This window comes from Methylobacterium iners (genome assembly GCF_022179305.1).
Classification (GTDB): Bacteria; Pseudomonadota; Alphaproteobacteria; order Rhizobiales; family Beijerinckiaceae; genus Methylobacterium; species Methylobacterium iners.
The window spans coordinates 1-48,677 of the sequence record NZ_BPQP01000047.1 but is presented as its reverse complement, the minus strand read 5'-3'; the positions used below and the strand labels follow the sequence as shown (position 1 = coordinate 48,677).

Here is a 48,677-nt window from a genome sequence, read left to right as displayed (position 1 = left end):
CGCAGCCCCGGGATGACAAGCGTGGGCGTCATCATCCCACGCGAAGCGCGTCGAGCGACGTGCACGTGCGATCGCGCTGAAACGAGCTCCCCTCGCGCATTTTGCTGCACTGCGGTAGGAGGACGCTCCCGTGGGTCGCCGGCCCGCCCGCGACCCGAATGCGCCATGCTCCAGATCGAAGATCTCACCTTCAACGCCTGGGGCCGCCGCTTCTTCGACCGGGCGAGCGTCGCGGTGCCGCCGGGCGCCAAGGTCGGCCTCGTCGGCCGCAACGGGGTCGGCAAGTCGACCCTGTTCAAGATCATCCTCGGCGAGTTCCAGCCTGACAGCGGCAGCGTGTCCCTGCCTCGAACCGCCAGGATCGCCTCCGTCGACCAGGAGCACCCGGCGACGCCGGTGAGCCTGCTCGACACGATCCTCGCCGCCGACATCGAGCGCGAGGCGCTCAACCAGGAGCTGGAGACCGCCGCACCCGAGCGCATGGGCGAGATCTACGCCCGGCTCATCGAGATCGATGCCGACCGCGCCCCGGCCCGGGCCGGTGAAATTCTGGCGGGCCTGGGCTTCTCAGTGGCCGACCTGACCCGGCCGATGGCGGAGTTCTCGGGCGGCTGGCGCATGCGCGTGGCGCTCGCCGCCGCCCTCTTCGCCGAGCCGGACATGCTGCTCCTCGACGAGCCCACCAACTACCTCGACCTGGAGGGCGCCCTCTGGCTGGAGGCGCGGCTGAAGCGCTACCCGCATTCCGCGCTGATCATCAGCCACGATCGCGAGCTCCTGAACAACTCGGTCGACGCCATCCTCCACGTCGCCAACGGCAAGCTCGAACTCTACACGGGCGGCTACGACGACTTCGAGAAGCGCCGCGCCGAGAAGGCCCGGCTGCAGCTCTCGGCCAAGGCCAAGCAGGATGCCGAGCGCGCCCACCTTCAGAGCTTCATCGACCGCTTCAAGGCCAAGGCCTCCAAAGCGGCCCAAGCCCAGTCCCGGGTCAAGCGCCTCGCCAAGCTGGAGCCGATCGCGACGACGATCGAGGAGCACGTGGCGCCCTTCCACCTGCCCTCGCCCAAGCGTCCGCTCGCGCCGCCGCTGATGCACCTCACCGACGCCTCGATCGCCTACGGCGAGGATGCGCCGGTGCTGCGCGACCTCAACCTGACGCTGGACGTCGACGACCGGATCGGCCTGCTCGGCGTCAACGGCGCCGGCAAGTCGACCTTCGCCAAGATGGCGGCGGGCGCGCTCAAGGTGCGCGAGGGCCGGATGGTGCGAGAGGGCAGGGTGCAGGTGGGCTGGTTCCACCAGCATCAGGTCGAGGCGCTCGACCCCGCCGACACGCCGCTGGCCATCATTCGCCGCGAGCGGCCCGACGACAGCGAATCTTCGCGGCGCGCCAAGCTCGCGAGCTTCGGCCTCGGCTTCGACAAGCAGGAGACGACGGTAGAATCGCTCTCGGGGGGAGAGCGGGCGCGGCTGCTCCTCAACCTCGTATCGATGCAGGCGCCCCACCTGCTCATCCTCGACGAGCCGACGAACCACCTCGACATCGACAGCCGAAGGGCGCTGCTCGACGCGCTGAACGACTACGGGGGCGCCGTCATCCTCATCACCCACGACCGCTCGCTGATGGAGCTCGTGGCCGACCGGCTCTGGCTCGCGGCCGACAACACGGTGAAGCCGTTCAGCGGCGACATGGACGATTACGCCAAGCTCGTCCTCGACCGGGCGCGCGCCGCAAAGAGCGCGCCCGGCCAGGGCCGCGAGAAGCGGGCCAAGCGCCGGGCGGCGTGAGGCCTCAGCGGCGCAGGATCTTGGTGACGAGACGGCCGATCGGATTGCTCGAATCGGCGTTGCGGTCGTCGCGGACGACGGGACGGTCCTCGTTGCCGAGGAGCTTGGTGACGATGCGTCCGATGAGGCTCATGGCTCTACCCTGATGACGTGACGCGCCAGGAAACGGCGCAGCTTGCGCTATCAACGGCGGAGCCGGGCGGCCGTTCCCCCGATGGCGGGAGCGGGCCCAAGGCATCGGGCCACGAAACGCCAACACCCTGCTGGTCCGATCCCTCCACGCGCCGACGCTGCGACGGCCTCAGGCGCTCCACGGAATGACGAGGTTGACCAGCACGTAGCCGGTTCCGGCCGTCGCGATCGTGGTGAGGTCGAAGGCGCGCGACAGCTTCTTGTCCGACTTCATGTTCCAGATGAAGATCGAGACGATCGTGGCGATCAGCGAGAAGAAAATCGTGAACAGACCGGTGAAGGTGACATACTCGACGAGGCCGAACTGGCCGGCGGACGGGATGAGCGAGCCGGCAAGATAGGAGTTCGCGACGGCACCGAAATAGGCACCTGCCAGCATCGAGAATCTCGGTCCTGCATCCGAGGCGCGCAGGCCGAAGCTGGCGAAGGCGAGCGCCATGCCGGCGAAGAGGCCGATGAAGATCTTGAAGTAGACCCCCATCCCGTCGCGCGCGATGCTGAGGCCATAGGTGTACATGCTGAAAGTGCGGTTGCCGGTGCCGACCTCGCGCGGATCGCCGTACGACGTGCGGTAGGTGTGCGTCTTCACCACCTGCTCGCTCTTGGCGACCTTGTATCCCGAGACGCGGACACGTGAGGAGACGTTCGTCCCCGGGTCGGCAACGTAGCGGAGGCGGGACGCGTCGAGGCGCGTGTCCTCGATATAGATGTTGAGCATGTGGGTATCGACGGGGACGCGGGTGGTGTTGAAGAACTTCGTCATGCGCGCGATCACCCGGTAGCGCTGATAGTTCGTCCCGTCCGGGCCGTAATACTCGTCCTGGAGATCCTTGCGCTCGATGCGGCCGTCGACGATCCGGAAGCTCGCGCCGGGCGAGAGCGCGCGATCGCCCTTCCACCGGAACCAGACGTAGAAGGTGGGCGTCCACACGGAATCCCGGATCGACATGCCGTCGATCCCGTCGAGGTAGAGGCCGATCGTCACCGGCACGAAGGTTCCGGTCTCCGGGATCGGCTCGAGCGGTGTCTGGCCCTTCTCGACGGCACCGGGCGTGAGCCGGATGCGCTGGTTCGCCTCGGCCGACAGCTTCTCTCCGTGGATGACGACGTAGGCCAGCGTCCCGATCGCGAGATAGATGAGCGCGATGAAGACGGCCCAGCCGACGAGGAACAGGCGCTGACGATCCGGCAGGCCCGGCTCGGACGGCACCTCGGGCTCTCTGTCGAACCGGATCGGCTCGCCCCGTCGCGCCGACCCTGCATAGACGAAGCGAAGATAGTCCCAGCCGAAACGGGAACGCGAAAGGCCGGCCGTCGTCGCCACGCTGTGTACTCCAGTGAGCCGGGTCGCCGGCCACCATGGTCAATGGTCAAGCTTGGCTGCTAGCATGCCGGGTCCGGAAGTTCGTAGCCGGAGGGAAACAATTGCTGTGCAGCAGTCGCCGCGCCCGGGACATGCCCATCCGGCGCCGGTACCGGCGGGACCTGCAGGGACGGGGCGCTAGCCCGCAGCGACCGCGCCGGCTCGACGAGGAGGCGGATGAAGGCCTCCGCCGGCATCGGCCTTGCTCCTCCGGGCGACGATGAGCGGGGCCGCATGACCGAACGCATCCTCCATTTCGGCGCGAGCCTCCTGCTTCTGCTCGCGATCGGCATCCTGTTCTCGACGAACCGCCGTGCGATCAGCCCACGGGTGGTGCTCTCGGCGCTGGCCCTCCAGGTCGCGATCGGGGCGCTCATCCTGTTCGTGCCGCTGGGTCGGACGGCGCTCGCGGCCGCCGCGGAGCTCGTCCAGACGGTGCTGGGCTACGGCGACCGCGGCGTCGCCTTCCTGTTCGGCGGCCTCGTCGAGCCGCGGATGTTCGAGCTGTTCGGCGGCGGCGGCTTCATCCTGGCCCTGCGGGTGCTGCCGCAGATCCTCTACGTCTCGGCGTTGATCGCCGTGCTCTACCATTTCGGGATCATGCAGGCGGTGGCCCGAGCGCTCGGCGCGGCGCTGCAGCGGCTGATCGGCACCTCGCGGATCGAGACCTTCTCGGCCGTGGTCACCATCGCCATCGGTCAGAGCGAGATCGCGGTGGCGCTCCGCCCCTTCCTCGCAGCCCTCACCAGCGCCGAACTCTTCGCCGTGATGTCGAGCGGGGCGGCCTCGACGGCCGGCACCATCCTGGCCGGCTACGCGGCGCTCGGCGTGCCGATGGAGTACCTGCTCGCGGCGAGCGCCATGGCGGTCCCCGGCGGGCTCCTCTACGCCAAGATCCTGGTGCCCTCGACCGAGCCGACGCGGATCGAGACCATGCGGGTGGAGTTCGGCGAGACGCGCGCGGCCAACGTCATCGAGGCGGCCGCCGACGGCACCATGAAGGGGCTCGCGGTCGCCGCCTCGGTGGGTGCGATGCTGATCGCCTTCGTCGGGCTGATCGCGCTCCTCAACGGGATGATCGGCTGGGGCGGCGGCCTCGTCGGGCTGCCCGGCCTGAGCCTGGAGGGCATGCTCGGCACCGCGCTCGCGCCGCTCGCTTGGCTGCTCGGCACGCCCTGGGAGCAGGCGGGGCTCGTGGGCGGGGCGATCGGCCAGAAGATCGCCTTCAACGAGTTCCTGGCCTACGCCCAGCTCTCGCCGACGCTGAAGGCGGGAACCCTCGACCCGCGCACTAGCGCGATCGTCTGCTTCGCGCTGTGCGGCTTCGCGAATCTCGCCTCGATCGCCGTGCAGCTCGCGAGCTTCGGAGCCCTGGTGCCGGAGCGCCGGGCGGAGGTCGCCCGCTTCGGCCTGCGCGCGATCCTGGCCGGCACGCTCTCCAACCTGACGAGCGCGGCCATCGCCGGATTGTTCATCGGGTTGTAGGCGCGCTCAGCCCGCGTGGCGCGCCCACAGGGCGACGCCCCATGCGAAGGCGGCGGCAACGATCGGAACGATGACGAAGGCGAGAACCTGGACGTCGGTCATGAACGAAGACCTTCGGCCTTCGTTCAGCCCTGCATATCGGCCTGCCGGCGCCGCTCGATCTCGCGGGTGTTGCGATCGAAGATCCGCGCAGCGATCCAGACCGAGGTCAAAGCTACGGCAGAGAAGACCGCAGCCACTCCAGCAATCTGCAATGCGTAGGCTTCGGTCATCGCGTTCAATCCTCTGCCCGAGTGAACTGAATGATCGCTTGTCCCACCAGATGTAAGGCTACGGCCACCAAAAGCAAACTTCCGCCGCCGTCGCGGAGGACATCGAATTGGCGCTGCGCGATCGGCACGATGAAGACCGCGCCGACCGTGGCGATCGAAAGCGAGTTGAAGAGGGTGGCCGTCAGCTTCACGCCCTCGTTGAAGCGCTTGGCGCGATGCTTCGGGTCTCCGGCCGGCATGGGTCACCCCCCCGGCGGAGCGGATGAATCTGCCGCTCACGCCGCCGCGAGCCCCCCGCCCACCGTCACGGGCAGCTCGATGTCGACGCCGAGCGTCGAGACGCCGAAGCCGCGCTCCAGGCGGATCTGGACCTTGTCGCGCTCCACCGCCACGTGGCGCTCGATGACGGCGAGGATTTCCTCGCGCAGCACCAGCACGAGGTCCGAGCCGCCGCGGCCCGAGCGCTCGTGGGCCAGGATCAGCTTGAGGCGGTCGCTGGCGACCCGCGCCGAGGGACGGCGCCCGAACAGGTTGAAGATGTTCATGCCGCCCTCCGGGTGAAGAGCTTGTTGATCAGGGACTTCTTGTCGGACGGCACCGACATCGCCACCGTCTCGCCCTTGAGGCGGCGGGCCGCGTCGATATAGGCGCGGGCCGGGGCGCTGAGCGGGTTGTTCATGGTCACCGGGCAGCCGACGTTGGAGGCGCGCAGCACCTCGAGGCTTTCCGGCACGATCGCGAGCAGCGGGATCGAGAGGATCTCGAGCACGTCGTCGATCTTGAGCATGTCGCCGCGGTCGGCCCGGGCGGGGTCGTAGCGGCTGAGGATGAGGTGCTTCTCCATCTTCTCGCCGCGCTCGGCCTTGAGCGTCTTGGAGTCGAGGAGCCCGATGATCCGGTCGGAATCGCGCACCGAGGAGACTTCCGGGTTCGTCACGACGACGGCGAGGTCGGCGTGGCGCATGGCCAGCGTCGCGCCGCGCTCGATGCCGGCGGGCGAGTCGCAGATCACCCAGTCGAACTTCTCGCGAAGCTCGTCCATCACCTTCGCCACGCCCTCGTCGGTGAGCGCGTCCTTGTCGCGGGTCTGCGAGGCGGGCAGCAGGTGCAGGGTGTCGAGGCGCTTGTCGCGGATCAGCGCCTGGTTGAGCTTGGCGTCGCCGTTCACGACGTTGATGAGGTCGTAGACCACGCGGCGCTCGGCCCCCATGACGAGGTCGAGGTTGCGCAGGCCGACGTCGAAATCGACGACCGCGACGCTCGCGCCGCCCTGCGCCAGCGCGGCCCCCAGAGCCGCCGTCGTCGTCGTCTTGCCGACGCCGCCCTTGCCCGATGTGACGACCAGAACCTTGGCCATGTGTCTGCGTTCCCCTAATCCAAGCTTGCGATTCTGATGGCGCCGGCATCGAGCCAGATCTGCGCGGATTGCCCGCGGAAGCTCGGGCCGATGTCCTCGGCGGTGCGCACGAGGCGGTCGATCCCGAGGAGCTCGGGCTCGAACTTGCGGCAATAGATGCGGGCGCGCGGGTTGCGCGCGGCGCCGGCGATGGCCCGGCCGCGCAGCGCCCCGTAGACGTGGATCGAGCCGCCCGCGAGGATTTCGGCGCCGGAGGAGACCGAGCCCATCACGGTGACGTCGCCGGTCGGATGCACCACGGACTGGCCCGAACGGACCGAGCCCTCGATCATGAGGGAGACCGGCCCCGGCGGGGCGATCTCGGGGACCTCGATGTTCGTGGTCGGGCGGCCGCCGACGAGGAAGGGAGGCAGGTCCACATCCGCGTGCAGCGGATTGGCGCCCTCGATTCCGAGGATGCGGATGCCGCGGGCATAGATCTCGGCCATGAGCCGGTAGAGGTCGGGCTTCGGCAAGGCGAGCGCCGCGACGTCGAGGATGACGGGCCGACCGTCGAACAGGGTGCGCGACCGGCCGAGCGCCGCGTCGAGTCCCGCCAGCCACTCGGAGAGGGGTGATTCCGGCGCGAGAACCAGCGCCCTGAAGGCGCGTCCGCGGAGCTGAATGGAGCGGTGGGAAGGGCTGGTCACGGGTCGATTCCTTACCGAACCATTGACCGTCGGTATGGTTACCGAATGGTTAACGAAGTCTCGTTCGGCGGGCTTGCGTAGAGCCGCGCCGGCGCCTCCGCCGCGGGCTCGGACGCCGTCTCCGCCTTCAACCGATCGGCAGCGAGATCCGCCGTGAGGGCCGCATGGAGCCGGTCGAGGGCGCCCTCCGCGTCGATCCACCAATCCGTGCTCCAGACCCGGCGGATGCGCCAGCCGAGATCGGTCAGGACCAATTCGCGCAGGCGGTCGCGGTCGCGGGCGGTGGCGGCCCGATGGTAGGTCGCGCCGTCGCATTCGATCCCCGCGAGGTAGCGGCCGGGCGCGTCGGGATGGACGATGCCGAGATCGATCCGGAACGCCGAGACGCCGACCTGCGGCACCACCCGCCAGCCCTTCGCTTCGAGCGCCGCCATCACGGCGGCCTCGAAGGGCGAGTCGACGTCGCGATCGGTGGGCGCCGCGGCCGCCTCGAGCGCCGTCGCGCCCCGCTCGGCAAATTCCAGGAAGTGCTTGAAGTCGCGCACGCCCCGGGCGCTGGAACGCCCGAGATCGACCTGGTCCGGCCGCAGCGAGGCGAAGACCGTCAGCTCGCGCCGGGCCCGGGTGATCGCGACGTTGAGCCGGCGGTGGCCGCCTTCACGATTGAGCTAGCTGACCTGGCCGGTGATCCGCCCGGCCGCATCCGGTCCGACGGCGACCGAGAAAAGGATCGTGTCGCGCTCGTCGCCCTGGACGGTCTCGAGGTTCTTCACGAAGACGGGCTCGTGCCAGGTCCGGGCGTCGAAGAAGCGCTCCAGGGCCGGGTTCGCGCGGCGCTCCGCGTCGAGAAGGTTCTCGATCAGGCGCTGCTGTTCGCCGTTGAAGGTCACGACGCCGAGCGATGTCTTGTCATTCAGGAAATCAGGGTCGCTCAGGCGGGCCACGATTTCGGCCACCACGGCGCGGGCCTCGGGCCGGTTCACCCGCGCGCCGCCGCGCTCGTAGAGCCCGTCGGGCACCGGCACGAGCCGAACCGCCCGGTCCTCGGTCACGGGGGAGGGGAAGGTGATGAGGCCGCCGCGGTAGTAGTGCCGGTTCGAGAAGGCGATCAGGCTCTCGTGGCGGCTGCGATAGTGCCAGGACAGGCGGTGCCGGGGGAGGTTGGCCGCCAGGCACTCGTCGAGGATGCTCTCCTGATCGGCGACGTCGAGGCCGTCCGGGATCTCGTCGACGCCGCGGTCGCCGACATTCGTCGGCGGCAATTGCTCGGGATCGCCGACGATCACCACCTGCCGGCCCCGCGCGATCGCCCCGATCGCGTCCCAGGGCGCGATCTGCGAGGCCTCGTCGAAGATCACGACGTCGAAGGGCCTGGCCTCGGCCGGCCAGTATTGCGCGATCGAGAGCGGGCTCATCATCACGCAGGGCGTCAGCCGGGTCAGCGCGTTCGGCATCCGCGCGAACAGTTTTCGGAGTGGCAGGTGCCGGGCGCGCTTGGTGATCTCGCGGGCGAGCGTGCCCCATTCGGGATCGCTCCCGAAGGCGTCGGGCCGGGGGATTGCCCCGCCGATCCGGTCCAGCACCGCCGCGCCGGCGAGATCCGACATCCGCGCGTCGGCGGCGCGGAAGGCCGCGATGTCCTCGGCATGCCGCTGGCCGAGGAAGCTGCGCAGCCGCGGATCGTGGGTGACGACATGGTCGCTCCACCAGCGCGCATAGGCGCTCTCGAAGGCCGGCTCGATCGCGTCCACGCCGAGCCCGCCGGCCTCGATCGCCGCGACGAGCGGGCCGAGCCCGGCCTGCCGAGCGGCCGCGGCCGCCGCCTGCCAGCTCGCCCAGGCTTGCGCCTTCGGCAGGGCCGATTGCCAGCGCCGGGCCGTGGCGAGAGTCCCGGCGACCCAACCCGGTCCGGTGGCGAGCGGTCGCTCGGGCCTGGCACGGCCCGCGAGCCGGCCCAGGGCCTCGATCGCCCGCAGGGCAGGCGTCCGAGCGCGGGCGAAATCGCCCTGCGCGGCATGGATCGCACCGCCGGGTTCCAGACGGCCGTCCTGCGCGTCGAGGAGTTGGGCAAGGCGGGCACGCAGGGCCTCCGGCCCGAGATCCGCCGCCAACGCCGCGACGGCGGGACCCACCTTCGCCGCCCATGTCACGGCCGGGGCGAAGGTCGCGGCCGGCGCCGAAGCGTCACGCCAGGGCGAGGGCAGATCCGCGAAGGCCCGCTCCAGGGTTCCGGCGAAGGCCGGGCCGGCTTCGCGCAGCCGCTTCGATTCGATCAGGGTCGCGAGGTCGGGGCCGAGATCCTCGGGGAGCGGCCCCTCCGCATCCGGCTCCAGCATCCGGCGCACCCGCCTGAGCCACGAACCTCTCAGCAGAAAGTTCGCGGCCTTCGCCTCGCGCCACTCCCCCTGCAGCCGGCGCAGGTCGCCTTCGAACACCGTCGGCGCGTACGGCACGGACAGACGTGCGGCGAGCCGCCGGGCCTCGTCCTCGAAGGCCTGGCGCGCCGCGACCGCCTCGCGCAGGGCAGCCCCTCTGGGACCGCAGAAGCGCAAGCCCACCCGCGCCTCGGGCTTCAGGAGCGCGGCGGCGAGCACGGACAGGGCTCGCACCCCCTCATCGGTCTCCGTCGCGCGATCGAGGCCGAGCAGGGCCGCCAGCGCCCGGGCCGAGGCTTCGAGGGCCGGCAGCGTGTCGACGACCTCGCCGATCGCCCGCTCCATCTCGGACTGCCAGAGCGGCGACCATTCCACGGCGCCGATGCCGCGGAGCGGGTGGTCGGCCACGTCGCCGACGATGGGCAGGAGGGTGCGCAAGGCGCGGACCCGGGCACGCAGGGCGGCCAGCGTCTCGGGGGCGTGGGCCGTGTGATCGGGCCAGGACAGGGTGACGGCCGGGCGGTCCGCGCCGTCCCGCCACTGGTCGGCGACCACCCGACCGAGGGCGGCGTAGGCGCTCATCCCGTTCTCGCGCGGGTGATGCAGGCTCGCGACGAGGCCGTTCAGTTCCGCCCGCCGCCGGGCGAGGTCGTCACCCGCCTCGGCCCAGGGCAGGTCCGCCCCGCCGCTCCGCGCCGCCCAGGCCTCGCGCAGCTGCGCCAGCACGTCGGATTTCTGCGCCCGCGTCGAATGGACCTCCAGGCAGCAGGCGCCGAGCCCCACGGTCTCGAGCCGGCGGCGAACCACGTCGAGGGCCGCCGTCTTCTGCGAGACGAAGAGCACGGTGCGCCCCAGCGCCAGGCACTGCGCCACCATGTTCGCGATGGTCTGGCTCTTGCCGGTGCCCGGCGGGCCGAACAGGACGAAATCCTTGCCCGCGGCGGCCGCGAGGATGGCGGAGAGCTGCGAGGAATCGGCCGAGAGCGGCGTGTAGATCCCGGCCGGCGGATGTTCGGCATCGAGGCGCTCGGGCGCGGGAAAGCCGGTGCCGTCGCCGTAGGTCTCCTTCGGCGTTTCGAGGAGATGGCGCACGACGGCGTTGCGCTTGAGGATTTCGGTGCGCTCGGAGAGATCCTTCCACATCAGGAACTTGGTGAAGGAGAAGGCGGAGAGCACGATCTCCGTCGTCACCTCGAAACCCTTGAGGTCGCGGACGTGCCCGCGCACGATCCGCCAGATCGCGGCCACGTCGAGACCGTCACCCGGCAGGCCGCCCTCGAATTCGGGCATGACGAGCGAGAAGTCCTGGCGCAGCATCTCGATCAGCGTCGGGTTGAGGCGCGCCTCCTCGTCGTGGCGCACGAGCCGGAAGCCGGAGCGCACGCTGGTCCGGGTCAGGGCCACGGGCACCAGGAGGAGCGGCGCCCGGGCCGGGGGCGAGGACCCGCCGCGGGTCCAGGTGAGGAAACCGAGCGCCAGGAACAGGACGTTGGCGCCGCCCTCCTCGAAGGCGTTGCGCGAGAGCCGGAACAGGTCCGTGAGGCGCGCCTCCAGCTCCTCGGGCGGGCTCGTCGTGGCGATCTCGTCGCGGCCGAGCGCCTCGTCGCGCAGCCGCGCCTGGACTTCGCGGTCGCCGATCTCCGGGGCATCGGCGCGGGCGAGGAACCGCAGGAAGCGGCCGTCCGCGAGGCGTTCCGCCCGGGCGCCGGCATCGCCGAGATCCAGGGTCAGAGCGGCCTTGCCCGGCTTGAAGTTGAGAAGCTTGTTGCGCAGCGTCAGGTCGAGGAGGCGCCGCTTCCAGGTCTCCAGCCGGTCGCGGGGCGGCTCCTCGACGGGCGGCTCGGGCACTGCCGCAGGCCTGTCCTCCGCGAAGGCCGGAGGGCCTTCGAGGGCCAGCGGCACCGCCTGAACGGGGGCCGGCGGGGCGGCCGGGCCGGGCTCGCCCGCGTCGAGGGGACGGATGCCGCGGGCGCGCAGGCGCCGGAGGTCGAGGGCGACGTCGAGGGGCTCCTCGGCGCCCTCGTCGAGGTGCCGCGCCCCGGCGGCGAGGGCCTGCGCGAAGCGGCCCGGCGGGTCGCTCGTGAGGAGCGTCGTCTCGATCGCGACGAGCTCGTCGAGGTCGCGGCGCTTGCGCAGGGCCTGGACGTCGTCGCCGACGGCATCGGCCAGGCCCTCGTCGACGAGCCAGAGCCCGAGACAAGCATGGCCGCGGGTCAAGATCAGGATCGGGTTCAGCCCGGCCTGCTCGAAGCAGGCGGCGGCAAACAGGGTGAGGTCGAGGCAGGTGGCGACCCGGCGCTCCACGATCTCGCTCGGGGAGCGGACCTTCTGGCCCAGCCGCTCGAAGCTCGCCGGCGGCAGCACGTAGGCGAGGCCGAGCCCGGCGAGCGCGGCATGGATCGCCTCCGCCATGGCCCAGACCCGAGCCCTGCGCCCGGAGCGATAGCCGTCGAAGGCCCCGCCCGCCGCCGCGAGCAGCCGCCCCGCCTGACCGAGGACGGCGTCCACCGCCGGGTCGTTCGGGCGCACGAAGGCGGCCAGCAGCTCGGGCGCGGATTCGGACCCGCCCCAATGGGCGGGGGGCAGCAGGCGCAGCTCGAGGGTCTCCCGGCCGACCTCGCGGGTCGCATCGCCTCCGCCGGCCGCCTCGGCCACGAGCGTCAGGCTGCAGCGGCTGCTCTCGCGCAGGCGGCCGAGCACCGCCCCGTCGATGCGCAGGTCCAGCGCCTCGATCCGGTGCAGCCCGCCGGCAGCGATCCGATCGATCCGGAGCGTGGCGAGCCGCAGGAACGCGGGTTCGGCGCGAAGCGTCAGCGTGACCGCCGCCAGGTCCTCCCCGGTATCGTTGGTCAGTGTGATCTCGCGGATCACCGGCACCGCGTTCTGCCAGACGACGGTCCCGACATGGTCGATCGCCGCGCAGGCGATGCGCAGGCCGGTCGCGGGCGGCGCCTCCCCATCAGCCTCAGCCACGTCGGCCATCGATGCCGGGTCCCTCCGAGCGGGTCGCTCCTCGGGGCCTTTAGCAGAACCGCCCGGCGCGATGGAGAGCGATACCGCGCCTCGGTTGTGCCGACGCTCCGATGGAGTCGATTGCGCCCGCCGCGCGTTGCCTCGCCGACCCCGTCGCCCACCCGGAGAAGCACTCATGGCCGCGAACACTGACAGCCTGTCCGACAAGGCCCTCTCGATCTTCACCTTCGCCGCCTATCACGGCCTGCTCAGCGGCGAGCGGGTGTCCTCCGTCATCCGCAGGGATGGCAAGGGCCACGAGGCCGATCCGGAGGGCGTCGCGGAGCTGGAGGAGCGCGGCCTCGCCCGGAGCGAGGGCGACTCGATCAACTTCACCGACGGGGGCGTGGCCTTTCTGGGGACGGTGATGACGGGCATCCGGGGCGCGACGGGGCGGTAGGTGGAAGCGCCCCGGGATCAGTAGACCAGGGCAGTCCGTCCCGATGCCATGCCGCTCGGATGCGTGCTATTCGGGAACGCGTTGATGCTGAAGAACGGCGAACCCTTCAGCTCCATCTGACCAACGACGACGCGGCCGACCTTGGACGGACTCGAGACCGAGCCGCTTCCAGACACGGAGAGCTTCGCGGTCGGCATGTAGATCCCGCCGTCGATCGTGAAGTCCGACGTTCCCTTCAGCGTGCTCGTCACGCTCGGCGCCGCGCTGCGCGACTGGAAGACCGCGATGCCGGCATAGGTCCCGGTCGCCGGCGCGGAGAGCGACAGGCTTCCGTTGCCGCCGAGGTCGAGGGTCGAGGTCGCGTCGAGGAACAGGGTCACCCCCTGTCCGGTCAGGCCCGCATTGCCCGAGATCGAGAGCTTGGCGCCCTTGAGGTAGTACAAGCCGGGCTGCAGGCTGGCATTGCCCTTGATGACGAGGTTGCCGGTGTAGGTGCAGTTCGACGGCAGCATCCCGCCGTTCAGCGTGACGTTGGACTGGTTGCAGACCGGCTCGGACGGCTCGGGCAGGCCGGCCAGGGGATCGGCCAGCGGGGCGCATCCGATCTTCGGCACGGGCGAGTAGCCCGATCCGGTGAACCCGCCGGCGACGCAGATCGAAGCGGCCTTCGTTGAGGTGGAGCCCTGCGTCGCCAGGCCGGAGCCCGAGGACGAGTTGACGTGGAGGCCGCAGCCCTGAAGGGCGACGCCCGCGCTGCCCTGCTGATAGAAGGCGCTGCCCGCGCTGGCGTCGAGCACGATGAGGCAGGCCGGCGTCACCCTGACGGCGATGGCGGTCGCGGTCAGGTCTAGGGTCGGCTTGCCGAGAAACCGTCCGAAGAACGTCTCAAGCGCGTTTCCGTTTTCCTGCGTGACCTTGGCCACCACCCGGACGGCGTTCTGATCCGACGCGCTGGGCGTGAAGGTCCTCGTCTTCGGCTCGTAGGTTCCGATCGTCACGTCGGCGGTCCTGGTGACCACGCCCAGATAGGCGGGGACGTTCTTGGCGGCGAGGTCGACGCCCTTCTGCTGCGCGGCGGCGTTGTTCGGTATGGCGAGCACGGTGCCCAGGGCGGCGGCCTCGGCGGCGATCTTCAAGCGATTCTCAAGGTAATAGGCATTGCCGAGGTCGACGGCAAAGGCGCTGACGCCCAGCAGGATCGGCATCGAGAGCGCGCCGATGATGAGGAAGCTGCCGCCCTCGTCGCGCGAGAGGCTCCTGAGGGATAGGAACCCGGTCATGGCTGGGGCTCCTGCTGCATCGTGACCTTCGTGTTGATGACCAGCGCGCCGTAGGCCCAGATCAGGACGTTGCTGATCGCCGCGTCGCCGGCGGGCACCTTGATGTCGACCGTGAACTCGTTGCTGTTCGGGTCCGAGGCGTTGCTCTGGCTGACAGCGACGGTCGCGCTGCTCTTCACCCAGTTCGGCAGGTTCTCCTTCGCCTTCTCGCTAGCGTCGGACACCTTGATCCGGTTCGTCGCGAGCTGGCGCGCGACGTTGCGCGCGGCGCTGGTCGAGGCGTTGTAGGTGTAGGCGATCATCCCGAACTCGATGGTGCCCATCACCAGAATGAGGAAGACCGGGATGAGGAGCGCGAATTCCACCGCGCTCGTTCCCCGATCGTCGTTCGATAGTCTTCGCAGCATCGTAGCCCCCCTCCGCTAGCTGGTGCTGCGAAGTCCTAAGATTTGCTTGCCGAAATCCTCGCCGGAACGGCCCGACCAGCGTCTTGCGCGTGCTCTGAACACAAATCGCCGATCGGTTTCGAAGACGGAGGCGAACCACATCTCGGTTCAACGCTGAGGTGGCACGGTGGCCCTGCGCCCGAGCCGCGCTTCTTCAACACGATTACGGTGTCTCGCCGGAATGCGCGGCCGAGGGCCGACCCCGCCTGCGGGAGGGACGCCGAGCCCGCCGCCCACCTTCTCCAGGACCGGAAATCCTGCCCGGCGGCGACTCCGCCCGCCTCGTTCGCGCAGGCGCCATGCAAGCCCACCTATTGCCGGACACGCGCCAACCTTCTATTGCACCGCGATAGCTCGATTCTGGACCCGGCGCTGCCGGCCGCATTTCCGCGGCCCGTTGCGTGACGGGCTCTTCTCGCTTCGGGATACCCTATGAAGCTGCGCAACATCGCCATCATCGCCCACGTCGACCACGGCAAGACGACGCTCGTCGACAAGCTGCTGTCGCAGTCCGGCTCCTTCCGCGAGAACCAGCGGGTCGAGGAGCGGGCGATGGACTCGAACGACCTCGAGAAGGAGCGCGGCATCACCATCCTGGCCAAGGCGACCTCGGTCGTCTGGAAGGACACCCGCGTCAACATCGTCGACACGCCGGGCCACGCCGATTTCGGCGGCGAGGTCGAGCGCATCCTCTCGATGGTCGACGGCGTGATCGTGCTGGTCGACGCGGCCGAGGGCCCGATGCCGCAGACCAAGTTCGTGGTCGGCAAGGCCCTCAAGATTGGGCTCAAGCCGATCGTCGCGATTAACAAGGTCGACCGTCCGGACGCGCGCATTACGGAAGTCGTCAACGAGGTCTTCGACCTGTTCGCGGCGCTCGACGCTACCGACGAGCAGCTCGACTTCCCGATCCTCTACGGCTCCGGCCGCGCCGGCTGGATGGCGACCTCGCCCGACGGCTCGCAGGAGGACGGCCTCGCGCCGCTCTTCGACCTCGTCCTCGAGCACGTGCCGCCGGCGAAGGTCGAGGAGGGTCCGTTCCGGATGCTCGGCACGCTCCTCGAAGCCAACCCCTTCCTCGGCCGCATCATCACGGGCCGCATCGCCTCGGGCACCGTGAAGCCGAACCAGTCGATCAAGGTGATGGACCGCACCGGCAAGCTGGTCGAGACCGGCCGCGTCTCGAAGATCCTGGCCTTCCGCGGCCTGGAGCGCGCGCCGATCGATGTCGGCGAGGCGGGCGACATCGTCTCCATCGCCGGCCTCGTGAAGGGCACGGTGGCCGATACCTTCTGCGACCCGCAGGTCGACACCCCGATCCAGGCCCAGCCGATCGATCCGCCGACCGTGACGATGTCCTTCATCGTCAACGACTCGCCGCTCGCCGGCACCGAGGGCGACAAGGTGACGAGCCGCATGATCCGCGACCGCCTGTTCAAGGAGGCCGAGGGCAACGTCACGCTTAAGATCGAGGAGGCGGCCGACAAGGATTCGTTCTTCGTCTCAGGGAGAGGCGAGCTGCAGCTCGCCATCCTGATCGAGACCATGCGCCGCGAGGGCTTCGAGATCGCCGTCTCGCGTCCCCGCGTCGTCCTGACCAAGGACGAGGACGGCAACGTGCTGGAGCCCGTCGAGGAGGTCGTGATCGACGTGGACGAGGAGTACTCGGGCGTCGTCGTGCAGAAGATGTCCGAGCGCAAGGCCGAGATGATCGAGATGAAGCCGTCGGGCGGCTCGCGCCTGCGCCTCGTCTTCCATGCGCCGACCCGCGGCCTCATCGGCTACCAGGGCGAGCTGATGACCGACACGCGCGGCACCGCGATCATGAACCGCCTGTTCAAGGCCTACGAGCCCTACAAGGGCGAGATGCCGGGCCGCCGCAACGGCGTGTTGATCTCGAATGACAAGGGCGAGGCCGTGGCCTACGCCATGTGGAACCTGGAGGATCGCGGTCCGATGATGATCGAGCCCGGCGCCAAGGTCTATCAGGGCATGATCATCGGCGAGCACAACCGCGAGAACGACCTCGAGGTGAACGTGCTCAAGGGCAAGAAGCTGACGAACATCCGCACCACCTCGAAGGACGAGGCTGTGCGCCTGACGCCGCCGATCCGCATGACTCTGGAGCGCTCGCTCGCCTGGATTCAGGACGACGAGCTGATGGAGGTCACGCCGAAGTCGATCCGCCTGCGCAAGACCCACCTCGACCCGAACGACCGCAAGCGGTTCGAGCGGTCGAAGGAGGCGGTGGCGTAAGGTTTTTCCCAGGATTTGGAGGAAGGAAGGCCGGGTAACTCGCCCGGCCTTTTTCTTTGCGAGGTCGAGGACCGCGTCGTTCTTTCCCGGACGCCTGGAGCGTCAGCGGAAGGTGATCCGGGACCCAGCCCATGAACCGGCCGCGTCAGCGGCTCGTAATGGGCGGCGCAAAGTTACCGACGCTTCGCGGCTTCTTGCGCTGGACCCGGAACAGGTTCCGCTGACGCTCCACCAGTCCGGGGAAGGGCGGCGGTGAGAGGCAGCGCCGTCCCTCACATCGCCTTCGCCCGCTCGCGCAGCAGAAACTTCTGCACCTTGCCCGTCGAGGTCTTGGGCAGCTCCTCGAACACGATGTGGCGGGGGAGCTTGTAGGCGGCGAGATGATCGCGGCACCAGGCGATGAGCGCGTCGGCCTCGACCACGGCACCGGGCTTCAGTTCCACGAAGGCCACCGGCGTCTCGCCCCATTTCGCGTCGGGCTTGGCGACGACCGCGGCGGCCGCGACGTCGGGGTGGCGGAAGAGCGCGTCCTCAACCTCGATGGAGGAGATGTTCTCGCCCCCTGAGATGATGATGTCCTTGGAGCGGTCCTTGAGCTGGATGTAGCCGTCCGGGTGCTTCACGCCGAGGTCGCCGGAGCGGAACCAGCCGCCCTTGAACGCGGCCCGCGTCGCCGACGGGTTCTTGAGGTAGCCGCGCATGACCACGTTGCCGCGGAACATCGCCTCGCCCATGGTCTCGCCGTCGGCGGGAACGGAGTCCATGGTCTCGGGATCGCGCACGTCGAAGCCCTCGAGCACCGGGTAGCGCACGCCCTGGCGCGCCATCTTTGCCGCCCGCTCGTCCTCCGGCAGCGCGTCCCACGCGCCATGCCAGGCATTGACGACCGCCGGGCCGTAGGTCTCGGTCAGGCCGTAGAGGTGGGTGACGTCGAAGCCCGCCTCGCCCATCGCCGCGAGCACCGCCTGGGGCGGGGGCGCCGCCGCCGTCATGAAGGCGACCCGGCGGGGCAGGGGACGACGCTCCGCATCGGACGCGTTGAGCAGGAGCTGCATCACGATCGGCGCGCCGCACAGATGCGTGACGCCGTGCTCGGCCAAAGCCGCGTAGAGCGGGCCGGCCCGGACCTGGCGCAGGCAGACATGGGTGCCGGCCACCACCGACAGGGTCCAGGCGAAGCACCAGCCGTTGCAGTGGAACATCGGCAGCGTCCAGAGATAGACCGGATGCTGCCCGAGCCCGCCGGTGATGACGTTGCCGAGGCACAGGAGCGCCGCCCCGCGATGGTGGTAGACCACCCCCTTCGGGTCGCCGGTGGTGCCGGAGGTGTAGTTGAGCGAGATCGCGTCCCACTCGTCGCCCGGCATCGCCCATTCGTGAGCAGGGTCGCCCGCGGCCAGGAAATCCTCGTAGCCGGTCTCGCCCAAAGCCTCGCCGGCGCCGGCATATTCGGGATCGTCGACGTCGATCACGAGGGGCTTCACCCCGGCCCGGGCGAGCGCCGGACCGACGACCTTCGAGAACTCGCGATCGGTGATGAGCACCTTGGCCTCGCCGTGGTCGAGGCAGAAGGCGAGGCCGGCCGCGTCGAGGCGGGTGTTCAGGGTGTTGAGCACGGCGCCGGTCATCGGCACCCCGTAATGACACTCGATCATCTCCGGGGTGTTGGCGAGCATCACCGCGACGGTATCGCCCCGCCCGAGGCCGCGGGCGGCGAGCGCCGAGGCGAGCCGCCGGCAGCGCGCGTAGAGCTCGGCGTAGGAGCGTCGCAGCGGCCCATGGATGACGGCGACGCGATCGGGAAAGACGCGCGCCGCCCGGTCGAGATAGCTCAGCGGCGTCAGCGGCTGGTAGTTGGCCGGGTTCTTGTCGAGATCGCGGTCGTAGATCGTCGCGGCCCTGTCGGCCGGTGTGGCTGAGGCGGTCATGGCGTGTCTCCCTGGGGATCACAGTATCCCTCCGCCCGGAAGGCTCAATGGCCGCCTCGCGATCATCGACCCAGGCCCGGTCGCCCGCGCCTCATGCGATCCTCATGCGGACGGGTACCGGTGCGTCTCGAATCCTTATGCGGTTCCGCCTAGCTCCTCCGTGCGGTCGACAACGGCCGCGCGATCCCCGCAGAGATCATGCACACCCCACAGCCCTCGACGTCACCCAGCGGTCGCGACACGATCGATCGCTTCCCCGCCTTCGTCGTCGGGCAGGATCGGCACAGCCATTGGATCGCGCTCAGCGCCGACGGCATGAGCGGCGGCATCTTCCGCACCTGCGCCGATGCGGTGCGCTTCGCCTGCTCGGAGACGCGCTGCCGCCCGGCGGACGTGCCGCTCGCGACGGAGCCCCTGTCCTTTCGGCTCTGAACCCTGGCCGGCGACGCTTCCCGTCGCCGTACCCCGCCTCAGCTGCCGCCCGGATCGACCTCGCCGTTCTGTGCGCCGCCCGTGCCGCCGAGGCCGGGCATGCCCTCCGTCTTCTCGCTCGGATCCTTCACCGCATCGGGCGCCGCGTTGGCGGGCTTCCGCGGCGACGGCTCCGCCGCATCGGGGGGCTTTGCTCCGGCCTCGTCCTTCCGGTCGGCTCCGGTCATGCGCCCGCCTGCTGCTTCTCGACCTTGTACTCGCCGGCCGCGACCGGCTCGTCCTCGCGCGGGCCGCCGCCCGCCTTCTGGTCCGACATGCCGTTCGACGATCCGCCGATCGGGGCCGGGTTGCGGCCGGGCGCGCCGCCCTGCTTCCAGCTTTCCTGGCGCTCGGCATCAGTGCGGCCGCCCGAGCTCTGGTCGGTGATCGCGGCCTGCTGGGGCGTCTGGTGCCCGCCGCCGGCCGCGGGACCGCCGGGCGTGCCGACATCGGCATCGGGCTTGCGGGTGACGGTCTCGGTGGGGATGCTGTCGCCGGACATGGTCATTCGTCTTCGTCCTTGCCGACCGCCGCGGTCGCGCGATCGATTGCCTCCGCGGCATCAGTGGATTTCGGGGTCGGGTCGCTGATCCGGCGCAGGTTCTCCGGCGGGGTCTCCGCCTCGGTCGCGTCGGTGGCGTCCTGCCGTGGTGTTCCGGAGGCCCAGCGGGCCGCCTCGGCCTGGGCCATGGGATCGCGGCGCAGATCCGCCTGCGTGCGGGCGGCGATGCCGACGTCGCGGGCATCCTCCTGGCCGACATCGCCGTTGCGGTCGGTGTAGGCGTCGAAATCCTTCAGCGAAGGCCGGCGGGTCTCGTCCGTCATGGGCGCTCTCCTGTTCTGACGGGGACAACCCGGCCCGAGCCGCGGGGGTTGCGTGCCGGCCCTCGCGCCGCTCGGGCCCGCGCCCTAGATCGGCAGCGATGGATCACGACTTCACCCTCGACCCGACCCTCTCCGCCGACACCGTGCTCCTGGGCGACCTCGCCTTGAGCAGCGCGCTGCTGATGGACGATGCCCGCTTCCCCTGGCTGATCCTGGTGCCCCGGCGGCCGGGCCTGAGCGAGCTGACCGATCTCGGACCGGACGAGGCCGGAACGCTGATGGCCGAGATCCGGATCGCGGTCGGCGTGATGCAGGCGCTGGCCCAGCCCGACAAGGTCAATGTCGGGGCGCTCGGCAACGTGGTGGCGCAGCTCCACGTCCACGTGGTCGGGCGGTTCCGGTCCGATCCGGCCTGGCCCGGCCCCGTCTGGGGGCAGGGCGCGCGCACGCCCTATCCGCCGCACGCCCGCGCCCAGATGGTCGAGCGCCTGCGCGCGCTGTTCGCGGCGGCCTGAGCGATGACCGTCCTCGGCTACGCTCAAAGCCGCTTGGTGCGGCATTCGGCCGAGCGCGGAGGCATTTTACCCTCGGAGAGTGCATCCGGCGCGGCCCTGATCTTGATCACGGGCGAGCGCATCCTGCTCGCCGAGGCGAACCCGTGGCAAAGGGACCTATGGACGGCGCTGCTCGATCCCGCGCGGAGCCTGTCCGCCGAGGAGCGGACCTGCACGATTTTCCTCGGGCACCTCGACGGACGGCCGGTCTTCGCGGCCTCGGCGCCCCCGGAAGCTGGGGCGCGCTACGAGGCCGATCCAGCCCACCGGCTCGTCGACTTGCGCAGCCTCGCGGCCGAGGGTGCCGTCGCGGCCGACGAGCTCGGGCTTCTCGCCACCGCAAAGTCGCTGCTCGCCTGGCACGCGAGCCACGGCTTCTGCAGCCGCTGCGGGGCGCCGACCGCGATGGCGTCCGGCGGATACAAGCGGATCTGCGCGGCCTGCGAAGCCGAGCACTTTCCGCGCACCGATCCCGTGGTGATCATGCTGATCACGCAGGGTGAATCCTGCCTGCTCGGCCGCGCCCAGCGTTTCCCCGAGGGGATGTATTCCTGCCTCGCCGGCTTCCTCGAACCCGGCGAGACCATTGAGGCGGCGGTGGCCCGCGAGACCTTCGAGGAGGTCGGCATCCGCGTGGGCGCCGTGCGCTACCTCGCCTCGCAGCCCTGGCCGTTCCCCTCCTCGCTGATGATCGGCTGCGTGGCGGACGCCCTCGATGCGGCGATCACGATCGATCCAGTGGAGCTCGCCGACGCGCGCTGGTTCACCCGCGAGGCGGTTGCGGCCATGATCGCGCGCGACCACCCCGAGGGGTTGAGCGTGCCGCCGCCCATGGCCATCGCGCACCTGCTGATGCGGGCCTTCGTCGACCGCACCGCCTGATCAGATCTCCACGGGCCGCTGACCCGTGCCGACGCCCTGGGGATCGAAGTCGATGCTCTTGATGATCGCGAGGACCGGCCGCCCCGGCTCAAGCCCGAGGTCGCGGACGGAGGCCCGGGTCAGGCGGGCGGCGAGCCGCGCGCCGTTGCAATCGATGGTGACGAGCACCGCGGCCTCGCCCAGCGGATCGAGGGCAAGCACGCGCCCGGCGAGGCGGTTGCGGGCGCTCAAGCCCACGGGCTCGGCCAGCGCCACCAGCACGTCGCGGGCGGGGACCCGCACCCGGACGGGGCTGCCCGGCGCCCGGTCGAGGCGCGGCACGAAGAGCCGTCCGGCCGGGCCGGCGAGCGTGGTCAGGCCGGAGACCGCGTCGTGCGTCGCGACGACCATGTCGAGGAGCGCGCCCGCCTCGCCCTCGCGAAGGGGCGTCAGGTCGGCCCGGCGCAGGACCGCTTCGGCGGGACCGGATGCGGCGACCCGCCCGGCCTCCAGCACCACGACGGTGCTCGCCAGGCGCGCCACCTCCGCGACCGCGTGGCTGACATAGACGATCGGGATGCCGGCCTCGTCCCGCAGCCGCTCGATGCAGGGCAGGATCTCGGCCTTGCGGGCCTCGTCGAGGGCGGCGAGCGGCTCGTCCATCAGGAGGAGGCGCGGCCGGCTGAGGAGCGCCCGTCCGATCGCCACCCGCTGGGCTTCGCCCCCCGATAGGCCTGCCGGGCGCCGGCCGAGCAGGTGCCCGATCCCGAGGATCTCCACGATCGCCCCCGCGTCGAGGCCGGTGGTCTCGTCCCGCCCGCGGGCGAAGAAGCGCCCATAATCGAGATTCTGCCGGACGGAGAGGTGCGGCATCAGCCGCGCCTCCTGGAACACGGTACCGACGCGGCGGCGATGGGCGGGCACGTCGAGGCCGCGCGCCGTGTCGAGGAGTGTCTGCCCGCCCGCCGCGATGCGGCCGCGGTCGGGCCGCACGAGGCCGGCGATCAGGTCGATCACCGTGGTCTTGCCCGAGCCCGAGCGCCCGAACAGCGCGGTGAGCCCGGCGCCCGCCGCGAAGGCGACGTCGAGGGCGAAGGCTCCGCGGCGCAGCGCGACGTCGACGTCGATGCTCATGGCGGGGCCGGGAGCAAAACCCTCATCCCGCCCCCAGCCGACGCCCGAGCCGCCGCGCCAGCAGCTCCGACAGGAGCAGCGCCGCCATCGACAATGCGACCGAGATCAGAGTCAGGCGCAGTGCGCCGGCCTCTCCGCCCGGCACCTGCGTGAGGGTGTAGATGGCGGAGGGCAGCGTCTGGGTCTCGCCGGGGATGTTGGAGACGAAGGTGATGGTGGCGCCGAACTCGCCCATCGCCTTGGCGAAGGCGAGGACTGCGCCGGCCAGGATGCCGGGCAGGCTCAGCGGAAGGGTGACGGTGAGGAACACGGCAAGCGGCCGCGCGCCCAAAGTCGCCGCCGCCTGTTCGAGCCGCCGGTCCACGGCCTCGATCGAGAGGCGCATGGCGCGCACCATCAGCGGGAAGCCCATGATGGCGCAGGCCAGCGCCGCCCCGGTCCAGCGGAAGGCGAAGACGATGCCGATCTCGGCCAAGGCCGACCCCGCCAAGCCGCGGCGGCCGAAGGCGAGGAGCAGCAGGTAGCCGGTGACCACAGGCGGCAGGATCAGCGGCAGGTGGACGAGGCCATCGAGGAGAGCGCGCCCGGGAAAGCGCCCCCGCGCCAGCAGCATCGCGACGAGGAGGCCGGGGCCGAGGCTCGCGAGCGTCGCGACGGCTGCGACCTTCAGGCTGAGGACGACGGCGTTCCACTCCTCGGGGGTCAGAACGAGCACGAGGGGGCTGGCCGTCAGGTCCGGTTCTCGGCCCCAATCATGAGGAAGCCCTGGCGCTCGAAGAACACCCGCGCGGCCGGGCTGCGCAGATAGGCGAGGAGGGCGGCCGCATTCGGGTTCTTCGAGCCTTGCGTGCGCGCGATGGGATAGATTACCGGTGGGTGGCTCTCGGCCGGGAAGGTGGCAACGATCGTCACATTCGGGTCCGAGGCGGCGTCGGTGGCGTAGACGATGCCCAGCGGCGCCTCGCCGCGCGAGACGAGGAGCAGGGCGGCGCGCACGTTCTCGGCCTGGGCCAGCCTGTCCTTGACGCCGTTCCAGGCGCCCAGCGTCTCCAGGGCGGCCCGGCCGTACTTGCCCGCGGGCACGGCGTCGACATTGGCGACGGCGAGCCGGCCGGTGCCGAGCGCCTTCGTCAGGTCGAGCCCGGGCCTCAGCTCGAGGCTGACCCGCTCGGCCTTCGGCGCGATGAGGACGAGGGCGTTGCGCAGGAGGTTGGTGCGTGTCCCAGGGTCGATCGCATTCGCCTTGGTGGCGTAGTCCATCCAGTCGAGGTCGGCCGAGAAGAACAGGTCCGCGGGCGCGCCGGCTTCGATCTGCTTGGCGAGCGCGCTTGAGGCCGCGTAGGAGATCCTGGCCGTCTTGCCGGTCTGCCTGGTCCAGGCGGCGCTGGCTTCGTCCAGCGCGTTCTTGAGGCTCGCTGCGGCGAAGACGAGGACCGGCTCCTCGGCGCGGACCGGGGGTGCTGCGAGGGCAAGGGCAAGCAAGCCGCCGAGCCACATCCGCCTGGTCTGCCGCATGGAACCGCTCCGCCTGCCAAGGTCGGAACCGTCGATACGATGCTTTGCGCTCTCAAGGCTAGGGTATCGGCGGGCGCATAGGGTCACGCATCACTTTCGGTCAGGACGCCGAGCGGAAGGAAACGGGCGGGCCACGGCTCGCGTCGGCCCAGGCTCAGCCCCGCTCGTCCTCGTCGCTCTGGAGCTGCTCGGACCGGTGCAGACGACTCAGGAGGACCAGCATCGGTCCCGGCAGCGGCTCGGACAGCACTTCGGCGTCGGCAAGCGCGGCCCTGGTCTGCGCGGCCTTTCGGCTGGAGCCGGGCCCCCGCGCGAGGACCACCGGCGCACGGCGGCCGGCCCGCTTGATCTTCATACGCACAACGCAACCTCGATGGTCGAGCCAACCTCGTAACCGGCCCGCAAGAGAAGCCACCGTGAACGCGGGAGGCGATCCGCCGTTCCGGCCCCGTGACTAAGAATTCGGCACTCGTGGCGTCTTGCGGTGCAGCCGCGGCCCGTAGCGGCGCAGGGTCGCGGGTGTTAGAGGCTCGCCATGCTCGAAGGCCTGCCGCCCCACCGCCCGACGCACGTGCTGCGGCTCCTCACCGACGAGGGCTCGGCGCGGGTCATGACCGATCTGCTCGGCGAGATGTTCGATCCGACGCAGACGGCGGTCGCTGCCTTCGAGGCGGAGGACGGCCGCACCTGGAGGCTGGAGGCCTACTTCGCGGATGCGCCCGACGAGGCCATGATCCGCGACCTGATCCGTCCCGTTGTGGGTCCGCAGGCCGACGTCGCGACGTTCGAGACGATCGACCAGCAGGATTGGGTCCGCACCTCCCTCGAGGGGCTGAAGCCCGTGCGCGCCGGCCGCTTCCTGGTCCACGGCTTCCACGACCGCGACAGGGTCCGGCCGAACGACCTCGCCATCGAGATCGAGGCGGCGCTCGCCTTCGGCACCGGCCATCACGGTACCACGCTGGGCTGCCTGCGGGCACTCGCGGGGTCGCTCAAGCGCGGCCGGCCGGCCCATGTCCTCGACGTCGGCACCGGCACGGGCATCCTCGCCTTCGCCGCGGCCAGGGCTCTGCACCGGCCGGTGATCGCGGGCGACCTCGATCCGGAGGCGGTGACGACGGCGAAGGGCAACGCCCGCCTCAACGGCCTCGGCCCCCTGGTCCGGCTCTACCAAGGCCCGGGCGTGCGTCATGCCCTGGCGGATCGTCCGCGGCGCTTCGACATCGTCTTCGCCAACATCCTGGCCCGACCCCTCAAGCGCCTCGCGCCCTCGCTGACGGCGACCGTCGCCGATCGCGGCGTGCTCATCCTGTCGGGGCTGATCGAGCGGGACGTCCCGGGCGTCCTCTCCACCTACCGCCATCGCGGCTTCCACCTGGCCGAGAAGGGCGTGATCGAGGGCTGGGCGACGCTCGTCCTGCGGCGCGGCGGGGCGGCCCCGCGCCTGCGCCGCTAGGGACGTTGCCGCTGGCTCAGGCCCGGCGTAACGCTCTCGCCATGGCAGACTCCGCGACCCGACGCCGTTTCCAGACCTTCGATGATCCGGGCCATCGCGAGGGCGCGGCCCGGATCTCGGCCCTGCGCGAGGCGATGCGCGCGGCCGGCCTCGACGGCTTCGTGGTGCCGCGGGCCGACGAGCACCAATCGGAATACGTCCCGCCCGACGCCGAGCGCTTGGCCTGGCTCACCGGCTTCACGGGGTCGGCGGGCACGGCCGTCGTCCTCGCCGCGGAGGCCGCCCTGTTCGTCGACGGCCGCTACACCCTTCAGGCGCCCGAGCAGGTCGATACGGCGGCGATCACGCCGGTGGCGATTGCCGAGACCGCCCCGGAGGCCTGGATCGAGGCGCATTTCGGGGCCGGGTCGATCCTCGGCTACGATCCCTGGCTGCACACGCCGGACGGGGTCGCGCGTCTGGAGCGGGCGGTCGCGAAGGCCGGCGCGAGCCTGCAGCCCGTCGCCCGCAACCCCGTCGATGCCGTCTGGGCCGACAGGCCGGGGCGGCCCGCCGGCGCGATCGTCGCCCATCCCCCGGAACTCGCGGGCGAGAGCACGGCCGACAAGCTCGCCCGCATCCGCGCCGCGCTGGAAAAGGCACCTTGCGACGCGCTGGTGATCTCCGACCCGCACAACCTCGCCTGGACCTTCAATCTGCGCGGCGCGGACGTCGCCCACACGCCCCTGGCGCTGGGCTACGCGGTGGTGCCGCGCGAGGGCCGGGCCGGCCTGTATCTCGGCTCGGAGAGGGTGGCAGCGGACCTGCGCGCGGCACTGGCGGAGCTTGCCGACTTAAGGCCCTCGGACGCCTTCCCTGAGGCCCTCGACGCCGCCTCGGCCAGGGCCAAGCGCGTCAGGCTCGATTCCGCGACCGGGGCCTACGCCCTCAAGACCCGGATCGAGGCCGCCGGCGGCGTGGCGGATCTCGGCCCCGACCCAATCACGGCGTTGAAGGCGGTCAAGAACGAGGCCGAGATCGCGGGCGCCCGCGCCGCCCACCTGCGCGACGGGGCCGCGGTGACGCGCTTCCTCGCCTGGCTCGCCGGCCGGGCAGGGCAGGGCGGCCTCACCGAGATCGAGGCCGTCGAGGTCCTGGAGGATTTCCGCGCCGAGACCGGGCTGCTGCGCGACGTGTCGTTCCCGACAATCTCGGGCAGCGGCCCGAACGGGGCGATCGTGCATTACCGGGTGACCCGGGCCACCGATCGGGCGGTGGGCGAGGGCGAGCTCTTCCTCATCGATTCCGGCGCCCAATACGCCGACGGGACCACCGACATCACCCGCACGATCGCCATCGGCACGCCGAGCCCCGAGATGCGCGAGCGCTACACCCGCGTGCTCAAGGGCCACGTCGCAATCGCCGCGGCGACATTCCCGAAAGGCACGACCGGCGCCCAGATCGACGCCTTCGCCCGGGCACCCCTCTGGGAGGCCGGGCTCGACTTCGACCACGGCACCGGCCACGGCGTCGGCGCCTTCCTCTCCGTGCACGAGGGTCCGCAGCGCATCGCCAAGACCGGCACGACGGCGCTGCAGCCCGGCATGATCCTCTCGAACGAGCCCGGCTACTACCGGGCGGGCGCCTACGGCATTCGGATCGAGAACCTGATCCTGGTGGAGGAGCTCGCGATCCCGGGCGCCGAGCGCCCGATGCGCGGCTTCGAGACCCTGACGCTGGCGCCCTACGATCCCGCGCTGATCGAGCCGGAGCTCCTGAGCGAGCGTGAAATCGCCTGGATCGACGCCTACCACGCAAGGGTGCGCGCAGCGCTCTCGCCTCAGGTCGATGCGCAGACGCGGGCCTGGCTCGACGACGTAACCCGGCCGATCGGCGGCACGAAATAGGGCCCGGAGCCTGGGACGCCCCGTCGCGGCCGGCTCACGGCGCCGGGATTTTGTCCGCCGGTCGAACGGACCTAGATTGTGCACCAGGGACGTCCCCGCGTTTCCGATCCAACAAGGGACCCGATGACCCGGCTTCTCGCCCTCCTAGCCCTCGTCCTCCTCGGCCTCCCGAGCGCCCGGGCGCAGGGCGGCAAGCCGCCTGCCGACCTCGTGCTGGCGAGCCTCGTCGCGGAGCCGGCGGCGATCCGGGCCGGCGAGCCCTTCACCGTCGGCATCCGGATGGTGATGAAGCCGCACTGGCACGTCTACTGGCGCAATCCCGGCGATTCCGGCCTGCCGCCGGAAGCCGCCTGGAGGCTGCCGCCGGGCTTCTCCACCGGTCCGATCCAATGGCCGACGCCGAGTCGCATCCCCGTCTCGCACCTCATGAATTTCGGCTTCGAGAACGAGACCGTCCTTCTCACGGAGGTAACGCCGCCGGCGGACCTCGCCCCCGGCAAGCCGGTCCGGCTCGCGGCCAAGCTCGACTACCTCGTCTGCGAGCGCGAATGCGTGCCGGGCTCGGCCGAGCTGCGGCTCGACCTGCCCGTGGCGGCCGAGGGCACCAGCACCGGCGCGAACCCGCAGAACCGCGCGCTTTTCGCGCAGGCCCGCGCCGCCCTGCCGACGGCCTCGCCTTGGCCGGCCCGGCTGTCGGCCGAGGGCAATCGCCTCGTTCTCCAGGTCGAGGCGACTGGCCTGCGGGAGGACAGGATCCGCTCGGTCGCCTTCTTCCCCTATTCCGAGACGGCGATCGAGCACGCTGCCAAGCAGGATGTCTCCGTCGATGCGGCCAGCCTGCGCCTGTCGCTCGCGCGCGGCAGTGCAAGCGAGGCGACGCCCGCGGAACTGCCCGGCGTTCTGGTCATCGAGGAGGAGACGGGCGACGGCACGGTCCGCAACGCCTTCGCGATCGGTGAGGCCCCGGCGCCGGCGGCCGTGCCGGCCGCGGCATCGCCGACGGCCGCGCCGGAGCCCGCGGAGAACCTGACTCTGCTGAGCGCGGCCGGGCTCGCCTTCCTCGGCGGGCTTCTCCTCAACCTGATGCCCTGCGTCTTCCCGATTCTCTCGATCAAGGTCCTGAGCCTAGTGAAGCATTCCGGCGAGCCGCCGGGCCGCGTCCGGCTTCACGGGCTCGCCTACACCGCGGGCGTGCTCGCCGCCTTCCTCGCACTCGCCGGCCTCCTCATCGCGCTGAAAGGCGCGGGCGCCGGGATCGGCTGGGGCTACCAGCTGCAATCGCCGCTCGTCGTCGCGGGCCTTGCCTACCTGCTCTTCGCCATGGGCCTCAGCCTGTCGGGCGTGGTCCATGTCGGCGGTCGGCTCGCCGGGATCGGTGACGGCCTGACCCGGCGGGCCGGCCTGCAGGGCTCCTTCTTCACGGGCGTCCTCGCGACCGTCGTGGCGACGCCCTGCACGGCGCCCTTCATGGGCTCGGCGGTGGGCTTCGCGCTGACGCAATCGGCCGGCGTGAGCCTCGCCGTCTTCGCGAGCCTGGGCCTGGGCCTGGCGCTGCCCTTCCTCATCCTGACGACCTGGCCCGCGGCCGTGCGGCGCCTGCCCCGGCCCGGCGCTTGGATGGAGACCCTGAAGGGCGCGCTTGCCTTCCCGATTTACGCCACCGTGGCCTGGCTCGTCTGGGTGCTGGCCCAGCAGGTCGGACCGACGGGGCTGCTCGCCGGGCTGATCGGCCTCGTCCTCGTCGCCTTCGCCGCCTGGATCTGGGAGCGGGCCGGGGATGCCGGCCCGGTCGGACGGCCGCTCGGGCGCGGTGCGGCGCTGGCCGCGCTCGCCGCCCTGATCGGCCTCTCCCTGAGCATCGATCGCGACCGCCTCTCCGCGTCGGGGGTGGCCGCCGGAGCGGGCGGGGTCGAGGCCTTCACCCAGGCGCGGCTCGACATGCTCCTCGCCGAGCGCCGCCCGGTCTTCGTCAACATGACCGCGGCCTGGTGCATCACCTGCCAGGTCAACGAGCGCACGGCGCTCGCGACCGATGCGGTGAAAGCCGCCTTCAGGGAGCGTGGGGTGACCTATCTCAAGGGCGACTGGACCAACCAGAATCCCGAGATCACCCGGCTGCTGGAGCGGCATGGCCGCAGCGGCGTTCCGCTCTACCTGCTCTATAGCGGTGCCGGCGAGCCGACCGTGCTGCCGCAGATCCTGACGCAGGGGGCGGTGCTCGCGGAGATCGAGCGGCTGCCCAAGCCGGTCACCGACCGCAGCGCCTCGCTGGGGCAGCTTCCATGATCCCCGCGTAACGGGAACCGCTGCAGCGCCCGCGCTTGTCGCATCTCCTTCACGCGAACCCGTATTCACTTTGCCCGCAAACGCTCCCGCTGAGCCCACCACGAAGAGGTGAGAGATGTCGACGACGCGCCGTATCCTCCTGGGACTGAGCCTCGGTAGCGCGCTCCTGGCGTTGCCCTTCGCGGCGAGCGCCGCGCCGCAGGTCGGCAAGCCGGCCCCGGCTTTCAGCGCCACCGATGCCGACGGCAAGACCGTGAAGCTCGAGGATTTCAAGGGCAAGACCGTCGTCCTCGAATGGACGAACCACGATTGCCCCTTCGTGATGAAGCATTACGGCGGCCAGGCCATGCAGGCCCTCCAGAAGAAGTGGACGGCCGCCGGCGTGGTCTGGCTCAGCGTGATCTCCTCGGCGCCGGGCGAGCAGGGCGCCGTCGACGGCCAGGGCGCCAACCGCCTGACGCAGAGCCGCGGCGCCGCGCCGACCACCGTGCTCCTCGATGCCCCGGGCACGATCGGGCGCGCCTACGACGCCAAGACGACGCCGCACATGTACATCGTCTCGGGCGACGGCACGCTGCTCTACCAGGGCGGCATCGACGACAAGCCCTCGGCCAATCTCGAGGACCTCAAGACCGCCAAGAACTACGTTGACGCGGCGCTGACCGAGATCGCGGCCGGCAAGCCGGTGAGCGTGAAGACCTCGAAGCCCTATGGCTGCTCGGTGAAGTACGCTTCGTAGATCTTGATCAAAGCATCGCGGCGAAGCGCTCGACGAGCCGTCGCCCGACCTCGTCCTTGTCGAGTTCCGGCCAGGATTCGAGGGCGCCGTCGCGCCCGAGGAGGTGCACGCTGTTGCGCGCGCCTCCCATCACCCCGCCCTCGTGCGAGACGTCGTTGGCCACGAGCAGATCGCAGCCCTTCCGGGCGATCTTTTCCCGCGCGTTCTCGATCACCCGGTCGGTCTCGGCGGCGAAGCCGACCACCAGCCGGGGCCGGTCGGCGCTCCGCCCCGCGATGGTGGCGAGGATGTCCGGGTTCTCGACGAGGGCGAGGGGCGCCGGCGCAGTGCCATCCTTCTTGATCTTGGCGCCCCGTGCCTCCGCCGGGCGCCAATCGCCCACCGCCGCGCAGAACACCGCGACGTCGGTGGGCAGCGCCGCCTCGACCGCCTCCAGCATCTCGCGCGCTGTCCCGACCCGCACGACCTTGGCGCCGGGTGGATCGGGGATCGCCACGGGCCCGGAGATGAGCGTCACGGTCGCCCCGGCGGCGGCGGCGGCGGCGGCGATGGCGTGGCCCTGCCGGCCGGAGGAGCGGTTGGCGAGATAGCGCACGGGGTCAATCGGCTCATGGGTCGGGCCGGAGGTCACGAGGACGCGCCGTCCTGCCAGCGGCCCGGGCTTCGTCCTGCCGGACAGGAAGCCGAAGCCGCCGGCCGGGCGGCTCTCGGCCAGCATGGCCTCGAGAGCGTCGGCGATCTCGTGCGGCTCGGCGAGACGGCCCGGCCCGGTCTCGGCCTCGGCCATCGAACCCTCGTTCGGCCCGACGACCCGGACGCCGTCGCTCCTGAGGGTCGCGAGATTGCGCCGCGTCGCGGGGTGCTGCCACATCCGGACATTCATGGCCGGCGCGATCAGGATCGGCAGGGTCGTGGCGAGAAGCACCGTCGCGGCGAGGTCGGAGGCGTCGCCCGCAGCCATCCGCGCCATCAGGCTCGCGGTGGCCGGCGCCACGACGACGGCGTCGGCGTCGCGGGCGAGCCGGATATGGCCGATCTCGGCCTCGTCGGCCCGGTCGAACAGGTCGGTATGGGCGCGCTCCCCCGCGAGCGCGGCGGCGGCGAGCGGGGTCACGAATTCCTGGGCGCCCTTGGTCAGCAGGGGCCGGACGCTGGCGCCGCGCTCGCGTAGGCGGCGGATCAAGTCGAGAGCCTTGTAGGCCGCGATCCCACCGCCGATGACGAGGAGGATCCGGCGGCTCTGGAGAGGGCGTGTCATGGGACGGACCTGCGGAGGCATCCAGGATCGTCACGTAGCGGAGACCACGCCGCTAGCCCAGGGCTATCGGTCGCTGGCGCTTGCCGCAGGGGGCCGGAAACCGTATGTCCCTGGGCATGTCGGGGTGTAGCGCAGCCTGGTAGCGCATCTGGTTTGGGACCAGAGGGTCGTAGGTTCGAATCCTATCGCCCCGACCATTTCTGGACGTCCGAGGATCCGGGACCGTGACGAGCGCGCGCATCTACCAGCCGTCGAAGGACCCGTCGCAATCGGGGCTCGCCCGCACCAAGAACTGGATGCTGGAGTTCGACGCCACCACGCCGCGCGAAAAAGACCCGCTGATGGGCTGGACCGGCTCGTCCGACATGCTCCAGCAGGTCAAGCTGGAATTCGAGACGAAGGAAGAGGCGGTGGCCTACGCGACGCGCGCCGGCCTGACCTACCGGGTCGAGGAGCCGCAGAAGCCGATCCTGCGGAAGGGCCTGTCCTACTCGGACAATTTCAAGTTCAACCGCACGGCGCCCTGGACCCACTGACGCCGCCTCAGGCTCCGTCCTGCCGGGCCTTCCAGGCCGCGAAGGGATTCGCCTCGTCTCGGACCGGCAGGTGCCGCACCTGCATCGGCTGTTCGTCGAGAGGCAGGCAGAGCTCCGCGTAGATCCCGGCGCCGAGGAGTCCGTAGGTCTCGGCCTCCTCTGCCGTGTAGGCAAAGTAGGCCGTCTTGATGCCGGAGAGCCGCATGGCGGCGTGGCACATCGGACAGGGCCGGCCGCTGGCATAGACGACGCAATCCTCGAGCTTGGATCCCCCGAGGCTCCGGCTCGCAGCGCGTATCGCCACCATCTCGGCGTGGTCGGTCGGGTCCTTCGTCGCGTGGGTGGTGTTGGCGGCCCGTGCGAGGACCTTCCCGTCGCGGACGATCACGGCGCCGTAGGGCCGGCCGCCGGCCGCGACGTTGTCGCGGGCGAGCGCCACGGCCTCGCGGAGGTAGGTGTCGTGCTGGTCCATGGGGATTTCGCTCCGGCGATCGCGCGGCGGCAACGCAGGATCGGTGCCGCCGGTTCGGCGCTCGGCTTCAGAAGGCGTAGCGCACCGTGCAATAGGGCATCCGCTCGGCGAGCAGCGCCTTGAACCGGGCGAGCCAACGCCCCTTCCAGCCGCTGCGGTAGCGCAGGTTGGCGCCGCCGCCCTCCGAGCGCTTCGCCTCCTGGATGTCGGGCCGCCAGAGCAGGTCCTCGGCCTTCGGGTGCCAGCCCAGATTGACCTCGTGGAGGTCGGCATTGTGGGTCAGCATGATGATCTCGGCCTTGAGCTGCGCTTTCGCCGCCGGGCCGATCCGGTTGTCCACCTGCGCGAAGAGCTCCGCCCAATCCGCCTCCCAGCCCTCGTAGAGGATGACAGGGGAGTAGTTCAGGTGGACCTCGTAGCCGGCCGCCACGAAGTCGTCGATGGCGGCGATCCGCTCGGAGATCGGCGAGGTCCGCACGTCGACGACCCGGGCGATGCGCTCGGGCATCAGCGAGAACCGGATGCGGGTCTTCCCCCGCGGCTCGTAGGCGAGGAGGTCGCGGTTCACCGCCTTCGTGGCGAAGGAGCCCTTGGCGTTGGGCAGGTCCCGGAACAGCGCGACGAGGTCCCGGACGTTATCGCAGAGCATGGCGTCGACCGAGAGGTCCCCGTTCTCGCCGATGTCGTAGACCCAGCGCTCCGGATCGATGGTGTCGGGTTCCGGCAGCGGCCCCTGGCGCTCGGCATGGCGCCGGATGGCAGCGCAGACCGTGTCGACGTTCACGAACAGGGAGATCGGGTTGGCGAAGCCTTTCCGACGGGGCACGTAGCAATAGGCGCAGGCCATGGCGCAGCCGTTCGAGGTCGAGGGCGCGATGAAATGGGCGCTGCGCCCGTTCGGCCGCATGGCGAGGCCCTTCTTGACCCCGAGCACCAGGGTCGAGCGCTTGATCCGGACCCAATCCTCCACCGCACCGGCATTGCCGTGCAGGGTCGGGATGTTCCAGTGCGAGGGCACGAGGATGCGCTCGGCTTGCGGAAAGCGGTCGAGGATGGCCCGACCGCGGGGAAAATCCGGGACCGCCGCCTCGTGGTAGATCGTGCGGATGTCGACGAGGTCGCGCGGCAGGGCCATGGGCCGTGATACCGCCGGGGCGTTGCGCCGTCACGACGCGCCGTTGACGCCCCTCTCCCGATCCCCGACAAGGCGGCCGCAGGACATCTCAGGAGGCGCGGTGGCGCGCCGATCACGGCGCCCGATCCCGTCCGATGCTCTTCAACTCTCTCGTCTTCCTCCTGGGCTTCCTTCCGGCCGCGCTTGTCCTGCACGCGCTGGTGGAGCGCTACCGGCCGGAATGGCGCCTGCCCGTCCTCCTGGCCCTGTCCTTCGTGTTCTACGGCTGGTGGGACATCCGCTTCGTCCCCCTGCTCGCTGCATCGATCGTCCTGAACTGGCTCGCGGCGGGGCTGTTCCTCCGGACGCGGGCCGCGCTCCTGATCCCGCTCGCCATCGGCCTGAACCTGCTGGTCCTCGCCGCCTACAAGTACCTCAATTTCTTCGCCGACCTCGCCAACCTGATCCCGGGCGCCAGCCTGCCCCACGCCGACATCGTGCTGCCGCTCGGCATCTCCTTCTTCACCTTCCACCACGTCATGTACCTGACCGACCTGAGGGTGGGGCGGGCGCCGCCCTACGACCTCGTCCGCTACGGGCTCTACATCGCCTTCTTCCCGCAGGTTCTCGCCGGCCCCCTCGTGCGCTGGAGCGAGATCATGCACCAGTTCGAGGAGCGGCCGTATCTCCGCTCGGATGCGGCCGAGCGGATCGGGCGCGGCCTGATGCTGCTCTGCGTCGGCCTCGCCAAGAAGGTGCTGATCGGCGATCCGCTGAGCGTCACGGTCAACCCGGTCTTCCAGGCCGCGGCCGAGGGCAAGGTCGTGACGATGGTCGAGGCCTGGCAGGCGACGCTGGGCTTCACCTTCCAGATCTATTTCGATTTTTCGGGCTACACCGACATGGCGCTCGGCATCGCGCTCCTGTTCGGCGTGGTGCTGCCGCAGAACTTCGACGCGCCCTACCGCGCCGCGAGCCTGCGCGACTTCTGGCGGCGCTGGCACATGACGCTGTCGCGCTTCCTGCGCGACTACCTCTACATCCCTCTGGGCGGGAACCGGCGCGGGCTCGCCCTTCAGGTAGCAGCCCTGTTCGCGACGATGACGCTGGGCGGCCTCTGGCACGGGGCCGGGCTCACCTTCGTCGCCTGGGGCGCCGCGCACGGGCTCGGCCTCGGCGCCGGCCTGCTCTGGCGCCGGGCGGGATGGCCGATGCCGGCGATGCTCGGCTGGATGCTGACCTTCGGCTTCGTGATGCTGACCTGGGTGTTCTTCCGGGCCACGAGCTTCGAGGCGGCGCTCGCCATCTTCAAGGGCCTGTTCGGCTTGGCGCCCGTCGGATCGGGCTTCCGCTGGCGCACCATCGCGCTCGCCGCAGCCATCGCGATCCTCGGGCCCACCGCTTGGGAGGCGGTGCGGCGATTGCCGCCGAGCCGGCTCGTCGCGGTGCTGTTTGCAACCCTGTTCGTGGTGCTCCTCCTCAAGATCGGGGACGATGCGAACTACGACTTCATCTATTTCCAGTTCTGACGCCGTGGGCACCCCCTGGAGCGGCTTCGCCAAGGTCTTCCTCGGCACGGCGGCCGGCCTTCTCGCCGGCTACCTCGCGCTCGCCTACGCGGTCGACCCCTACGACAGCGGCCGCTCCGGGCTGTTTCCCGCCTCCGGCCTGCGCCCGCAGGGCCCCCGCACGGCAGCGGCGAGCCGCGGGCGCGACCCGGCCTATCAGGGCGCGATCTTCGGCAACTCGCACATCCAGCTCCTTGAGCCGGGGCGCCTTGCCCAAGCCACCGGCATCCCCTTCGTCCAGCTCTCGGTGCCGGCCACGGGACCGGGCGAGCAGCTCGTCCTCCTCGACTGGTACCTCCGCCACCATCCCGCGCCCCGCGCCCTGGTCGTGGCCGCCGACGAGTACTGGTGCACGAACGACCCGGCCCTGCCGAACGCCAAGTCCTTCCCCTTCTGGCTGTTCTCCGACAGCCCGCCCGCCTACCTGCGCGGCCTGCTCCGCTTCTCGGTGGCCGAGGAGGTAGTCAACCGGTTCGGCTGGGTGTTCAGGCCCGGAGCCGAACGGGCACGCGCCGACGGCTGGTGGGATTACGAGCCCGATTACCTGAAGCTCGGCTACGAGGACGATCCGCGCTTCGCGGTAAAGCGCGAGGTTCCGGCGCCGGATCACCCGGAGCCGGGCAGGGCAGGGCCTGCCTTCCCCGCAGCTCAGCGCCTCGCCGAAACCTTGAGACGGGTACCGGCCGAGACGGCGCTGGTGCTCGTCTTCCCGCCCGTCTACGCCGCCGGCCTGCCGAGGCCCGGCACCCCAAGGGCCGCGGCCGACGAGGCCTGCAAGGCGGCGGTCGCAGGGGCTGTCCGAAGTCACGGCGCGAGCGCGGTGGTCGATTGGCGCCGCCCGCGCCCGGAGCTCGGCGACCCGAGCCAGTTCTTCGATCAGAGTCATTACCGCCACCCGATCGCCCGCGCGCTCGCCGACGCGATCGCCGAGGCGATCCGCGACGCGGGAGCCGGGCGCCGCTGAGCGGGGGGCTTCAGCCCCTGCATCCGTTGCGTGTTTGTCGCATCACGCCCGCCTTTCCTGAGGACGTGCGGTTTGAGGCGACGCGGCGCGTTGTGGCGGGAACCCAGCTCGACTATAGGCACGCCAAACATCGCCGCAGACCGGCCGCGACGGGATGGCGAGGGGTAAGCATGGCGAAGGTAACGATCGAGGACGGATACGTACCGACCGAGAACGAGCCGTTCATGAATGAGCGGCAGCGCGAGTATTTCCGGCGCAAGCTGCTGGGCTGGAAGAACGACATCCTGCGCGAGGCACAGGACACCCTGGTCGCCCTCCAGAGCGAGAACGAGAACCACCCCGACCTCGCCGATCGGGCCTCGTCCGAGACCGACCGGGCGATCGAGCTCCGGGCCCGCGACCGGCAGCGCAAGCTCACCGGCAAGATCGACGCGGCGCTCGCCCGGCTCGAGGACGGTTCCTACGGCTATTGCGAGGAAACGGGCGAGCCGATCTCGCTCAAGCGCCTCGACGCGAGGCCGATCGCCACGCTGTCCCTGGAGGCGCAGGAGCGCCACGAGCGGCGCGAGCGGGTGTATCGGGACGATTGAGCCGCACCGAAACCCACCCCCTTATGCGGGGAGGGTTCTTACGCGACGCTCACTTCACCGCAGCAGGTTCGGACGCCCGCACCACCTTTGCCGACGGTGACGACGAGACCTCGTTTGGGCGCTCCTCGTCCTTGCGCTTCGGCGGCGGCCCCAGGAAGGCGGGGACCACGAAGAAGGCCGCCACCAGCGTGAAGAACAGCGACAGGGCGAGCAGCTTTCCCATGCTCGCGGTGCCCGGATGGCTCGACAGGACGAGCGAGCCGAAGGCAGTGCCCGTGGTCAGTGCCGAGAAGAAGATCGCCCGGGTCAGGCTCGAGGCCAGCATGTCCACCACGCCGGCGCGCCAGGCGATCACGTAGTAGATGTGGAAGGCCACGCCGACGGCGAGCATCAGCGGCATCGCGATGATGTTGGCGAAGTTCAGCGGCATGCCGACGAGGTACAGCGCCATCAGCGTCCAGAGCGTGGCGAGCACCAGGGGACCGAGCGTCATCGCCACGTCCCAGGGTTTGCGCAGGGCCACCGACAGGATGATGAAGATGAGCACCAGGGCCGTCACCGCCGCCTGAACGAAGGCGCCGAGGATCGTGTAGCTCGACGAGGTCGTGGCCACCGGCGCGCCGGTGGCGCGGGGCGCAACGCTCTGGACCTCCTTGGCGAAGTTGCGCAGCACCTCGTTGTCGTTGGCATCGCCCGTCGGATGAACCTCGATCCGCGCGCGTCCGTCCGTGGCGATCCACTCGGCCTTGAGCCGCGGCGGCAGGTTGTCGAGGGTGATCTTCTGCGGGTTCAGCAATCCGCCAAGCCGCGCGATCAGGGCCTTGAGGTCCGTCGTCAACGCCACCGTGGCGGCTTCGCGGGTCGCCGGAGGCGCGGCGGCGAGCTTGTCGAGGGTGGTGGCGAGGCTGGCCGCCGCCTTCGCGCCGGACGCATCGCCACCGCCGATCCCGCGCAGCGCGCCCACCGTGTCCTTGATCGCCTTGACCACGTCGGCATCGCTCGGCGGCGGCGGCTTACGCGCCGGGTTGAGCGCCGGGCCGAGGAGCTGCGCCGTGTCCTGAATGGTCGCGAGCTTGGCGTCCTGGTCCGGAGGGACGAAGGTGTTGATGTCGATGACGCGGGCGACGGAGGGCAGGGCGCGCAGCTTCGCCGCGAGCGCCGGCACGGCGTCGACGGAGGGGGCGATCACGTCGATCAGGTTCGGGCTGGTCTCCGGGTCCTTGATCAGGTCGAGATAGGTCGCGATCGATTCCACCTTCGGGCTGCGCAGGTGCATCGGATTGGAATCGAAGGGCAGCTTGAACAGGAACGGGATGCCAGCGACCGTGATCAGGCCGACGCCGATGAGCACCCATTTGCGGTGCTCGATGATCCAGTGGTCGACGCCCGCCATCCAAGTGGTCTCGACGGCCTGCTTCTCGCCCGCCGGCTTGAACACGGCGATGAGCGCCGGCAGCAGGGTCAGCGAGAACAGGTAGGCGATGATCATGCCGACGCCGGCGATGAGGCCGAGCTCGGAGACGCCGCGGAAGGCGGTGGGCAGGAAGGCGAAAAACCCGGCGAGCAGCGAGACGGCGGCGAGGGTCAACGACCAGCCGACGCCGCGCGCGGCGGCGCGGATCGCGGAGGGAAGATCCGGCTGCTCGAAGCGGTCGGCCCGGTAGCGGACCGCGAACTGGATGCCGAAATCGATGCCCAGCCCCACGAATAGGGCGGCGAAGGCCACCGAGATCGGGTTGAGCTCGCCGACCATCACCAGGCCGAGCGCCGCGGTCACGATCAATCCCGAGAAGGTCGTGATCATGACGGCCACGACCAGCGGCGCCGAGCGCAGCGCCAGCCACAGGAACAGCACGATCGCGCCGACGGTGACGGCGTTGTTGAGGAGGGCGTCGTCGGCCAGCGTCGCGAACTCGTCGTCGGCGACCGCGACGGGACCGGTGAGCCGCATGCGCAGGTCGTGCTCGGGCGCGATCTTGAGGTCGGCGGCGACCTTGCGCAGGAGCGCCGTCGCCTCGGCGCCGGGCTGAAGGGCGTTGTAGTCGAGCACGGGCTGGATCATCACGAACTTGCGCAGCTCGGTGCCCTCGGCCTTACCGCCGGAGAGCAGGAGCTGCCAGGACATCCGGGCCGGCTTGCCGGCGAGCACGGTCTGGACCGTCTCGTCGATCCGGGTCATCGGACCCTCGAGGTCCTCGAGCTTGGCGTCGCCGCTCTTGATGCCCTTCGCCCCGAGCCCCAGCACGCGCATGATCCCGCGCAGCGTCGGGTCCGCGGCGAGCGGCCCGAGCAGGCCCTGCTGCTGGACGAGCTGCTCGGTCGTCTTCGTCAGCTGCTCCTGCGACATCAGCAGGAAGCCGTTCTTGTCGTAGAAGGGACCGCCGTCGGGCCGGTAGACCGTCTCGATGAGGTCCTTGTGGCCGGCGAGCGCCTTGGCGAGGCCGGCGGCCGCCTCCTCGGCGAGTTCGGGCGTCTTGCCATCGATGACCGCGACGATCGTGTTCGTCCGCTGCGGGAAGGCCTTCTCGTAGGCGATCTCGTCCTGCCGCCACGGCACGTCCTTGTCGATCAGCCGCTCGACATCCGTGTTGATCCGGAACAGATGGGCGGCGAGCCCCGCGCTGGCGACGGTGAGCGCCGCCACGACGAGGATGACGAGCCAGCGACGCTGGACGGAAAACGCGACGAGACGTTCGATCACGAGTACCCTGCCTGCTGAGTGGTCAGACCCCGAAACGCGCTTGGACCGGCGCTTCCGCCCGCCCGCCGGCAGAGCCGGTTAACATCAGACGCGTCGAACGCCGAGTCGCGCTGCGTGGCCGACCCATGCCGACACGCACGGGATCGCTCCGCATGGGTCCAGCCATCCAATCGGGATTGCGCGCTCAGTACCGGTCCGTGCCCCCGAATGCAACGCAGCCGCGATCCGCGGGCCAGCGGCGCCGAAGTGCGATTGCGCACCGCACCAGAACGGCGGGCCGCGCGATCCGTTCCACGGTGCCGGCATCACGTCCAGTGCAGGCGCCGAAACCCGGTGACGTGATCCGGGGCGATGGCAGCGCTTGCCTGTGGCGGGATTACGTCATGCGCCTAAACACTGGTGATGGTCCCCTGCGCGGGCTTCGCGCAGGGCTGACATCCCTTTAGCTTACTGGAATTCGCCACTTTTCCGCGCTAAGCAGCCCGTCAAATCAAGGCAAGAACAAAGGAGCCGCGTTTTGGGCATTCCCCTTCGGTACGTCGCGAAGATTGGCGGCTACATCCTCAAGCAGCACCTCACCGGCCGCAAGCGCTATCCGCTCGTGATGATGATGGAGCCGCTGTTCCGCTGCAATCTCGCCTGCGCCGGCTGCGGGAAGATCGACTATCCCGACGAGATCCTCAACAAGCGCCTACCCGTCGCGGATGCCCTCGAATCCGTGCGCGAGTGCGGTGCACCCGTCGTGGTGATCGCCGGCGGCGAGCCGCTTCTCCACAAGGATCTTCCTCAGATCGTCGAGGGCATCATCGCGCAGAAGAAGTTCGCGATTGTCTGCACCAACGCGCTGCTCCTCGAGAAGAAGATCAAGGAGTACCGCCCGAGCCCGTACTTCACCTGGTCGATCCACCTCGACGGCGACAAGGAGATGCACGACCAGTCGGTCTGCCAGCGGGGCGTCTACGACAAGGCCGTGGCCGCGATCGCCAAGGCCAAGGAGATGGGCTTCCGGGTCACCATCAACTGCACCTTCTTCAACAATTCCTCGGCCGACAAGATCGCCGACTTCTTCGACAGCGTGACGAAGATGGGCATCGACGGCATCACCGTCTCGCCCGGCTACGCCTACGAGCGCGCCCCCGACCAGCAGCACTTTCTCAACCGCAAGGCGACCAAGGACCTGTTCCGGGGCGTCTTCCGGCACGGCAAGGAGAAGGGCCGCGAGAAGTGGACCTTCCAGCAATCCGGCCTGTTCCTCGACTTCCTGGCCGGCAACCAGACCTATCATTGCACCCCCTGGGGCAACCCGACCCGCACCGTCTTCGGCTGGCAGAAGCCGTGCTACCTCCTCGGCGAGGGCTACGCCGCGACCTTCAAGGAGCTGATGGAGGAGACGGATTGGGACGCCTACGGCACTGGCAACTACGAGAAGTGCGCCGACTGCATGGTGCATTCGGGCTACGAGGCCTCCTCGGTGGTCGATTCCGTGAAGAAGCCTTGGAAGCCCATCGTCCACGCCATCCGCGGCATCAGGACCGAGGGCGACATGGCCCCCGAGGTGAGCCTGGAAAACCAGCGCCCGGCCGAGTTCGTTTTCTCGCGCAACGTCGCGCAGCAGCTCTCGGTGATCAAGGCCTCGGGCGCCGACACCAAGGCGGAAGCGCGGAAGCGCACGGCGGCCTGAACTGAGCCGCTGTCGGTTTGAAAAGCCCGCCGCGGGAGAACGCGGCGGGCTTTTTCTTTTCGGCTATGCTGTCGCTGGAGGTTGGCGAGTGGTGGAGCCCCCTAGAAGACCGACCTCCAGACCTTCCACAAGAGCGAAGGAGAGCCTGGCGGGCCACCCGCTCCGATGACCTGAGCCGGTCGTCGGGCACGGCTAGGCGGATAAAACCCCAAGATTGGACCCGAGGCTTTGCCGGCATCGGGTCAGCGTTCCGAAGGCTGCTGACGAGTCGCGCGCAAGCCGGACGAGCTCGCGGACGCCGGCGCGACGGGCGATCACGGCGGCGAGCACGCCGACGACGTCGGGATCGCCATTCGGCTTGAGCGCCGTCGCCACGAAGGCCGGCAGGGCACGGCTCGCGGGATCGCAGACCGCGCGGATGGCGGCGAAGGGCAAGCCGTGTCGATCGGCGAAGGCCGCCGCCACGTGGGACTCCATGTCGACGGCCGCGGCCCCCGTCCGTGCGCGAAGTGCCGCTTTGCCCGCGACGCTGAGGACCGCCTGATCGACCCCCGCGAGGTCCGCCGAGACGGGCTGCACGCTCGATCGGGCCAGCATACCCTGAATACGCGCCGTCATCGTCGGGTCGGTGCCGAAGCGCCGATCGTCTGCGACGATGCCGGATGCGACGACTAAGTCTCCGGCTGCGAGGCTGGCATCGAGCCCCCCTGCGATCCCGAAGCTGATGACCCCACGGAGACCGGCGGACGGCCGCTCGGCCAGCGCCGCACGCAGCCGCCGCGGATCGCCGCCGGTTCCGAGCACGGCAATTCCGGGGCCCGCTGCCAGCCGAGCCTCCTTGGAGAGCCCGACCACGGCGAGGACGAGTGCCGCCTCGTCCGGCTCTCGCCTCATCGGCGAGCCCGCCCGCTCACATCCCGAACGCCACGTTCCGCGCGTTGCTCCGCTTGAGGTTGCGGAAGCGCGCCATCGCCCAGAGCGGGAAGAACTTCGGGTAGCCGTGGTAGCGCAGGTAGAACACCCGCGGGAACCCGGTCGCGGTGTAGCGCTCCTCGGCCCAGAAGCCGTCCGCCCCCTGCGTACGCGTCAGATAGTTGATGCCGCGCGTCACGGCCGGGTCGTCGCAGGCTCCGGCCGCCATGAGCGCGAGCAGCGCCCAGGCCGTCTGCGAAGCCGTCGAGTAGCCGGGCTCGAAGGCCGGGTCGATCTTGTAGGACGAGGCGTCCTCGCCCCAGCCGCCATCCGGGTTTTGGATGCGGATGAGCCAGGAGACCGCGCGGCGGATCTCCGGCGAGGCGTGGTCATGTCCGGCCGCGTTGAGCGCGCACAGCACCGACCAGGTGCCGTAGATGAAGTTCATGCCCCAGCGGCCGTACCAGCTGCCGTCCTCTTCCTGATCGGCGAGGAGGTAGGCGACGCCGCGATCGAGGGCCTTCGAGCTCGCGCGGGTCTCGCCGAGCTGCGCCAGCATCGAGACGACGCGGGCGGTGACGTCGGCCGTCGGCGGGTCGAGGAGCGCACCGTGATCCGAGAACGGAATCGAATTGAGGTAATGGTGGTTGTTGTCGGCATCGAACGCCGCCCAGCCGCCATCCTTGCTCTGCAGGCCCTCGACCCATTCCCGGGCGCGGGCGATCGCCGCGCCGTAATCGGGCATGCCCGCGACGAGGCCGTGCTGGCGCATGGCCCGGTCCATGGCCATCACCACCACGGCGGTGTCGTCGAGGTCGGGGAAATGCGGGTTGGCGTATTGGAAGGCCCAGCCGCCCGGCCGTACGTTCGGCTTGGCGGCCGCCCAATCGCCCTTGATGTCGAGGACCTGGAGGGGGCGCAGCCAGTCGAGGCCGCGGCGGGCCTGATGCTCGGCCTCGCCGCCGCCGGCCTCGAGCAGGGCGTGGCTCGCCAGCGCCGTGTCCCAGACCGGCGAGAGGCAGGGCTGCACGTAGGCCTCGTGCTCCTTGACGACCACGAGCTTCTCGATGGCCTCGCAGGCGATCCGCACCTGCGGGTGATCGGCCGGATAGCCGAGCACCTCGTACATGAGCACGGAATTGACCATGGCCGGGAAGATCGCGCCGAGGCCGTCCTCACCGTTGAGGCGCTCGCTCACCCAGGCCACCGCCTTGTCGATCGCGCGCTGCCGGCGCTTCTTGGGGAAGTAGTCCTGCGTCTTCTGGAGGATGCGGTCGATGCCCCCGAAGATCGGCGTCCAGGGCCAGGTCGCGTGGGGGCTGCCCGGCCAGGTCTGGACGTGCTCGGGCGGCGTCACGAACAGCTCGGAGATGCCGATGCCGAGGGGATTTCTGGCGCGGGGCTTCTTCGCCTGCAGGACGAACAGGGGCACCATCACGCAGCGTGCCCAGTAGGACACCTTGTCGAGGTGGAAGGGGAACCAGCGCGGGAGATGCATGATCTCCACCGGCATCACGGGGACCGCGCGCCACGGCACCTCGCCGAACAGGGCGAGCAGGAAGCGCGTGAAGACGTTGGAATTGGCCGCCCCGCCCCGGGACAGGATCGCCTCGCGGGCCCGGCGCATGTGCGGGGCCTCGACCCCGTCGCCGATCAGCTTCAGGGCGAAATAGGCCTTCACGCTGGCGCTGATGTCGAAGGGGCCGTCATGCACCAGCGCCCAGCCGCCGTGCTTGCCCTGCGTGCGGCGCAGGTAATTGCCGATCTTGGGCGCGAGACCGTCCGGGATCGGGGTGGCGCGGAAGTTGTGGAACAGGATGTACTCGGACGGGATCGTCGCATCCGCCTCGAGCTCGAAACAGAGATGCCCGTCGCCATGCGCCAGCGCCGTCAGCGCTCCGGTCGCCCGCTGGACGCCGCGCTCGACGTCGTCGAGGGAAATTTCCTGAGTCTTCGGGCGCTGCAGCGCCTCGACCTTCTTGAAAGCCTCTCGCATCATCCTCGCCTCGTCAGCCGCCTCATGCAGCCGAAATCCGTCACGCCGCGCCGCGCGTCTGTGCCGACGCACACGATCCTCCGCGGAGAAGCGCGTGCGCAGCGGTCGTCCCTGAGCGGATCGCTCCCTCGATCGTCGATGGCAGTCCGGTCGCGGTCCAGTCGCCTGCCAGGACGAGGTTCTCGTGCGACGTCACGGCGCTCGCACGCCGTGCCGCCTCGGCGGGCGTTGCCGCGAAGGTCGCCCGCTTCTCCTTGACGATCTGCCAGCTGGGCAGTTCCGGTGCAAGTCCCGTCAAAGTCGAGAGTTCCGCCCAGATCTGCCGACTTAAGTCTTCCCTGGGAACATCGAGCAGCCGATCGGCGCCGCTGATCGTGACGGACAGACGATCGGGATAGGCAAATAGCCACTCCGTCAGCCCGTTCACCACGCCGAGCAGAAGCGGCGCGCCGTCCGGTGGTCGGATCGCGTAGTGAGCATTGACGATCGAGCGGTAGTCCCGCGGCGCCGAGAGGCCGGGAACGAGGTCCGCGGCGACCCAGGGGGGCAGAGCCAGGACGACGGCATCGTCGACGCCGAGGTCGATGCTCTCGTCGCCAAAGGCCAGGCTGCTGATCCGGTCCTCGCCGAAGCCGAGCGCCCGCAGGCGCCGCCCGAAGCGAAGGGAGGCGCCCTGGGCCTGGAGCCAGGCGACCGCAGGGTCGACGAAGGCGGCCGACAGGCCGTTCACGGCCACGAGCGGGCGGCAGGCCTGCCCCCCGGCGCCCAGGGTCTCGCGCAGGATCGTGGCGGCGAGGCGGGCGTCGCTCTCCTTCGGATCGGTGTTGAGGGCCGCAAGCAGGACGGGATGCCAGAGGCGCTCGTAGAGCGCGCCGGCGCAATCCATGCTCTCGCCGATGGTGCGCCCGGCGCCGGCCCGCAGGATGCCGAGCGGCGCGAGGTAGTCCCGGGCCCGGCTGCCCGGCACGCGGCGGGAGGGGGTGAGCACCCACCAGGGCACGCGGCCGGCATTGGGGCGCAGCCGCCAGCGCTCGCCGCTCTTGAGGTCGGCGAAATCGAAGACGGCCTCCTCCGGCCCGCTCAGCGCGTCGGCGGGCGCGCCGATCGTGCGCATGAAGTCGAGCGCGGAGCGGTTGCCCGACAGGAGCAGGTGGTTGCCGTTGTCGATGGTCAGGCCGAGCGTCGGATCGTAGTAGGAGCGGCAGCGCCCGCCCGCCTGCTTGGCGGCCTCGTGCACGACGACGCGCGCGCCGCCCGCAACCAGCGATACGGCGGCCGAGAGGCCGGCGAGGCCGGCGCCGACGACGTGAACCGTTCCCGCCATCAGACGATCCCGTGCCGGAGCGCGACGGCGACGAGGGCGAGCTTGCCGGGCTTCACCCGGGCGCGCGGCGGCGCCCAGCCGCGCTTGACGAGCGCGTCGAGGTAGAGCCGATAGGCCGCGGCCATCAGGCGGGGCGCCTTGGTCGCCCGGCGCGGGCTCCGGCCGATGATGTCCCAGGTCGCCCGGTAATGGGCCTCGGCCTCAGCGGCCAAGCCTTCGCAGACTTCGCCGATCCGCGGGTGCTGGATCGCTTCTGCCGGCGTGGGATCATCGAGGCCGATCGCCGCGAGCTTTTCCCGCGGAAGGTAGAGACGGCCGCGCTCGGCATCCTCGTCGATGTCGCGCAGGATGTTGGTGAGCTGAAGCGCCCGGCCCTCGTGGTGGGCGAGCCGAATGCCGAGCGCGTCGGGCATCCCGAAAATGCGCACGGAGAGCCGGCCGACGGCGCTGGCGACGCGGTCGCAATAGAGGTCGAGGGTCGCCTCGTCCGGTGCGACGATGTCCTCGAAGGCATCCATCGCCATGCCGTCGATGACGGCCTGGAAATCCTCGCGCAGGAGGCCGTAGCGCCGGACCGGCTCGGCGAGCGGCTGGACCCGCGCGGGCGGCCGACCCGCATAGAGTGCGTCGATCTCCGCCCGCCAGCGGTCCAGTTCGGCCGCGCGGATTTCGGCGGGTCCGCCGTCGTCGGCGACGTCGTCCACCGATCGGCAGAAGGCGTAGACCGCGTACATCGCCTCGCGGCGCTCCCGCGGCAGCAGCCGCATGGCGGTGTAGAAGGAGGAGCCGGCCGCCGGCAGGGCCGGGGCCTCGGCCCCGACCGCCTCGGGGTAGGGCGTCGCGGTGGCGCTCACGGGCGAACTCCCGGGCCTGCCATGCGCAGGGCGTGCGCGCGCAGGATCTTCTCGCGGAAGGGTCGGCGGAGGAGGGTCGTCGTGACCCCGCAGAGTGCCGTGAGCGCGAAGGCGGCCTTGCCGTGGTGGACCTTCTCGCTCAGAGGGTCGCGGCTGGTCAGACCCTTGGTCAGGACGACGGCGAGGCGGTGGATGGCCGCGATCTCCAGGCTGAGGCGGGTGTCGCGGATTAGGTCGGGCAGCACGGCCCCCTCGTCGAGGAGCCCCAGCGTGCGCTCGGCGAGCTCCCGGATGACTGCGCGCAAGGCTGGGGAGGCCTTGGCCGCGCCGAGCGCCTCGATCCGGACCCCGTGCCGGTCCAGGCTCTCCTGCGGGATGTAGACCCGGTCGAGGCTGCGGAAATCCTTCCCGCAATCCTGAAGGTGGTTGAGGATCTGCAGGGCCGCGCAGATCGCGTCGGAGGGTCCCCACACCACGGCAGGATCCTCGCCGTGGACGTCGAGGACGTAGCGGCCGACCGGCATCGCGGAGAGCCGGCAATATCCAATGAGATCGTCCCAGGTCGCGTAGCGGCTCTTGCGGGCATCCATCCGGAAGGCGTCGAGGAGTTCGAGCGCGTGGCGCGGCGGCAGGCCACGGGCGGCGAGCTCCGCCTTCAGGGGCTCGGCCTCGGGGTCCGATGGCCCCTGGCCGGTGAGCGCATCGGCCAGCCGGTCGAGGAGCACGATCTTCCGCTCGGGCGAGAGCTCGGCGTGGTCGGCCACGTCGTCGCCCGCCCGCACGAAGTGGTAGAAGGCGAGGATCGCGGGGCGGTGGCGCGGGTGGATCAGGTGGGACGCGACGGGGAAGTTCTCGTCGTGATGGCCCTTGCCCGACCGCGCCTCGGCGGGGCTGCTGAGGCTCGCGCTCATCGCAGGGCTCCCGATTGCCGGAACCAGGCGAGGGCGTCGGACAGGCCCTCGCGATAGGGCCGGGCCGTGTAGCCGAGCTCGGCCCGCGCCTTGGCGTCGGAGAAGAACATCCGGTAGCGCGACATCCTGATGCCGTCGATCGTTGCGAAGGGCGCCTTGCCGGTCAGCCGCGCCATCTGCTCGGAGATATAGGCGATCGGGTAGACGGCGGCGCGGGGCAGCTTCACGGTCGGGGCCTTGCGCCCGACCATGCCGGCGATGTCGGCGAGCATCTGGGACAGGAGCACGTTCTCGCCGCCCAAGATGTAGCGCTCGCCGGTCCGGCCCCGGCGCAGGGCCGCGAGATGCCCGGCGGCCACGTCGTCCACGTGGGCGAGGTTCAGCCCCGTATCGACGAAGGCCGGCATCCGACCGAGCGCCGCCTCCAGGATGATGCGGCCGGTCGGCGTCGGCTTCACGTCGCGCGGGCCGATCGGCGTCGAGGGGTTCACAATCACCACCGGCAGGCCGTTGCGGGCGGCCATCTCCTCGACCACGCGCTCCGCGACGACCTTGCTGCGCTTGTAGGCGCCGATCGCGGTACCGGGCGTCAGCGGGCGGGTTTCGTCGGCCGGCGTCCCGTCGTCGTGCGGCTTGATGGTGGCGACGCTCGACGTATAGACGACGCGCTCGAGTCCAGCCCGCAGCGCCTCTTCCATGAGGATGAGTGTGCCGTCGCGGTTCGTGCGGACGATGTCCTCCGGGTCGGGCGCCCAGAGCCGGTAATCGGCCGCCGCGTGGATCAGGTAGCGCTGGCCCTCGAGGGCGGCGGCGACGCCGGCCCGGTCGCGCATGTCGGCCTCGACCGTCTCGACGTCGTTCCAGACCAGGTTCGTGCGCGGGCTCGAGGCGCGAACCATGATGCGGACGGGAAAGCCCGCGTTCCGAAAGACATCCACCAGCGCGGCGCCCAGGAATCCGCTGGCGCCGGTGATCAGCACCGGGCCGGCATCGGACGGGCCTGGAGGGGTCGCGTCGGGCATCTCGCTCGTATCGTCATGGGGAAGGGCGCGCGGCTGAGGCGCCGGGCGTCCCGTCGCGGCCGCTTCTGTCATCGAAACGCCTGCGGAACAAGGTTTTGGCCGTCCTGCGCCCGATGCGACCGGGCGCAGGACTGGCGGGCATCGCCCTTAAGCGAGCCGCAATCGGCCGGGCCGGCCGTCCTTCCGTTCGGGCAATGTGGT

At 70.4% G+C, this 48,677-nt stretch carries 45 protein-coding genes and 1 tRNA gene; 17 read left to right on the top strand and 29 right to left on the bottom strand.

Going from position 1 to position 48,677, the window contains the following annotated elements; translation table 11 throughout:
- Positions 1-165 precede the first annotated feature (165 nt).
- On the top strand, positions 166-1,791 hold the full coding sequence (locus MFF55_RS15285) for an ABC-F family ATP-binding cassette domain-containing protein (RefSeq protein ID WP_238244965.1): 1,626 nt from the start codon (positions 166-168) through the stop codon (positions 1,789-1,791).
- Positions 1,792-1,795: 4 nt separating this feature from the next.
- Here the strand turns inward: MFF55_RS15285 and MFF55_RS15280 are convergent, their stop codons facing one another.
- Complete coding sequence (locus MFF55_RS15280; RefSeq protein ID WP_238244964.1) at positions 1,796-1,924, bottom strand: TFIIS helical bundle-like domain containing protein; 129 nt, start codon at positions 1,922-1,924, stop codon at positions 1,796-1,798.
- 168 nt (positions 1,925-2,092) lie between these two features.
- Complete coding sequence (locus MFF55_RS15275) at positions 2,093-3,307, bottom strand: ligand-gated ion channel (protein WP_238244963.1); 1,215 nt, start codon at positions 3,305-3,307, stop codon at positions 2,093-2,095.
- A 273-nt stretch (positions 3,308-3,580) separates the two neighbouring features.
- Here MFF55_RS15275 and MFF55_RS15270 point away from each other — a divergent pair, with 273 nt between their 5' ends.
- On the top strand, positions 3,581-4,831 hold the full coding sequence (locus MFF55_RS15270; protein WP_238244968.1) for a NupC/NupG family nucleoside CNT transporter: 1,251 nt from the start codon (positions 3,581-3,583) through the stop codon (positions 4,829-4,831).
- A gap of 125 nt (positions 4,832-4,956) precedes the next feature.
- On the opposite strand, the gene MFF55_RS15265 is transcribed toward MFF55_RS15270, so the two are convergent.
- The 7 genes from MFF55_RS15265 to proA form a co-directional block, all read right to left on the bottom strand.
- Positions 4,957-5,103: a hypothetical protein gene (locus MFF55_RS15265; RefSeq protein ID WP_238244962.1), complete on the bottom strand. Its 147-nt coding sequence runs from the start codon at positions 5,101-5,103 to the stop codon at positions 4,957-4,959.
- 5 nt (positions 5,104-5,108) lie between these two features.
- On the bottom strand, positions 5,109-5,342 hold the full coding sequence (locus MFF55_RS15260) for a hypothetical protein (protein ID WP_238244961.1): 234 nt from the start codon (positions 5,340-5,342) through the stop codon (positions 5,109-5,111).
- Positions 5,343-5,378: 36 nt separating this feature from the next.
- Positions 5,379-5,648 carry a cell division topological specificity factor MinE gene (gene minE / locus MFF55_RS15255; protein ID WP_238244960.1) on the bottom strand — a complete coding sequence of 90 codons (270 nt, stop codon included), beginning with the start codon at positions 5,646-5,648 and terminating at the stop codon, positions 5,379-5,381.
- A complete protein-coding gene (gene minD, locus MFF55_RS15250; RefSeq protein WP_238244959.1) occupies positions 5,645-6,460 on the bottom strand; it encodes a septum site-determining protein MinD in 816 nt (271 codons plus the stop codon). The genes minE and minD overlap by 4 nt, the downstream gene beginning before the upstream one ends.
- Positions 6,461-6,474: 14 nt before the next feature.
- Positions 6,475-7,149, bottom strand: a complete 675-nt coding sequence (gene minC, locus MFF55_RS15245) for a septum site-determining protein MinC (RefSeq protein ID WP_238244958.1) — start codon at positions 7,147-7,149, stop codon at positions 6,475-6,477.
- A 38-nt stretch (positions 7,150-7,187) separates the two neighbouring features.
- Positions 7,188-7,694 carry a PDDEXK-like endonuclease domain-containing protein gene (locus tag MFF55_RS15240; protein WP_238244957.1) on the bottom strand — a complete coding sequence of 169 codons (507 nt, stop codon included), beginning with the start codon at positions 7,692-7,694 and terminating at the stop codon, positions 7,188-7,190.
- A gap of 123 nt (positions 7,695-7,817) precedes the next feature.
- Complete coding sequence (gene proA, locus MFF55_RS15235; protein WP_238244956.1) at positions 7,818-12,506, bottom strand: anti-phage protein ProA; 4,689 nt, start codon at positions 12,504-12,506, stop codon at positions 7,818-7,820.
- Positions 12,507-12,672: 166 nt separating this feature from the next.
- Between proA and MFF55_RS15230 the strand changes: the two genes are divergently transcribed.
- A complete protein-coding gene (locus MFF55_RS15230; protein ID WP_238244955.1) occupies positions 12,673-12,936 on the top strand; it encodes a hypothetical protein in 264 nt (87 codons plus the stop codon).
- A 17-nt stretch (positions 12,937-12,953) separates the two neighbouring features.
- On the opposite strand, the gene MFF55_RS15225 is transcribed toward MFF55_RS15230, so the two are convergent.
- Complete coding sequence (locus MFF55_RS15225) at positions 12,954-14,216, bottom strand: TadG family pilus assembly protein (RefSeq protein ID WP_238244954.1); 1,263 nt, start codon at positions 14,214-14,216, stop codon at positions 12,954-12,956.
- Positions 14,213-14,623 (bottom strand): TadE/TadG family type IV pilus assembly protein, encoded by a 411-nt coding sequence (locus MFF55_RS15220; protein WP_238244953.1) that lies wholly within the window; start codon positions 14,621-14,623, stop codon positions 14,213-14,215. The genes MFF55_RS15225 and MFF55_RS15220 overlap by 4 nt, the downstream gene beginning before the upstream one ends.
- 471 nt (positions 14,624-15,094) lie before the next feature.
- On the opposite strand from MFF55_RS15220, the gene typA reads away from it, so the two are divergent.
- Complete coding sequence (gene typA, locus MFF55_RS15215; protein ID WP_238244952.1) at positions 15,095-16,918, top strand: translational GTPase TypA; 1,824 nt, start codon at positions 15,095-15,097, stop codon at positions 16,916-16,918.
- A 272-nt stretch (positions 16,919-17,190) separates the two neighbouring features.
- On the opposite strand, the gene MFF55_RS15210 is transcribed toward typA, so the two are convergent.
- Entirely contained in the window at positions 17,191-18,846 is a 1,656-nt protein-coding gene (locus MFF55_RS15210) for an acyl-CoA synthetase (RefSeq protein WP_238244951.1), read from the bottom strand.
- 198 nt (positions 18,847-19,044) lie between these two features.
- On the opposite strand from MFF55_RS15210, the gene MFF55_RS15205 reads away from it, so the two are divergent.
- Positions 19,045-19,278: an RAG2 PHD domain containing protein gene (locus MFF55_RS15205; protein ID WP_238244950.1), complete on the top strand. Its 234-nt coding sequence runs from the start codon at positions 19,045-19,047 to the stop codon at positions 19,276-19,278.
- Between the two features lie 38 nt (positions 19,279-19,316).
- Here MFF55_RS15205 and MFF55_RS15200 read toward each other — a convergent pair whose 3' ends face one another.
- Genes MFF55_RS15200 through MFF55_RS15190 form a run of 3 tightly spaced genes read right to left on the bottom strand, consistent with a single transcriptional unit; the run spans position 19,317 to position 20,142 of the window.
- A complete protein-coding gene (locus tag MFF55_RS15200) occupies positions 19,317-19,505 on the bottom strand; it encodes a hypothetical protein (protein ID WP_238244949.1) in 189 nt (62 codons plus the stop codon).
- Positions 19,502-19,825 carry a hypothetical protein gene (locus tag MFF55_RS15195; protein WP_238244948.1) on the bottom strand — a complete coding sequence of 108 codons (324 nt, stop codon included), beginning with the start codon at positions 19,823-19,825 and terminating at the stop codon, positions 19,502-19,504. The genes MFF55_RS15200 and MFF55_RS15195 overlap by 4 nt, the downstream gene beginning before the upstream one ends.
- Positions 19,822-20,142 carry a hypothetical protein gene (locus MFF55_RS15190; protein WP_238244947.1) on the bottom strand — a complete coding sequence of 107 codons (321 nt, stop codon included), beginning with the start codon at positions 20,140-20,142 and terminating at the stop codon, positions 19,822-19,824. The genes MFF55_RS15195 and MFF55_RS15190 overlap by 4 nt, the downstream gene beginning before the upstream one ends.
- Before the next feature lie 98 nt (positions 20,143-20,240).
- Between MFF55_RS15190 and MFF55_RS15185 the strand changes: the two genes are divergently transcribed.
- Positions 20,241-20,657, top strand: coding sequence for an HIT domain-containing protein (locus tag MFF55_RS15185; protein WP_238244946.1), 417 nt, complete (start codon positions 20,241-20,243; stop codon positions 20,655-20,657).
- A gap of 3 nt (positions 20,658-20,660) precedes the next feature.
- Positions 20,661-21,578, top strand: coding sequence for an NAD(+) diphosphatase (gene nudC / locus MFF55_RS15180; protein WP_238244945.1), 918 nt, complete (start codon positions 20,661-20,663; stop codon positions 21,576-21,578).
- Here the strand turns inward: nudC and modC are convergent, their stop codons facing one another.
- From modC to MFF55_RS15160, 4 genes are all read right to left on the bottom strand, one after another.
- On the bottom strand, positions 21,579-22,691 hold the full coding sequence (gene modC, locus MFF55_RS15175) for a molybdenum ABC transporter ATP-binding protein (RefSeq protein WP_238244944.1): 1,113 nt from the start codon (positions 22,689-22,691) through the stop codon (positions 21,579-21,581).
- A 22-nt stretch (positions 22,692-22,713) separates the two neighbouring features.
- On the bottom strand, positions 22,714-23,406 hold the full coding sequence (gene modB / locus MFF55_RS15170) for a molybdate ABC transporter permease subunit (RefSeq protein WP_238244943.1): 693 nt from the start codon (positions 23,404-23,406) through the stop codon (positions 22,714-22,716).
- Between the two features lie 14 nt (positions 23,407-23,420).
- Complete coding sequence (modA, locus tag MFF55_RS15165; RefSeq protein ID WP_238244942.1) at positions 23,421-24,206, bottom strand: molybdate ABC transporter substrate-binding protein; 786 nt, start codon at positions 24,204-24,206, stop codon at positions 23,421-23,423.
- Positions 24,207-24,360: 154 nt separating this feature from the next.
- Positions 24,361-24,561: a hypothetical protein gene (locus MFF55_RS15160; protein ID WP_238244967.1), complete on the bottom strand. Its 201-nt coding sequence runs from the start codon at positions 24,559-24,561 to the stop codon at positions 24,361-24,363.
- A 180-nt stretch (positions 24,562-24,741) separates the two neighbouring features.
- Between MFF55_RS15160 and MFF55_RS15155 the strand changes: the two genes are divergently transcribed.
- The 4 genes from MFF55_RS15155 (at position 24,742) to MFF55_RS15140 (ending at position 30,573) form a co-directional block, all read left to right on the top strand.
- Positions 24,742-25,662 carry a 50S ribosomal protein L11 methyltransferase gene (locus MFF55_RS15155; RefSeq protein WP_238244941.1) on the top strand — a complete coding sequence of 307 codons (921 nt, stop codon included), beginning with the start codon at positions 24,742-24,744 and terminating at the stop codon, positions 25,660-25,662.
- A gap of 41 nt (positions 25,663-25,703) precedes the next feature.
- Positions 25,704-27,548, top strand: coding sequence for an aminopeptidase P family protein (locus MFF55_RS15150; protein ID WP_238244940.1), 1,845 nt, complete (start codon positions 25,704-25,706; stop codon positions 27,546-27,548).
- Between the two features lie 123 nt (positions 27,549-27,671).
- A complete protein-coding gene (locus MFF55_RS15145) occupies positions 27,672-29,834 on the top strand; it encodes a protein-disulfide reductase DsbD family protein (RefSeq protein ID WP_238244939.1) in 2,163 nt (720 codons plus the stop codon).
- A gap of 115 nt (positions 29,835-29,949) precedes the next feature.
- On the top strand, positions 29,950-30,573 hold the full coding sequence (locus MFF55_RS15140) for a thioredoxin family protein (RefSeq protein WP_238244938.1): 624 nt from the start codon (positions 29,950-29,952) through the stop codon (positions 30,571-30,573).
- Between the two features lie 7 nt (positions 30,574-30,580).
- Here MFF55_RS15140 and coaBC read toward each other — a convergent pair whose 3' ends face one another.
- Positions 30,581-31,831, bottom strand: a complete 1,251-nt coding sequence (gene coaBC / locus MFF55_RS15135; protein WP_238244937.1) for a bifunctional phosphopantothenoylcysteine decarboxylase/phosphopantothenate--cysteine ligase CoaBC — start codon at positions 31,829-31,831, stop codon at positions 30,581-30,583.
- Between the two features lie 120 nt (positions 31,832-31,951).
- Here coaBC and MFF55_RS15130 point away from each other — a divergent pair.
- Both MFF55_RS15130 and MFF55_RS15125 read left to right on the top strand, forming a co-directional pair.
- A tRNA-Pro gene (locus MFF55_RS15130) sits at positions 31,952-32,028 on the top strand.
- A 27-nt stretch (positions 32,029-32,055) separates the two neighbouring features.
- Positions 32,056-32,367 (top strand): ETC complex I subunit, encoded by a 312-nt coding sequence (locus MFF55_RS15125; protein WP_238244936.1) that lies wholly within the window; start codon positions 32,056-32,058, stop codon positions 32,365-32,367.
- Positions 32,368-32,374: 7 nt separating this feature from the next.
- Here MFF55_RS15125 and MFF55_RS15120 read toward each other — a convergent pair whose 3' ends face one another.
- Both MFF55_RS15120 and MFF55_RS15115 read right to left on the bottom strand, forming a co-directional pair.
- Positions 32,375-32,839, bottom strand: coding sequence for a nucleoside deaminase (locus MFF55_RS15120; protein WP_238244935.1), 465 nt, complete (start codon positions 32,837-32,839; stop codon positions 32,375-32,377).
- A gap of 67 nt (positions 32,840-32,906) precedes the next feature.
- Entirely contained in the window at positions 32,907-33,974 is a 1,068-nt protein-coding gene (locus MFF55_RS15115; RefSeq protein ID WP_238244934.1) for a spore photoproduct lyase family protein, read from the bottom strand.
- 134 nt (positions 33,975-34,108) lie between these two features.
- On the opposite strand from MFF55_RS15115, the gene MFF55_RS15110 reads away from it, so the two are divergent.
- From MFF55_RS15110 to dksA, 3 genes are all read left to right on the top strand, one after another.
- Positions 34,109-35,482, top strand: a complete 1,374-nt coding sequence (locus MFF55_RS15110; protein WP_238244933.1) for an MBOAT family O-acyltransferase — start codon at positions 34,109-34,111, stop codon at positions 35,480-35,482.
- Positions 35,448-36,485 carry a hypothetical protein gene (locus MFF55_RS15105; RefSeq protein WP_238244932.1) on the top strand — a complete coding sequence of 346 codons (1,038 nt, stop codon included), beginning with the start codon at positions 35,448-35,450 and terminating at the stop codon, positions 36,483-36,485. The genes MFF55_RS15110 and MFF55_RS15105 overlap by 35 nt, the downstream gene beginning before the upstream one ends.
- A gap of 170 nt (positions 36,486-36,655) precedes the next feature.
- Positions 36,656-37,075 carry an RNA polymerase-binding protein DksA gene (dksA, locus tag MFF55_RS15100; protein ID WP_238244931.1) on the top strand — a complete coding sequence of 140 codons (420 nt, stop codon included), beginning with the start codon at positions 36,656-36,658 and terminating at the stop codon, positions 37,073-37,075.
- Between the two features lie 49 nt (positions 37,076-37,124).
- Here the strand turns inward: dksA and MFF55_RS15095 are convergent, their stop codons facing one another.
- A complete protein-coding gene (locus MFF55_RS15095; RefSeq protein ID WP_238244930.1) occupies positions 37,125-39,776 on the bottom strand; it encodes an MMPL family transporter in 2,652 nt (883 codons plus the stop codon).
- 517 nt (positions 39,777-40,293) lie between these two features.
- On the opposite strand from MFF55_RS15095, the gene hpnH reads away from it, so the two are divergent.
- Positions 40,294-41,457: an adenosyl-hopene transferase HpnH gene (gene hpnH, locus MFF55_RS15090; RefSeq protein ID WP_238244929.1), complete on the top strand. Its 1,164-nt coding sequence runs from the start codon at positions 40,294-40,296 to the stop codon at positions 41,455-41,457.
- A gap of 192 nt (positions 41,458-41,649) precedes the next feature.
- Here the strand turns inward: hpnH and MFF55_RS15085 are convergent, their stop codons facing one another.
- Genes MFF55_RS15085 through hpnA form a run of 6 tightly spaced genes read right to left on the bottom strand, consistent with a single transcriptional unit; the run spans position 41,650 to position 48,476 of the window.
- The gene (locus MFF55_RS15085; RefSeq protein ID WP_238244928.1) at positions 41,650-42,351 is read right to left on the bottom strand and encodes a phosphorylase family protein; all 702 of its coding nucleotides are present in this window, start codon (positions 42,349-42,351) and stop codon (positions 41,650-41,652) included.
- Between the two features lie 16 nt (positions 42,352-42,367).
- On the bottom strand, positions 42,368-44,365 hold the full coding sequence (gene shc, locus MFF55_RS15080; protein ID WP_238244966.1) for a squalene--hopene cyclase: 1,998 nt from the start codon (positions 44,363-44,365) through the stop codon (positions 42,368-42,370).
- 40 nt (positions 44,366-44,405) lie between these two features.
- Complete coding sequence (gene hpnE, locus MFF55_RS15075; protein ID WP_238244927.1) at positions 44,406-45,689, bottom strand: hydroxysqualene dehydroxylase HpnE; 1,284 nt, start codon at positions 45,687-45,689, stop codon at positions 44,406-44,408.
- The gene (hpnD, locus tag MFF55_RS15070; protein ID WP_238244926.1) at positions 45,689-46,543 is read right to left on the bottom strand and encodes a presqualene diphosphate synthase HpnD; all 855 of its coding nucleotides are present in this window, start codon (positions 46,541-46,543) and stop codon (positions 45,689-45,691) included. Before hpnD ends, hpnE begins: the two co-directional genes overlap by 1 nt.
- Entirely contained in the window at positions 46,540-47,454 is a 915-nt protein-coding gene (gene hpnC, locus MFF55_RS15065; RefSeq protein WP_238244925.1) for a squalene synthase HpnC, read from the bottom strand. The genes hpnD and hpnC overlap by 4 nt, the downstream gene beginning before the upstream one ends.
- A complete protein-coding gene (gene hpnA, locus MFF55_RS15060; protein WP_238244924.1) occupies positions 47,451-48,476 on the bottom strand; it encodes a hopanoid-associated sugar epimerase in 1,026 nt (341 codons plus the stop codon). Before hpnA ends, hpnC begins: the two co-directional genes overlap by 4 nt.
- Between the last annotated feature and the right edge of the window lie 201 nt (positions 48,477-48,677).

Excerpts from the sequence above, each read along its gene's own strand:
- MFF55_RS15285 (WP_238244965.1), top strand. The coding sequence starts at position 166 with ATGCTCCAGATCGAAGATCTCACCTTCAACGCCTGGGGCCGCCGCTTC.
- MFF55_RS15280 (WP_238244964.1), bottom strand. The coding sequence starts at position 1,924 with ATGAGCCTCATCGGACGCATCGTCACCAAGCTCCTCGGCAACGAGGAC.
- MFF55_RS15270 (WP_238244968.1), top strand. The coding sequence starts at position 3,581 with ATGACCGAACGCATCCTCCATTTCGGCGCGAGCCTCCTGCTTCTGCTC.
- MFF55_RS15265 (WP_238244962.1), bottom strand. The coding sequence starts at position 5,103 with ATGACCGAAGCCTACGCATTGCAGATTGCTGGAGTGGCTGCGGTCTTC.
- MFF55_RS15260 (WP_238244961.1), bottom strand. The coding sequence starts at position 5,342 with ATGCCGGCCGGAGACCCGAAGCATCGCGCCAAGCGCTTCAACGAGGGC.
- minE (WP_238244960.1), bottom strand. The coding sequence starts at position 5,648 with ATGAACATCTTCAACCTGTTCGGGCGCCGTCCCTCGGCGCGGGTCGCC.
- minD (WP_238244959.1), bottom strand. The coding sequence starts at position 6,460 with ATGGCCAAGGTTCTGGTCGTCACATCGGGCAAGGGCGGCGTCGGCAAG.
- proA (WP_238244956.1), bottom strand. The coding sequence starts at position 12,506 with ATGGCCGACGTGGCTGAGGCTGATGGGGAGGCGCCGCCCGCGACCGGC.
- MFF55_RS15230 (WP_238244955.1), top strand. The coding sequence starts at position 12,673 with ATGGCCGCGAACACTGACAGCCTGTCCGACAAGGCCCTCTCGATCTTC.
- MFF55_RS15225 (WP_238244954.1), bottom strand. The coding sequence starts at position 14,216 with ATGACCGGGTTCCTATCCCTCAGGAGCCTCTCGCGCGACGAGGGCGGC.
- MFF55_RS15220 (WP_238244953.1), bottom strand. The coding sequence starts at position 14,623 with ATGCTGCGAAGACTATCGAACGACGATCGGGGAACGAGCGCGGTGGAA.
- typA (WP_238244952.1), top strand. The coding sequence starts at position 15,095 with ATGAAGCTGCGCAACATCGCCATCATCGCCCACGTCGACCACGGCAAG.
- MFF55_RS15210 (WP_238244951.1), bottom strand. The coding sequence starts at position 18,846 with ATGACCGCCTCAGCCACACCGGCCGACAGGGCCGCGACGATCTACGAC.
- MFF55_RS15205 (WP_238244950.1), top strand. The coding sequence starts at position 19,045 with ATGCACACCCCACAGCCCTCGACGTCACCCAGCGGTCGCGACACGATC.
- MFF55_RS15200 (WP_238244949.1), bottom strand. The coding sequence starts at position 19,505 with ATGACCGGAGCCGACCGGAAGGACGAGGCCGGAGCAAAGCCCCCCGAT.
- MFF55_RS15195 (WP_238244948.1), bottom strand. The coding sequence starts at position 19,825 with ATGACCATGTCCGGCGACAGCATCCCCACCGAGACCGTCACCCGCAAG.
- MFF55_RS15190 (WP_238244947.1), bottom strand. The coding sequence starts at position 20,142 with ATGACGGACGAGACCCGCCGGCCTTCGCTGAAGGATTTCGACGCCTAC.
- MFF55_RS15185 (WP_238244946.1), top strand. The coding sequence starts at position 20,241 with ATGGATCACGACTTCACCCTCGACCCGACCCTCTCCGCCGACACCGTG.
- nudC (WP_238244945.1), top strand. The coding sequence starts at position 20,661 with ATGACCGTCCTCGGCTACGCTCAAAGCCGCTTGGTGCGGCATTCGGCC.
- modC (WP_238244944.1), bottom strand. The coding sequence starts at position 22,691 with ATGAGCATCGACGTCGACGTCGCGCTGCGCCGCGGAGCCTTCGCCCTC.
- modA (WP_238244942.1), bottom strand. The coding sequence starts at position 24,206 with ATGCGGCAGACCAGGCGGATGTGGCTCGGCGGCTTGCTTGCCCTTGCC.
- MFF55_RS15160 (WP_238244967.1), bottom strand. The coding sequence starts at position 24,561 with ATGAAGATCAAGCGGGCCGGCCGCCGTGCGCCGGTGGTCCTCGCGCGG.
- MFF55_RS15155 (WP_238244941.1), top strand. The coding sequence starts at position 24,742 with ATGCTCGAAGGCCTGCCGCCCCACCGCCCGACGCACGTGCTGCGGCTC.
- MFF55_RS15150 (WP_238244940.1), top strand. The coding sequence starts at position 25,704 with ATGGCAGACTCCGCGACCCGACGCCGTTTCCAGACCTTCGATGATCCG.
- MFF55_RS15145 (WP_238244939.1), top strand. The coding sequence starts at position 27,672 with ATGACCCGGCTTCTCGCCCTCCTAGCCCTCGTCCTCCTCGGCCTCCCG.
- MFF55_RS15140 (WP_238244938.1), top strand. The coding sequence starts at position 29,950 with ATGTCGACGACGCGCCGTATCCTCCTGGGACTGAGCCTCGGTAGCGCG.
- coaBC (WP_238244937.1), bottom strand. The coding sequence starts at position 31,831 with ATGACACGCCCTCTCCAGAGCCGCCGGATCCTCCTCGTCATCGGCGGT.
- MFF55_RS15120 (WP_238244935.1), bottom strand. The coding sequence starts at position 32,839 with ATGGACCAGCACGACACCTACCTCCGCGAGGCCGTGGCGCTCGCCCGC.
- MFF55_RS15115 (WP_238244934.1), bottom strand. The coding sequence starts at position 33,974 with ATGGCCCTGCCGCGCGACCTCGTCGACATCCGCACGATCTACCACGAG.
- MFF55_RS15110 (WP_238244933.1), top strand. The coding sequence starts at position 34,109 with ATGCTCTTCAACTCTCTCGTCTTCCTCCTGGGCTTCCTTCCGGCCGCG.
- MFF55_RS15105 (WP_238244932.1), top strand. The coding sequence starts at position 35,448 with ATGCGAACTACGACTTCATCTATTTCCAGTTCTGACGCCGTGGGCACC.
- dksA (WP_238244931.1), top strand. The coding sequence starts at position 36,656 with ATGGCGAAGGTAACGATCGAGGACGGATACGTACCGACCGAGAACGAG.
- MFF55_RS15085 (WP_238244928.1), bottom strand. The coding sequence starts at position 42,351 with ATGAGGCGAGAGCCGGACGAGGCGGCACTCGTCCTCGCCGTGGTCGGG.
- shc (WP_238244966.1), bottom strand. The coding sequence starts at position 44,365 with ATGCGAGAGGCTTTCAAGAAGGTCGAGGCGCTGCAGCGCCCGAAGACT.
- hpnE (WP_238244927.1), bottom strand. The coding sequence starts at position 45,689 with ATGGCGGGAACGGTTCACGTCGTCGGCGCCGGCCTCGCCGGCCTCTCG.
- hpnC (WP_238244925.1), bottom strand. The coding sequence starts at position 47,454 with ATGAGCGCGAGCCTCAGCAGCCCCGCCGAGGCGCGGTCGGGCAAGGGC.
- hpnA (WP_238244924.1), bottom strand. The coding sequence starts at position 48,476 with ATGCCCGACGCGACCCCTCCAGGCCCGTCCGATGCCGGCCCGGTGCTG.